54 protein-coding genes, 1 pseudogene and 1 riboswitch (1 of these 56 running past the window's edge) are annotated in these 57,671 nt (G+C 52.1%); of the genes and pseudogenes, 42 read left to right on the top strand and 13 right to left on the bottom strand.

The features are described 5' to 3' along the window. The 3 genes from DP091_RS24675 to DP091_RS24665 all read left to right on the top strand — a co-directional run. On the top strand, positions 1-803 hold the 3' portion of the coding sequence (locus tag DP091_RS24675) for an ABC transporter substrate-binding protein (protein ID WP_113060739.1). Its footprint begins 514 nt before the window's first position; 803 of the gene's 1,317 nt are visible here — the last part of the coding sequence; its start codon lies beyond the left edge, outside the window; the stop codon is at positions 801-803. Between the two features lie 114 nt (positions 804-917). Next, positions 918-1,466: an SGNH/GDSL hydrolase family protein gene (locus DP091_RS24670; RefSeq protein WP_113060738.1), complete on the top strand. Its 549-nt coding sequence runs from the start codon at positions 918-920 to the stop codon at positions 1,464-1,466. A 331-nt stretch (positions 1,467-1,797) separates the two neighbouring features. Further along, the gene (locus tag DP091_RS24665) at positions 1,798-2,376 is read left to right on the top strand and encodes a YecA family protein (RefSeq protein ID WP_071221327.1); all 579 of its coding nucleotides are present in this window, start codon (positions 1,798-1,800) and stop codon (positions 2,374-2,376) included. 135 nt (positions 2,377-2,511) lie between these two features. Here the strand turns inward: DP091_RS24665 and DP091_RS24660 are convergent, their stop codons facing one another. Further along, complete coding sequence (locus DP091_RS24660) at positions 2,512-2,958, bottom strand: hypothetical protein (protein WP_113060737.1); 447 nt, start codon at positions 2,956-2,958, stop codon at positions 2,512-2,514. 189 nt (positions 2,959-3,147) lie between these two features. Further along, the gene (locus DP091_RS24655) at positions 3,148-3,690 is read right to left on the bottom strand and encodes a GNAT family N-acetyltransferase (RefSeq protein WP_113060736.1); all 543 of its coding nucleotides are present in this window, start codon (positions 3,688-3,690) and stop codon (positions 3,148-3,150) included. A 271-nt stretch (positions 3,691-3,961) separates the two neighbouring features. On the opposite strand from DP091_RS24655, the gene DP091_RS24650 reads away from it, so the two are divergent. From DP091_RS24650 to DP091_RS24565, 18 genes are all read left to right on the top strand, one after another. Further along, on the top strand, positions 3,962-4,840 hold the full coding sequence (locus DP091_RS24650; protein WP_113060735.1) for a LysR family transcriptional regulator: 879 nt from the start codon (positions 3,962-3,964) through the stop codon (positions 4,838-4,840). Positions 4,841-4,979: 139 nt separating this feature from the next. Further along, positions 4,980-5,816 (top strand): transporter substrate-binding domain-containing protein, encoded by an 837-nt coding sequence (locus tag DP091_RS24645; protein WP_113060734.1) that lies wholly within the window; start codon positions 4,980-4,982, stop codon positions 5,814-5,816. 32 nt (positions 5,817-5,848) lie between these two features. Continuing rightward, positions 5,849-6,634 (top strand): amino acid ABC transporter permease, encoded by a 786-nt coding sequence (locus DP091_RS24640; RefSeq protein ID WP_113060733.1) that lies wholly within the window; start codon positions 5,849-5,851, stop codon positions 6,632-6,634. Then, complete coding sequence (locus DP091_RS24635; protein WP_113060732.1) at positions 6,631-7,341, top strand: amino acid ABC transporter permease; 711 nt, start codon at positions 6,631-6,633, stop codon at positions 7,339-7,341. Before DP091_RS24640 ends, DP091_RS24635 begins: the two co-directional genes overlap by 4 nt. Next, positions 7,338-8,090 (top strand): amino acid ABC transporter ATP-binding protein, encoded by a 753-nt coding sequence (locus DP091_RS24630; protein WP_113060731.1) that lies wholly within the window; start codon positions 7,338-7,340, stop codon positions 8,088-8,090. The genes DP091_RS24635 and DP091_RS24630 overlap by 4 nt, the downstream gene beginning before the upstream one ends. Before the next feature lie 15 nt (positions 8,091-8,105). Next, positions 8,106-9,122, top strand: a complete 1,017-nt coding sequence (locus DP091_RS24625; protein ID WP_113060730.1) for an LLM class flavin-dependent oxidoreductase — start codon at positions 8,106-8,108, stop codon at positions 9,120-9,122. Between the two features lie 43 nt (positions 9,123-9,165). After that, positions 9,166-10,383 carry a M20 peptidase aminoacylase family protein gene (locus DP091_RS24620; RefSeq protein ID WP_113060729.1) on the top strand — a complete coding sequence of 406 codons (1,218 nt, stop codon included), beginning with the start codon at positions 9,166-9,168 and terminating at the stop codon, positions 10,381-10,383. A gap of 163 nt (positions 10,384-10,546) precedes the next feature. After that, positions 10,547-11,014, top strand: a complete 468-nt coding sequence (locus DP091_RS24615) for a DinB family protein (protein ID WP_113060728.1) — start codon at positions 10,547-10,549, stop codon at positions 11,012-11,014. Positions 11,015-11,051: 37 nt separating this feature from the next. Beyond that, entirely contained in the window at positions 11,052-12,389 is a 1,338-nt protein-coding gene (locus tag DP091_RS24610) for an LLM class flavin-dependent oxidoreductase (RefSeq protein ID WP_113060727.1), read from the top strand. Continuing rightward, on the top strand, positions 12,390-13,088 hold the full coding sequence (locus tag DP091_RS32045) for a M20 metallopeptidase family protein (RefSeq protein ID WP_258394678.1): 699 nt from the start codon (positions 12,390-12,392) through the stop codon (positions 13,086-13,088). It begins immediately after the preceding gene. Then, complete coding sequence (locus DP091_RS32040) at positions 12,983-13,582, top strand: M20/M25/M40 family metallo-hydrolase (RefSeq protein ID WP_258394677.1); 600 nt, start codon at positions 12,983-12,985, stop codon at positions 13,580-13,582. Before DP091_RS32045 ends, DP091_RS32040 begins: the two co-directional genes overlap by 106 nt. Before the next feature lie 10 nt (positions 13,583-13,592). Then, a complete protein-coding gene (gene ssuE, locus DP091_RS24600; protein WP_113060726.1) occupies positions 13,593-14,162 on the top strand; it encodes an NADPH-dependent FMN reductase in 570 nt (189 codons plus the stop codon). A 316-nt stretch (positions 14,163-14,478) separates the two neighbouring features. Continuing rightward, positions 14,479-16,131: an ABC transporter substrate-binding protein gene (locus tag DP091_RS24595; RefSeq protein ID WP_113060725.1), complete on the top strand. Its 1,653-nt coding sequence runs from the start codon at positions 14,479-14,481 to the stop codon at positions 16,129-16,131. 22 nt (positions 16,132-16,153) lie between these two features. Continuing rightward, a complete protein-coding gene (locus tag DP091_RS24590) occupies positions 16,154-17,080 on the top strand; it encodes an ABC transporter permease (RefSeq protein WP_113060724.1) in 927 nt (308 codons plus the stop codon). A 19-nt stretch (positions 17,081-17,099) separates the two neighbouring features. After that, the gene (locus DP091_RS24585) at positions 17,100-17,996 is read left to right on the top strand and encodes an ABC transporter permease (RefSeq protein ID WP_113060723.1); all 897 of its coding nucleotides are present in this window, start codon (positions 17,100-17,102) and stop codon (positions 17,994-17,996) included. 10 nt (positions 17,997-18,006) lie between these two features. Further along, positions 18,007-20,247: an ABC transporter ATP-binding protein gene (locus DP091_RS32035; protein WP_258394676.1), complete on the top strand. Its 2,241-nt coding sequence runs from the start codon at positions 18,007-18,009 to the stop codon at positions 20,245-20,247. A gap of 40 nt (positions 20,248-20,287) precedes the next feature. After that, the gene (locus tag DP091_RS24570; protein WP_113060722.1) at positions 20,288-21,787 is read left to right on the top strand and encodes a DHA2 family efflux MFS transporter permease subunit; all 1,500 of its coding nucleotides are present in this window, start codon (positions 20,288-20,290) and stop codon (positions 21,785-21,787) included. Positions 21,788-21,870: 83 nt separating this feature from the next. Next, a complete protein-coding gene (locus DP091_RS24565; protein ID WP_113060721.1) occupies positions 21,871-22,053 on the top strand; it encodes a hypothetical protein in 183 nt (60 codons plus the stop codon). 335 nt (positions 22,054-22,388) lie between these two features. Here the strand turns inward: DP091_RS24565 and DP091_RS24560 are convergent, their stop codons facing one another. The 3 genes from DP091_RS24560 to DP091_RS24550 are packed head-to-tail and all read right to left on the bottom strand — an operon-like array spanning position 22,389 to position 25,299. Continuing rightward, on the bottom strand, positions 22,389-23,252 hold the full coding sequence (locus DP091_RS24560; protein ID WP_113060720.1) for an ABC transporter ATP-binding protein: 864 nt from the start codon (positions 23,250-23,252) through the stop codon (positions 22,389-22,391). 20 nt (positions 23,253-23,272) lie between these two features. Beyond that, positions 23,273-24,319, bottom strand: coding sequence for a FecCD family ABC transporter permease (locus DP091_RS24555; protein ID WP_113060719.1), 1,047 nt, complete (start codon positions 24,317-24,319; stop codon positions 23,273-23,275). After that, positions 24,316-25,299 carry a FecCD family ABC transporter permease gene (locus DP091_RS24550; RefSeq protein WP_113060718.1) on the bottom strand — a complete coding sequence of 328 codons (984 nt, stop codon included), beginning with the start codon at positions 25,297-25,299 and terminating at the stop codon, positions 24,316-24,318. Before DP091_RS24550 ends, DP091_RS24555 begins: the two co-directional genes overlap by 4 nt. Positions 25,300-25,496: 197 nt before the next feature. Between DP091_RS24550 and DP091_RS24545 the strand changes: the two genes are divergently transcribed. Continuing rightward, the gene (locus DP091_RS24545; protein ID WP_113060717.1) at positions 25,497-26,522 is read left to right on the top strand and encodes an ABC transporter substrate-binding protein; all 1,026 of its coding nucleotides are present in this window, start codon (positions 25,497-25,499) and stop codon (positions 26,520-26,522) included. An 838-nt stretch (positions 26,523-27,360) separates the two neighbouring features. Here the strand turns inward: DP091_RS24545 and DP091_RS24540 are convergent. Further along, entirely contained in the window at positions 27,361-27,861 is a 501-nt protein-coding gene (locus DP091_RS24540) for a VOC family protein (protein WP_113060716.1), read from the bottom strand. A 262-nt stretch (positions 27,862-28,123) separates the two neighbouring features. After that, positions 28,124-28,227: riboswitch (TPP riboswitch) on the top strand. A 140-nt stretch (positions 28,228-28,367) separates the two neighbouring features. Between DP091_RS24540 and tenA the strand changes: the two genes are divergently transcribed. The 10 genes from tenA to DP091_RS24490 all read left to right on the top strand — a co-directional run bounded on the left by tenA (position 28,368) and on the right by DP091_RS24490 (position 40,417). Continuing rightward, on the top strand, positions 28,368-29,054 hold the full coding sequence (tenA, locus tag DP091_RS24535) for a thiaminase II (protein ID WP_113060715.1): 687 nt from the start codon (positions 28,368-28,370) through the stop codon (positions 29,052-29,054). Positions 29,055-29,106: 52 nt separating this feature from the next. Next, positions 29,107-29,949: a hydroxyethylthiazole kinase gene (gene thiM, locus DP091_RS24530; protein ID WP_113060714.1), complete on the top strand. Its 843-nt coding sequence runs from the start codon at positions 29,107-29,109 to the stop codon at positions 29,947-29,949. Continuing rightward, positions 29,946-30,962 (top strand): bifunctional hydroxymethylpyrimidine kinase/phosphomethylpyrimidine kinase, encoded by a 1,017-nt coding sequence (gene thiD / locus DP091_RS24525; RefSeq protein WP_113060713.1) that lies wholly within the window; start codon positions 29,946-29,948, stop codon positions 30,960-30,962. The genes thiM and thiD overlap by 4 nt, the downstream gene beginning before the upstream one ends. Then, entirely contained in the window at positions 30,959-31,633 is a 675-nt protein-coding gene (gene thiE / locus DP091_RS24520; RefSeq protein ID WP_113060712.1) for a thiamine phosphate synthase, read from the top strand. Before thiD ends, thiE begins: the two co-directional genes overlap by 4 nt. Before the next feature lie 252 nt (positions 31,634-31,885). After that, positions 31,886-33,838 carry a BglG family transcription antiterminator gene (locus DP091_RS24515; RefSeq protein WP_113060711.1) on the top strand — a complete coding sequence of 651 codons (1,953 nt, stop codon included), beginning with the start codon at positions 31,886-31,888 and terminating at the stop codon, positions 33,836-33,838. A gap of 247 nt (positions 33,839-34,085) precedes the next feature. Then, positions 34,086-36,104, top strand: coding sequence for a fructose-specific PTS transporter subunit EIIC (locus DP091_RS24510; RefSeq protein ID WP_113060710.1), 2,019 nt, complete (start codon positions 34,086-34,088; stop codon positions 36,102-36,104). A gap of 424 nt (positions 36,105-36,528) precedes the next feature. Then, positions 36,529-37,695: a dicarboxylate/amino acid:cation symporter gene (locus DP091_RS24505; protein WP_113060796.1), complete on the top strand. Its 1,167-nt coding sequence runs from the start codon at positions 36,529-36,531 to the stop codon at positions 37,693-37,695. Positions 37,696-37,840: 145 nt separating this feature from the next. After that, a complete protein-coding gene (locus DP091_RS24500; protein WP_113060709.1) occupies positions 37,841-38,470 on the top strand; it encodes a TetR/AcrR family transcriptional regulator in 630 nt (209 codons plus the stop codon). A 233-nt stretch (positions 38,471-38,703) separates the two neighbouring features. After that, on the top strand, positions 38,704-38,898 hold the full coding sequence (locus DP091_RS24495; protein ID WP_258394675.1) for an immunity 7 family protein: 195 nt from the start codon (positions 38,704-38,706) through the stop codon (positions 38,896-38,898). A gap of 274 nt (positions 38,899-39,172) precedes the next feature. Continuing rightward, positions 39,173-40,417: a DUF4073 domain-containing protein gene (locus DP091_RS24490; RefSeq protein WP_113060707.1), complete on the top strand. Its 1,245-nt coding sequence runs from the start codon at positions 39,173-39,175 to the stop codon at positions 40,415-40,417. 157 nt (positions 40,418-40,574) lie between these two features. On the opposite strand, the gene DP091_RS24485 is transcribed toward DP091_RS24490, so the two are convergent. The 4 genes from DP091_RS24485 to pyk all read right to left on the bottom strand — a co-directional run bounded on the left by DP091_RS24485 (position 40,575) and on the right by pyk (position 46,830). Beyond that, on the bottom strand, positions 40,575-42,038 hold the full coding sequence (locus tag DP091_RS24485) for an Msr family ABC-F type ribosomal protection protein (RefSeq protein ID WP_113060706.1): 1,464 nt from the start codon (positions 42,036-42,038) through the stop codon (positions 40,575-40,577). A gap of 122 nt (positions 42,039-42,160) precedes the next feature. Further along, positions 42,161-43,372, bottom strand: a complete 1,212-nt coding sequence (locus DP091_RS24480; protein ID WP_373456949.1) for an MFS transporter — start codon at positions 43,370-43,372, stop codon at positions 42,161-42,163. A 697-nt stretch (positions 43,373-44,069) separates the two neighbouring features. Next, positions 44,070-45,290, bottom strand: a complete 1,221-nt coding sequence (locus DP091_RS24475) for an L-dopachrome tautomerase-related protein (protein ID WP_113060705.1) — start codon at positions 45,288-45,290, stop codon at positions 44,070-44,072. 124 nt (positions 45,291-45,414) lie between these two features. Next, positions 45,415-46,830, bottom strand: a complete 1,416-nt coding sequence (gene pyk / locus DP091_RS24470) for a pyruvate kinase (protein WP_113060704.1) — start codon at positions 46,828-46,830, stop codon at positions 45,415-45,417. 160 nt (positions 46,831-46,990) lie between these two features. On the opposite strand from pyk, the gene DP091_RS24465 reads away from it, so the two are divergent. Beyond that, positions 46,991-47,770, top strand: coding sequence for a helix-turn-helix transcriptional regulator (locus DP091_RS24465; RefSeq protein WP_113060703.1), 780 nt, complete (start codon positions 46,991-46,993; stop codon positions 47,768-47,770). A 56-nt stretch (positions 47,771-47,826) separates the two neighbouring features. Here DP091_RS24465 and DP091_RS24460 read toward each other — a convergent pair whose 3' ends face one another. Continuing rightward, a complete protein-coding gene (locus DP091_RS24460; protein WP_113060702.1) occupies positions 47,827-48,780 on the bottom strand; it encodes an LCP family protein in 954 nt (317 codons plus the stop codon). A 186-nt stretch (positions 48,781-48,966) separates the two neighbouring features. On the opposite strand from DP091_RS24460, the gene DP091_RS24455 reads away from it, so the two are divergent. From DP091_RS24455 to DP091_RS24435, 5 genes and pseudogenes are all read left to right on the top strand, one after another. Continuing rightward, positions 48,967-49,716 carry a MerR family transcriptional regulator gene (locus DP091_RS24455; RefSeq protein WP_113060794.1) on the top strand — a complete coding sequence of 250 codons (750 nt, stop codon included), beginning with the start codon at positions 48,967-48,969 and terminating at the stop codon, positions 49,714-49,716. 132 nt (positions 49,717-49,848) lie between these two features. After that, entirely contained in the window at positions 49,849-50,925 is a 1,077-nt protein-coding gene (locus tag DP091_RS24450) for a glycosyltransferase (protein ID WP_113060701.1), read from the top strand. A 167-nt stretch (positions 50,926-51,092) separates the two neighbouring features. Then, positions 51,093-51,593 carry an ABC transporter permease gene (locus tag DP091_RS24445; protein WP_113060700.1) on the top strand — a complete coding sequence of 167 codons (501 nt, stop codon included), beginning with the start codon at positions 51,093-51,095 and terminating at the stop codon, positions 51,591-51,593. 164 nt (positions 51,594-51,757) lie between these two features. After that, a complete protein-coding gene (locus DP091_RS24440) occupies positions 51,758-52,609 on the top strand; it encodes a manganese catalase (RefSeq protein ID WP_113060699.1) in 852 nt (283 codons plus the stop codon). Positions 52,610-52,681: 72 nt separating this feature from the next. Next, positions 52,682-52,888: pseudogene (locus tag DP091_RS24435) on the top strand (KGG domain-containing protein); the annotation flags it as partial. Between the two features lie 142 nt (positions 52,889-53,030). Here the strand turns inward: DP091_RS24435 and DP091_RS24430 are convergent. Beyond that, positions 53,031-53,369 carry a winged helix-turn-helix transcriptional regulator gene (locus DP091_RS24430; protein WP_113060698.1) on the bottom strand — a complete coding sequence of 113 codons (339 nt, stop codon included), beginning with the start codon at positions 53,367-53,369 and terminating at the stop codon, positions 53,031-53,033. A gap of 160 nt (positions 53,370-53,529) precedes the next feature. Here DP091_RS24430 and DP091_RS24425 point away from each other — a divergent pair, with 160 nt between their 5' ends. After that, a complete protein-coding gene (locus DP091_RS24425) occupies positions 53,530-54,468 on the top strand; it encodes an aldo/keto reductase family protein (RefSeq protein ID WP_113060697.1) in 939 nt (312 codons plus the stop codon). Between the two features lie 209 nt (positions 54,469-54,677). On the opposite strand, the gene DP091_RS24420 is transcribed toward DP091_RS24425, so the two are convergent. Next, a complete protein-coding gene (locus DP091_RS24420; RefSeq protein WP_113060696.1) occupies positions 54,678-55,652 on the bottom strand; it encodes an aldo/keto reductase in 975 nt (324 codons plus the stop codon). A gap of 272 nt (positions 55,653-55,924) precedes the next feature. Between DP091_RS24420 and DP091_RS24415 the strand changes: the two genes are divergently transcribed. The 3 genes from DP091_RS24415 to DP091_RS24405 all read left to right on the top strand — a co-directional run bounded on the left by DP091_RS24415 (position 55,925) and on the right by DP091_RS24405 (position 57,546). Continuing rightward, positions 55,925-56,239 carry a DUF2628 domain-containing protein gene (locus DP091_RS24415; RefSeq protein ID WP_113060695.1) on the top strand — a complete coding sequence of 105 codons (315 nt, stop codon included), beginning with the start codon at positions 55,925-55,927 and terminating at the stop codon, positions 56,237-56,239. 200 nt (positions 56,240-56,439) lie between these two features. After that, on the top strand, positions 56,440-56,904 hold the full coding sequence (locus DP091_RS24410; RefSeq protein WP_113060694.1) for a DinB family protein: 465 nt from the start codon (positions 56,440-56,442) through the stop codon (positions 56,902-56,904). Between the two features lie 132 nt (positions 56,905-57,036). Beyond that, a complete protein-coding gene (locus DP091_RS24405) occupies positions 57,037-57,546 on the top strand; it encodes a CYTH domain-containing protein (protein WP_113060693.1) in 510 nt (169 codons plus the stop codon). Positions 57,547-57,671 lie beyond the last annotated feature (125 nt).

Raw genomic sequence — 57,671 nt, 5'->3', positions numbered from 1 at the left:
CAGCAGGCGTCGACAAAGTGCCAACCACGCTGGATGAGCTCTACGGGGCTGCGGAGAAGCTGAAAGCGGCGGACATTATTCCGCTGTACATGAACTTCGGGGCTCAATGGACGATGGGCAACTGGGCGGATAACTCCGCATGGTACGTGAACGGGGATCCGCAGTTCGCCTCGAAGCAGGTAGCCGAGGAAGCGCCGTTCCAGGTGGATAATGCTTGGGGCATCCTTGCGAATATCGGACGCACCTTCGTGCAGAATGAATGGGTAGAGAAAGACCTGTACACGAACAACTGGGAGATTTCGAAGGGCGAAGTGGCTTCCGGCAAAGCGGCGATGTACTTCTTGGGCAACTGGGTAATCCCGCAGGTGATCGGCGCGGGAGCAGCTTCGGAGGACATCGGCTTCTTCCCGCTCCCGTATGATAATAGCGGCAAGTACAACGTACCGCTCGGTTCGGATTACTTCATTGCCGTCAGCAAAGACAGCAAGAACAAAGAGCTTGCCACGGCTTGGGTCGATTTCTTCGTGAAGGAATCCGGCTATGTGGAAGATTCCGGCTTCATGCCGATCATCAAGTCGGCAGAGTCCTCCATCTCGCAGCTCGCCGAATTCCAATCGTTCAATCCGACGTTGATCGAGAGTGAAGCAACCGATCCGAAGTTTAATGAAATCGCCAATAAAGCGCAAATCGGTATCGGTACTGGCGATTATGTTCAGGAATATATTGTGGCAGACGATCTGCAGGCTGCGTTCGACAAACTGAATGCGAAGTGGAAGGAAGCCAAAACCGCACTGGGCTATTAATCTGGAGGAACCAACAGGTTCAGCCGCAGTGCTGCTCGAGCGGCCTTATCCTGAGGTGATCAGGATAAGGCCGTTTCGTTACGAGTGTAGATGGATTGAAGAGGAGGCGGATATATGAAGAGGATATTGTTGCTGGGCGATTCCATCCGGGAGGGATATGAGCCTTACGTTAGAGAAAGGCTGGCAGGCCTTGCAGAAGTCGTGGCACCGGGGGAGAACGGGCGCTTCTCGTTTTATACGCTGTGGGGCGTCAATCTCTGGATGAAAGAGCTGGGGACGCCTGATATCGTCCACTGGAACAATGGGCTGTGGGATGTACATCGTGAGGCTCCGAGGAATGAATCACTGACGCCTATCATCGACTATGTAACCAATTTGAAGCGGATTGCCCACGAGCTGCAGCGGACAGATGCGCATATCGTGTTTGCCACGACGACGCCAGTGCATCCGAAATCCGAGGGCAGAAGCAATGAAGAGATTGACGCCTACAATCAGGCAGCGATGGAGGCGCTTGTGCCGATGGGCATTACCATTCATGATCTGAACGACAGGGTCAAAGAGGATCTGAACGGTTATCTGTCGGATGACCGCCTTCACTTGAATCAGGAAGGATACCGAATGTGCGCCGACTCGGTGGTGGAGATGCTCGGTCGCTATCTGTGACGTTTGGGCCAGGCAATGAGCCTTAAGGCGCGAATCTATGGAATCTTTACCAAAAATGGCATAAGTCTATTATAGGTTCTAACAAATTTGTTACATCCTACTTGCGTTATGACGATATTATAGAATAATATGAAGGGGCGCGGCTTTCATAGAGGGGACCCGCGCTTTTTTGCTATCTAACTTGCCTGGACACCTTCTTATCGGAAGCCCCCCTGTAAGAGAGTGTTATGACGCGGAAGGCCGGCATGCCTTAAGGGTCTACAGGCTTGGGATGCGCATTTTCATATTTTCCATGTATAATAGAAGAAATCATTCAAATAGGAGCTAGGAAATGAAAAAGCTAGGAAGAAACGATCTATGTCACTGCGGAAGCGGGAAAAAGTACAAAAGATGTTGTCTTGAAAGAGATGAACGCACGGTATACGGTAAGGTCATCCAGTTCCCTGGTGCGAGAGCAGCAGAGCCTAAGCTACAGGTCGATCAATTGCGGCAGATGATTAACGACAAGCTGGGATGGATGGACTGGAACGCTGATGAGCATCGTGAGCTTGCAGAGTCTGTGTTTCCTCAAATCTGCCGGGATTATGAATTGCAGGATGATCAGCAGCTGTTTCAAGTGTTCAGCCTTCTGATGGTCTGGAACAGCTTCTCCCGGGAAGCCAATCCGAAGTACCGCAAACAGGGCGGATATGCAAGTGCGTTAGAATATATAGTAACTTCATCGCTTAACATTTCAACAACGAAGTCTGATATCGCGAAGAAGCATGAGGTTTCCGTTGCTACATTGACCCGCAACAGCGGTCAGATTCAAGATTTCATGGATGGCGTAGCTGCATCCGGCGACGACGCGAACGTCGAGGACGAGGAATCCGATAGCGAAGTGGACAAGGACTTGTCCTTGGGACGCTAGCACTGTCAAAGTAACCTCCATAGTATGAGTGCGGCATTTACGCATTCGGTTTCATAGCTGTGACCGCTCCCATTCAAACGGAGCGGTCATTTTGCATTAATCCATAAACCGGCGTTTTCGTACAGCTATCCGGACCTAGGCTGAAGCTTCGCGTGAACCCGTCAGCAGCCAGCCCAATGCAATGCCGTATAACAGATGACCGGCCAGCCAGAATAGGAGGGCATTAAGGTCAGTTAACTCCGGCGTACGGTTCGACAAAACGGTAGTCGGATACAGGAGAAGTCCTACGGCCAGACAGACCAAGGAAACCCAAGACAAGCTTCTCCCCCTAGGCCAGTTCTTTGATTTCAGAAAGATGGCTAGAAGAATGCTCAGCAGGACGGAGATGACGAGGTGCAGCGCAAACTCGATCAGTTCAGGAAGCTTCAGCTCCTTCAGAACGGGCACGTAATCGACGTTCAGGAGCAGCGTATAGACCTTCAGCGTGGTGATATGCTCGATGACCCTGAGGAACAGCCCAAGAAGAATGCCCGCCGCGATGCCTGCCGAGACCGGCCCGTTCAACCTGAATATACTCCACATGAACGACGCCCCCTTTTTTTGTTCATTGTATAATACCTGTCGATCCGATGTGAAACGAATATTCGCAGTACAATATGGAACGAATCGAGCGAGTACGAGGGCAGGCGGATATATGTACATATAAAAAAACCGGATATCTCCTCCAACTACGGGAGAAGGTATCCGGTTATTCGCGTATGGTCTGTTATTTCATACGGCGCTTTGCAGCAGCAGGGAGCCGGGCAGTTCGATCCGGTATCCTTTGACATGATGTTCGCCGTTGAACGTATCCGTGTCGCATGCCCGCTCAAAGCCGAGCCGCTCGTAGAGCTTCACCGCAGATGCCATCATGTCGGAGGTATGAAGATTTAGTGTGGTTGCGCCGAGCTGGATCGATCTGCGGGCAGCTTCTTGAATCAGAAGTGTGGCAATGCCTCTTCCCCGGAAACCCGGAGATACGGCTAGAAGACGGATAATGGGCGAGTGAATCCCCATTTCCGGTTTTCCGTAAGCGTCCTCCGAGGAGAGGAAGAGCTGGACGCTGCCGACGATTTCCCCGTCAAGCTCGGCGACGATCCGGGCATGCGGGGCATGGCTGTACGCGGAATTCCTGATGGAATCCCGGTACTCCTCCCATCGTTCCGTTGACAGATCGAAGGCATACTGCTGATAAGATTCCAGCATCACAGCCGCAACAGCCTCGCATTCCCAATCATATGCATCCCGTACGATCACTTCTTGCATTGAATTCATCGCTACCACTCCTTTTACGGTGTTTATAACTTCAGAGGATACGGTCATATCCTGATAAGGTGAGATTAGTATAGCAGTTTATCTTATTAATCAAATCGGAATACAAAAATATTAATCCCGTCATTAAAAAAATCTATAAGTATATTTGGATTGACAATAATTTGCCAACTGCCTAAGATAAGGATAATTTATAAGGAAATTGTGGTTTTAAAACCATCTATATTCATTGGAATAGTAAGTATAATAAAATGATGTTTCCGGAGGTGTTAGCTTGAACATCGAAAATATCGAGGCTTTTGTCTATATTCATCACTACGGCAGCTTCAATAAGGCGGCAGACGTCCTGTTTCTGTCCCAGCCGACGGTGACCGCACGCATCCAGTCGCTGGAGAGAGAGCTTGACTGCAGGCTGTTCGACCGTTTAGGTAAACAGATTCATCTGACCGACAAAGGCAAACAATTTCTTCCCTATGCCCAGCAAATCCTCCAAACCTTCCAAAAAGGGAAACACCACCTTCAATCCAAGGCGTCCATGCCCAATGAGCTCAGAATCGGAAGCACGGTTTCGGTATCCAATTACTTAATGCCTCATCTGCTTATGGTGCTCAATCGCCGGTTTCCCGAGATGAACTTTAAGCTGACAACAGGCCCTACGGAAGAGTTGGCCGGCAAGCTCTCATCCAAGGACATCGATCTGGCTTTCGTTCGCAAGCTGATGAATCCGGCGTTTCAATCCTATCCGTTCTTCGAAGACCCCATCCGCCTGTATGTCTATAAGGATCATCCGCTCGCTGCGGCCGGGAGAGCCTCCATTCGGGATATTCGGCGCGAGACGCTTGTCTTCTTTGAGTGCGGTTCGCTGGATTGGCTGCGGATTCACCGGGTATTCGAAAGTCTGGAACAGCCGCCGAACATCGTGTTTCAGGTGGATAATTCCGAGACGGCGAAGAAGCTCGTTATGGGGCGGGCGGGGATCTGCTTTTTACCGGGGCTATGCGCCCAGCAGGAGACAGCCGAGGGAAGTTTGATTCCCGTGGATATTGCCGAAACGGCAGGCATTTCCCTGCAGACCCATCTCATCTCCTTGAACGGGCAGAATAATGAGTTTCTGGATTCCTTGCTGGAGCTCGGTCGGGAATTGTCCTATTGATGATTTGCATGGATGAATAGAAAAACTCTATTAGACGCGTTTTCCAAATCGCGGTAAAGTTAGTGACAACATAATTCTCACTAAATCTATAGGAATTATTAAATTAGGGATTGGGACAAGATCGAAAGGGGATGAGGTCGTGAAGAAATCAATCGTGGCAGTCGTTATCATCGCGTTGGCAGGGGTGATCGCCGGGTGCGGAGCAAACACGAAGAGCGGAGAGGCGCAAAAAGATAGCACGGTGAACGCGGCGGAAGGAAAAGGAACGAAGATTGTGGTTGGCACGGGCACGGCCTTTCCGAGGATTTGCTTTATTGACGAGAATGGAAAGCTGACCGGCTTTGACGTTGAGCTGGTGCGGGAGATCGACCAACGTTTGCCGGAGTATGAGTTCGAGCTGCAGACGCAGGAATTCTCCAATCTGCTGCTGAGCCTGGAAACGAAGAAGATCGATGTTGTGGCCCACCAGATGGAGAAGAATCCGGAGCGAACCGAAAAGTACCTGTTCAATAAAGAGCCTTACGCCTATTGGCGAAATAAAATCATTGTTGCCAAGGAGAACGACTCCATTCAATCGCTGGATGATTTGAAAGGGAAAAAGGTATTGACCGGTGCAACCAGTGCGGCAGCTCAGATTCTGGAAAACTACAACAAGGATCATAACGATGCGATCAATATTGTCTATCAGAACGGTGCGGCGAATGATACCGTAAGCCAGATTACGACGGGCCGGGTGGATGCAACCGTTGGGGCGGACTTTACGCTGCCGCTGATCGATCCGCAAGGAAAGCTGAAAACAACGGGTGATCACCTGTCGGAGGCCGACATCCTGTTCGTATTCCGTAAGGATGACCCGGACAGCCAGAAGCTGTCGGATGCGGTCGACGATGCGATCAGAGAGCTTAAATCGGATGGGACGCTGACCAAGCTGAGCAAGGAATGGCTGGGCGACGACTTCACGTCGTCGAATCCATGACGAGATAACCATGCAAGAAGGGAGAAGGATTCATGGGGGCACCGTTCGATTTCACGTATGTGCTTAGCTTTTTGCCTAAACTTTTGTCGACCTTAGGCGTCACGCTGCTGATCGTGGCAGGCTCTCTGCTGGTGGGGATTGTCGTCGGATTTCTGCTGGCCCTTCCCCGCCTATACCGAATCCCGGTGCTGAACGCGTTCTCCAAGGTATACCTATCGTTCTTCAGGGGAACGCCGATCTTGATTCAGCTCTTCTTGTTCTATTACGGTCTGCCGGAGATGCTGAAGCTGGTACATATCGACATGTCCCGGGCGCCCGTCATGGTATTCGTGATCCTGACTTACGGGCTTCATACCGGAGCCTTCATGTCGGAGATGATACGGGCATCGGTAACGGCGGTGGACAGAGGCCAGGTAGAGGCAGCATATGCCATGGGGATGAAAGGATATCAAGCCTTCCTTCGGATCGTTCTCCCGCAGGCGCTCGTGATCGCCGTTCCGGTATTTTCGAATATGGTGATTGCCCTGCTGAAGGATACTTCGCTGGCGTTCACCCTCGGGCTGATGGAGATGACAGGAAAAGCGCAAACCCTGGGCAATATCACCCAGCATTTTATCGAGGCCTATCTGGCGCTGGCTGCCATCTATCTTGTCATCAGCTTTACGCTGGAGAAACTGCTGCTGCGAGCGGAGCGGAGCCTGATGCGTCATGAGGTTCCGGAGTCGGCGGCCCGCAAAAGATTCCGTATGCAAAAGAAATGGTCCTACCGCAGCATCATTGCCGGAATGAAGGCCGAAAAAGGAGGTGCAAAGCTGTGAAAATCGATCCATCCTTCATATGGACGGCGTTCGTAAACCTGCTGTCCGCGATCCCGACAACGCTGTTGATCACCGCCGTATCGGTGTCGGTTGGACTCATGATCGGGTTAGTCGCGGCGTTGGCCCGGATCTATAAAGTGCCTGTGCTCAGCCAGATCGCCACTGCTTACGTGACCTTTATCCGGGGCACTCCCATGCTGACGCATCTGCTGCTGATCTATTTTGGCCTGCCGGTGCTGGTGGATGCGCTGTCCGCCCAGATGAGCTGGGACTTTAAGTCATCCTCCATCCCGATGATCTGGTTTGCGTTCATATCGTTCTCGATTACGGCAGGGGCCTATATGTCGGAAGTGATCCGCTCCGGCCTGCTCGCGGTAAACCGGGGACAGCTGGAGGCGGCCTACTCGATCGGCATGACAACATGGCAGGCGCTGCGCAGAATCGTATTCCCTCAAGCCTTGGCGGTCAGCCTGCCGAACCTGTCCAACTCGGTCATCGGCATGCTTCACGGTTCGACCTTGGCATTTACCGTGTCGGTTGTGGATATTAATGCGCAGGCGCAGATCGTGGCATCGACCAATTGGAAGTTCTTCGAATCGTATCTGGCGGCGGCAGCTATTTTCTGGGGCCTTACGCTCCTCATCGAGAGACTGACCGCAATCATCGAGAAACGAATCAATCTCTACAATCGGGGGGGCGTCGCATGATTCATCTGACCGGAATTTCAAAGTCATACGGCAAGAACGCGGTGCTGAAATCGATTGATCTGACGGTAAACAAAGGGGAAGTGGTGGTGATTCTGGGGCCGAGCGGATCCGGCAAAACCACGCTGCTGCGCTGCGTGAATTATCTCGAGAAGCCGAATGGCGGCGAGATAACCATCGGCGATTACCGGCTCGATTGCAAGCGGGCCACGAAGAAGGAGATACATGGACTCCGTCAGCGATCGGCGATGGTGTTTCAGCAGTACAATCTGTTCAAACATAAGACGGCGATCGAGAACGTGATGGAAGGCTTGGTCGTCGTTAAAAAAATGCCGAAGGCCAAGGCAAGGCAGAAGAGTATCGCCCTGCTCGAAAAAGTCGGTCTTGCCGATAAGCTGGATGCCTATCCGAGCCAGCTCTCGGGCGGACAGCAGCAGCGGGTGGGCATTGCCAGGGCACTGGCCTTGGAGCCGGAGGTGATCCTGTTCGATGAGCCGACGTCGGCGCTCGACCCAGAGCTTGTGGGCGAGGTGCTTGCGGTGATTCGCAAAATCGCGAAGGAAGGGGTCACCATGATCGTGGTGACCCATGAGATGGGCTTCGCGAGGGATGTGGCGAATCACGTCGTGTTCATGGACGAAGGCGTGATCGTGGAGCAGGGACCGCCGTCCGAGCTGTTCCATCATCCGCGGGAAGAACGAACCAAGCAGTTTCTGAAGCGGATCACGCCTGAGCTTAACTATAGCATTTAGGAGGCTGACAAAATTATGGGGCTTACGATAAGCGTGCTTGATCAAAGTCCGATGTATCCCGGGGAAACGGCAGCGGAGGCGTTCGCGCACACCGTGCTGCTTGCCCAAAAGTCGGAGGAGCTCGGCTTCCGGCGTTTCTGGGTTTCCGAGCATCACGATTCGGATCATGTGGCAGGGTCTTCGCCGGAGGTGCTCATCTCCTACCTGTTAGCCAAAACCCGAACCATTCGCGTGGGGTCCGGCGGCGTCATGCTTCAGCATTACAGTCCCTACAAGGTAGCGGAGAATTTCAACGTGCTGGCCGCGCTCGCGCCGGGACGCGTGGATCTGGGCATCGGACGCTCGCCTGGCGGGTTGCCGCGCAGCACGCAGGCGCTGCAGCGGGGCGTGCAGGAGGACGGGTCATTAACGGATAAGATCGTCGAGCTTCGAAAGTTTGTGCACAATACGCTGGAGGAAGACCATCCGCTAGCCGGGCTGCGCGCCGCTCCGCTGCCGGAGACCGCTCCCGAGCTGTACGTGCTGGGGGCAAGCGCGGGCAGCGCGGAAATAGCGGCCGGACTCGGCCTGCCCTATGTATTCTCCCTCTTCATCAACGGGGAGGAATCCGCGGCGTTGGAGGCCATTCGCGTTTACCGAAGCACATTTGACTACTCCCTTGGCAGGGAACCGGAAATTCTTGTAGCTCTATCTGTGATCGTGGCCGATACGGAGGCGGAAGCGGCGGAGCTGGCAGGTGCGCTGAAACTGGTGAAGATACATTTGGCCAGCGGCCTGACGCTGACGCTGGGGACAAGGGAACAGGCGGAAGAATTCGGACGCCAGGCAGGCGAACCGTATACGATCGAGGAGCAGGAACCGTTCATCACCAAAGGGACGAAGGAGACCGTGCGTGAACAGCTGCTCCGGCTTCAGCAGGCCTCAGGCGTTGACGAAATCATCGTCACCAGCAACATCCAGCCCTTTGCCAAGCGAATCCGCTCATTCGAGCTGCTCAGCGAGGCGTTGGCTGAGGTTCCTGCCGAAGCGTAAGGGAATCGATTATGGGTACGTGACTATTTAGGAGGTTTTACGCATGCCGAACCATGTTTTATCCACGGACATAGACATTCAGCGAATTATGGAGATCCGGCGTCATCTGCACCGATACCCGGAGCTGTCGAACGAGGAGTTCGAAACGACGCAGCTGATCAGGGGCTGGCTTGAGGAAGCCGGGATCAGGGTGGCCGAGTATCCGCTTGCCACAGGCATAATCGCCGAAGTCGGCGGACTTCAAGAGGGGCCGATCATTGCGCTGCGAGCGGATATCGATGCCCTGCCGGTCCAGGAAGAGACGGGTCTTCCGTACGCCTCGGCGATTCCCGGCAAAATGCATGCCTGCGGGCACGATTTTCACACGGCTGCCCTGATCGGGACGGCGTATGCGCTGAAGCAGCGGGAGCGGGAGCTGAGAGGAACCGTGCGGCTGATCTTCCAACCGGCCGAGGAGAAAGCCAAGGGCGCAAGGCAAGTTATCGACAGCGGGGCGCTCCAAGACGTACAGGCGATCTTCGGCATGCATAACAAGCCGGACCTGCCAGTCGGGACCATTGGCATTAAGGAAGGTCCACTGATGGCCGCCGCCGACGGCTTCGTGGTTGAAGTGGCAGGGAAGGGGTCCCATGCGGCCGTACCCGAATCGGGTCTTGACCCGATCGTGGCCGCGTCGAATATCATTACGGCCCTCCAGTCAATTGTAAGCCGGAATGTGAGCCCCTTGAAGAGCGCCGTCATCAGCGTTACGAAGCTGCATAGCGGAACCGCGTGGAACGTGATTCCGGATAAAGCGCTGCTGGAAGGAACCATCCGTACCTTCGATAACGACGTCAGGCAACAGGTGCTTGAACGATTCAACCAGGTGGTTGAAGGCGTGGCCGCCGCTTTCGGAACGACGGCTGCCGTGCGCTGGATCGAGGGACCGCCGCCGGTCCATAATGACCGCAGGCTGGCGGAGCTCGGTTATGTCGCCGCTGCCGAAGCGGGATATGAGGCGGTGATACCGGTTCCTTCGCCGGCCGGAGAGGATTTTGCAGTGTACCAGCGCGAGGTTCCCGGGTTGTTTGTTTTCATGGGGACGGCGGGCACGCAGGAGTGGCACCATCCGGCCTTTGATCTGGATGAGCGGGCGATTCCGGTCAGCATCGAATTCTTCACGAGGCTGGCGGAGCGGGCACTCGGGCATTACCGCTCCGGCGGGGAGACTTCGCTATCGCCATCGGTATCACCTTCGTCCTCGCCCTCCCCATCGCCATAAGGAATTCCTTCTGTTGCTGTCATTTGAAAGGAAGCACCGGTTTCTGTTTCAAGCTTTACCGTTATGAAGCCCGGAACATGAACCTTGCGCGGGATGTGAAGGAGCTTTTTGTTATTATTTCTGTCGGCAGGTCATAATCGAGTTTGTATTTGGAGGAGATCGAATGAGCGAATTCCCTATCGAAGCTTTTGTTAATACCCATGATCAGCTGTTGGCCGCCGTCGCCGGGCTTAGCGAGGACCAGCTCCAATGGAAGCAGGCCCCGCACATATGGAGCGTACAGGAGGTGCTCTCTCATCTGGTGGATCACAGCATCGTGATCTCGTTCCGGATTCGGGATATTCTGGCAGGGACGACGGCCCAACTGCCCGGGTTCAATCAGGATGCCTGGGTCAACGGCCAATATTCGAACGAAGGCAGAGCCGAGGATATGTTGGAAGCATTCCGGGCGCTGCTGCACTATAACAGCTTGCTGCTTCGCCGCTTGAGCGGGGCCGATACGGCCAAAACCGGCATCAATTTCAAAGGGGAGACCGTCAGCGTCTCAGATATCGTCAACGGTTTTACCCGCCACGTACAAAATCATCTCGGGCAGATCGAACGCATTAAACTGGCTGCCGCTCCGGTGTAAGGACGAGGGAGCTATTAACGATAAGGAGGACTGGAATATGGCAAAGCAAAGACAATTGAAATTGGGGGCGCTCCTGCACGGAGTAGGCGGAGGAACCTCCATGTGGCGGCATCCGGATGCGCAGCTTGACGCAAGCGTGAATTTTGAGTTGTATAAGCAGTGGGTTCGGAAAGCCGAAGGGGGCAAGTTCGATCTGATCTTCATTGCGGACGGACTGTATATCAACGAAAAATCAATCCCGCATTTTCTGAATCGCTTTGAGCCGATCACCATTCTGAGCGCACTGGCTGCCGTCAGCAAAAACATCGGTCTAGTCGGTACGTTATCCACCTCGTACAGCGAGCCGTTCACCGTTGCCCGTCAGTTCGCGTCGCTCGACAAGATCAGCGACGGACGGGCGGGCTGGAACATCGTCACCTCTCCGCTGGAGGGCTCGGCCCTGAATTACGGCAAGAAGGAGCATCCGGAGCACGATAAGCGATATCGGATCGCAACGGAGTATTTGGAGGTGGCCCGGGGCCTATGGGATTCCTGGGAGGACGATGCTTTTGTGCGGAATAAGGAGACGGGCGTCTTTTTCGATCCCGAGAAAATGCACACGCTAAATCATGAAGGCGAGTTCTTCTCCGTGAAGGGGCCGCTGAACATCGCCCGTTCCAAGCAGGGACAGCCGGTTATTTTTCAAGCGGGATCGTCCGAGGTCGGCAAGAACTACGCCTCCAAGGAAGCTGATGCCGTATTCACCGGTCATGAATCCGTGGAGGATGCGGCAGCCTTTTATCAGGACGTGAAGGCGCGGGCGGCGGGATTCGGCCGGAATCCGGACGAAGTGCTGATCTTTCCCGGCATCAGCCCGATTATCGGCAGTACGGCCGAAGAGGCGGAGCGCAAATATGAGCAGGTAGCCGGTCTGGTGACCATCGAGAATGCCCTGGATTATCTGGGCCGCTTCTTCGAGCATCACGATTTCTCCCAGTACCCGCTGGATGAACCGTTCCCTGAGCTGGGTGACCTGGGCAAGAACAGTTTCCGGAGCGGCACCGACAAAATCAAAAGGGATGCCAAGGAGAAGGGGCTCACGCTCCGGCAAGTGGCGCTGCAGTCGGCCACACCGCGCGGCGGGTTTATCGGCACGCCGGAGCAGGTGGCAGACAAGATCCAGGCTTGGTTCGAAGCAGGCGCGGCCGACGGCTTCATGATCACTGCGGCGGTACCGAACGGGCTGGAGGATTTTGTGGACCAAGTCGTGCCGATTCTGCAGGAGAGAGGCCTCTACAGAACCGAGTACGAGAGCGACACGCTGCGCGGCAATTTAGGATTGCCCGTGCCCGAGAACCGATACAGCAAAGGTAAGGCAGTTGCTGCACGTTCTTAAATGGGAGCAGGGCATGACGGCAAAATGATGGATTTTGCGGGGGAGCTTCATGAAGAGCTCTCCGGGATCCGGAGGGACCTTCATCAGCATCCCGAGCTCCTGTACGATGTCTTCCGCACTTCGAAGCTTGTGACTGATCTCCTGGAGTCGTGGGGGATTGAGGTCAGGCGGAATGTGGGCAGACATTTCGGGATGGGGGTCGTCGGCACGCTTCATGGAACGGCCGGCAGCGGTCCGACCCTTCTGCTGCGAGCCGACATGGATGCCCTGCCGATCCGGGAGGAGAACGACGTGTCTTACCGATCGAAACATGAAGGGGTAATGCATGCTTGCGGTCATGATGCCCATACCGCAATGCTTCTGGGCGCGGCGCGGACCTTGGCACATTATCGCCATCGCGTCCGCGGCACGATCCGCTTTGTCTTTCAGCCTGCCGAGGAAGGGGCTCTACCAAGCCCGCTGGACGGACGGCTGCTGTCGGGCGGGCGCGATATGATTGAAGACGGCGTGCTGGAGCATGCGGATCAATGTTATGCCCACCATGGATGCCGGAGCTGCCTGTCGGTTCGTTTGGCGTGCATACCCGTTATGCCATGGCGGCATCAAGCCATTTTAGAGTACATTTCCATGGAATCCCGGGGCATCACAGTTCCCCTCATCTGGCTACGGATGCCCTCCAAATGGCAGCCCGGTACGTAACGGAGGTCAATAGCTTGATGGCCAACCGGTTGGATCCCTCTGAACCAGCCGTGCTGGCATTCGGCACGCTTCAGGCAGGCACCGCCATCAATGTCATCGCTGCGCACAGCGAGCTTGCGGGAACCTTTCGGGCGTTTCGGAAGGACATCGTGGGGGCGATTACGGAGGGCTTAAGGCGCCTGGCCGCCTCCATTGCGGACCAAGCAGGCGGCAGCTATCAGCTGGAGCTTCGTGAAGGGATGGCCGTGGTCAACGACGGAGCCGCGCTGCGTCGTATGACGCAAGCTGCAGGGCAAGTGCTGGGCGAGGAGCAAGTACATGTGCTCCATCCACCCAGCCTGGCAGGCGAGGATTTTGGTTGGTACATGGATCAGGTCCCGGGCGCTTTGATCGTCCATGCGATTCACCAGCCCCGATTCGATGTGGATGAAGCTGTCCTGGTGCATGGGACGCGAATATGGGTGCGCCTAGCCCTACATGACGTTTACGAATAAGGAGGAAATCATGACGAAAATCGCCTTTATAGCAGGAAGCCCGACTCAAGGGTCGCGTTTGTTCGGATTGACGCAATATGTAGAGGATCGCCTGGTCATTGCCGGCTACGAGATCGAATTCATCTCGGCAGCGGATCTACCGGCTGAGGATTTGCTGCGGGCCGATTTCAACAGTCCGGCCATCAAGCAGGCCATAACGGTGGTTGAAGGAGCTGCTGCCGTTATCATGGCCAGCCCGGTGTATAAAGCTTCTTATTCAGGGGCGTTGAAAACGATTTTGGATATTCTTCCTCAAAAAGGTTTGCAAGGCAAAGTCGTGCTCCCGCTGTTCATCGGCGGCACCATCGCGCATTTGCTCGCGGTGGATTATGCGCTGAAGCCGGTAATATCCGCACTCGGGGGAACCCATATTCTCAACGGGGTGTTTGCCGTAGATCAGTGGATTACCCGCCTCGAACTCGGCGGTTACGATCTCACGGAGCAGCTGAGAGAACGCCTGGATGACGCGCTAAACGAGCTGCAATCAGAACTGGCCCGATATTCGGCTGTGCCGGCGGAGCGGCAGGGACAGGCGGTCTGACACCTAGGTTTCCAAGACAAACTGTGTTCGATGTTGAGAAGCAGCAGCCGCGATCCGGATCCGTGGATCGTGGTTTTGCGCTATCATAATTACCGGGGGTTAAGGGCTCAAATAGAGAATCAGGAAGTGAGGATAGAACTTCTCTATATGGTCTTGTAGAACAGAATGCTGGGTGATAGAGTAATCAACAACATAATTCCGACTATACACATTGGAAATATGTATGTAATGCCAGTGAAAGAGCGACCCAAAAGCATCCCAGCACCATAAATGGCGTTCCATTAATAAATCGGATTGGAAGGGAGTCAGTCTGGATATGAGAAACCATGCTCAAAAACGAGGGAAAGCGGTTGCCGCTGCTGCTTTGGTATTGATGCTGCTGCTGTCCGCATGCGGAGGGCAGCAGGCCTCTTCAGGGAGCACGACGGCAGCAGGAGCACTTGCCGCACAAGGCGTACCCCCACAGGGAGGAGAACTCAGCTTTGCCCTTGCGACATCGCCTGACACGCTGGATCCGCACCGCAGCGGGCTGGCGGTATCCGTTCGAGTCATCCGTACGATTCACGACAGTTTGGTGGTTCAGCTGCCTGATCATACGATCAAGCCATGGCTGGCGACGGAGTGGGAAGTCTCGGAGGATGGCCTCAGCTATACGTTCAAGCTTCGGGAGAACGTGAAGTTCCACGACGGTACCGCGTTTAATGCGGAAGCGGTGAAATATAATTTCGACCGGATCCTGGATCCGGCCACGAAAGCGTCCAATGCGGCAGCATTGCTGCAGCCGTACCAGTCTTCGGAAGTTCTGGACGAATATACGGTCAAGCTGAATCTGGCCACGCCATCCCGAGCTTTTCTCGGTAATTTGAGTCAAGCCTTACTGGGGCTTGTCTCTCCGGCCGCGGCGCAGAAATACGGCGATCAGCTCGGACAGCATCCGGTCGGCACCGGGCCGTTCAAGTTTGTGAAATGGGAGGAGAACGCAGGTATTCAGGTAGAACGCAATCCGGATTACAAGTGGGCGCCGGAGCTGGTGACCAATCAGGGAGCCCCTTATTTGGACGGCATCGATTTCCGAATCGTACCGGAGGAAGCCACGCGGATCGGAAGCGTTCAGAGCAAGCAGGTGCTTGCCGCCGAGACGGTGCCGCCCCAACATATTTTGACGCTGGAGAAGGACCCGAACTTCCAGCTGCTGCAGACGAACACCGTCGGGTTGCCCTACACGCTCTTTTTCAATAAAGACCGCGAACCATGGAATGAATTAAAAGCGCGGCAGGCCGTACAGCTTGCGGTGGATGTGGATACGATCGTCAAGACGCTGTATTTAGGCACCTATGAGCGTGCCTGGTCTCCGTTAACGCCGGGAACGTTCGGCTATGACGCATCACTCGAGCAGTCGATTAAGCCGGACATCCCAAAGGCTAATCGGCTGCTGGATGAGCTCGGATGGATGAGGGGCGAAGACGGAATCCGGGTTAAGGACGGCAAGAAGCTTACGCTTCGTTATGTGGACGGCACCCCGAACCGGGAGAAGCGCAACGATATTGCGGTGATGATTCAGCAGCAGCTGAAGCAGGTCGGCATCGCCGTCGAGGTCGAGATCACAAAGGATATCCGAACGGTGGTGTATACCAACGGCGATTATGATTTATACGGCAACAGCCAGGTGAACTCGGATCCGAACGCACTCTATTCGTTCTATCACTCCTATGATCCGAAAGGTCAGGCTAGCCTGTCCAGGCTGAACGATCCGGATGTGGATCAATGGCTTGAGCAAGGACGGGTGGAGAAGGACGACGCGAAACGTGCGGAGCTGTATCAGCAGGTCCAGCAATATATCATCGACCATGCGATCATCCTCCCGATTTATGTGTTTCCATACACGGTGGCAGCATCGAACTCGGTTCAAGGCGTGCTGTTCGATTCGCTGGGCTACCCGCTATTCAATGATGTGTCTCTGCAAAAATAGAAGAAAGGGGGCTTGAAGAAGTATGGCTAGAACGTTGACCTGGCGAGTGTTGAACTCTTTGCTTGTCATCGTTGGTTCGCTTGTCCTCGTATTCTCCATTCTTTATGTCCTTCCGGGGGACCCGACGGATAACATGGTGGATCCCTCCATGGCAACGCCGGAAGTGATCGCGAATCTGCGGCATGAGCTTGGGGTCGATCAACCCTTTCATATTCAGTTCCTTCGTTATTTCGGCGATATTCTTCAAGGCGATTTCGGCACGTCGCTCATCAATTCCGATCCGGTGCTGCCGAAGATCGTGGAGAGTTTCCCGGCAACGCTCGCGCTGACGGCGGCAAGCTCGCTGGTCTCGGTCATCGTCGGCATTCTGCTTGGGGTATTGTCGGCGATTCACCGGAACAAGGCGATTGACATCATCGCCCGAATCGTCGGTTTATTCGGCATATCGATGCCCACCTTCTGGTCGGGCATCCTGCTGCTCCTGATTTTCTCTATCACGCTGGGCTGGTTCCCGGCCATGGGCTCGGATGGCTGGATGACGCTGGTGCTGCCGGCACTGGCGCTGGGAACGGTGGGGGCAGGCTTCATCGTGCGCATGGTCCGTAACAGCATGCTCGATGTGATCAACGAGCAGTTCATCGTGACCTTGCGTTCCAAAGGCCTTGCGGAGCGGGCGGTGATGTACCGTCATGCACTGCGCAATGCGCTGATTCCAGCCGTGACCATGATCGGGATGCTTGTCGGGGAAATGCTGGCGGGCACGGTGGTCATCGAGACGGTTTTTTCCCGGCAGGGGATCGGCAGAATTATTGCCGATGCCATCATGGCCAAGGATCTGCCGGTCGTTCAAGGCGTGATTCTTTTTTCCGCCATCATCTACGTCATCGTGAACCTGATCGTGGATATTTCCTATACATGGATCGATCCCCGCGTCAGACGTTCGGCTTAAAGAAGAGGAGGGAGTTCATATGAGAGAGGCGGTCTCCGCCAAAACGGTTTGGCGTGAACGAAGGCTGACGTCTCCTTCTACGCGCCGGCTCGGCCGATTCTCGGCGAATGATGGGTTCTTGTACGCCGCAGGCTTGGTTGTGCTGTTTATCGCCGCATGCGCCATCGTGCCGCAGTGGATCGCGCCTTATGCCCCGACCGATATGCTAACGGATCGTATTATGCAGGCACCGAGCGCGGCCCATCTATTCGGCACCGACTATTTTGGCCGGGATATATTCAGCGTGGTCGTTCATGGCAGCCGGGATTCGCTCTTCATCGGTTTTGCCTCCGTCCTCGTAGGAGGGCTAATCGGCGGCACGATCGGAGCATTGTCCGGGTATGCAGGAGGCTGGGTGGATACCGTTCTAATGCGGTTGAACGACATTCTGATGACCATTCCGGGCATCCTGCTCGCATTGGCGATTGCCGGGGCTCTAGGACCGAGCCTGTTCAATGTCGTGCTGGCGGTGGCGGTCTCCGCCATACCCGGTTATGCACGGGTGATGAGGGCCCAGATTATGAGCATCAAGAACCGGACGTTCGTGAAGGCGGCCGGGTCCATCGGCGCTTCGCCGCTGCGTATTTTTTGGAACCATGTGCTGCCGAACAGCCTGTCCCCCCTGCTGGTTATGGCAACCATCGGCTTCGGAACCTCCATTCTGACAGGATCGGGGCTGAGCTTTCTTGGTCTTGGCGTGCTCCGCGAAGTACCGGATTGGGGGACGCTGCTCTCTCAGGGCAGAGGATACCTGACGGTTGCGTGGTGGATGTGCACCTTTCCCGGTCTTGCCATTACGGCATTCGTGCTGTCCGTCAATATCATCGGCGACCGGCTGAGGGATGATCTCGATCCAAAGAAAATCACGCAGCGATAGGAGGACGTGGATGAGTACTTTACTGGATATCCAACAGCTGTCGGTTGATTTTAGAACCCGTCGGGGAACGATTCATGCAATCCGCGACGTGACGCTTTCGATAGGGGCAGGGGAAACGGTATGTCTGGTGGGCGAATCCGGGAGCGGCAAGACGGTGACGTCCAAAGCCATCATGCGCCTGATCGATCATGAGCATGGCCGGATCACGGGCGGAAGCCTCAGGCTTGGCGGGACGGATCTTGCCAGTCTGACGGAGGCCGAGCTGAGGCGTTATCGCGGGAAAAAAATGGCGATGGTCTTTCAGGAGCCCATGGCTGCCTTCGATCCCGTCTTTACCATTGGGCAGCAGATTGAGGAAACCATTCTGCAGCATGAGCGGGTATCGAAGCGGGAGGCGAGGGATCGTGCCGCCAGGCTGCTTGGACGGGTAGGCATTCCCGAACCGGAGCTGCGGCTGAAGCAGTATCCGGGGGAACTGTCCGGCGGGATGCTGCAGCGGGCGATGATCGCCATGGCCTTGTCCTGCGGACCAGATCTTCTGATCGCGGACGAACCGACAACCGCACTGGATGTTACGATACAAGCGCAGATTCTGCGCCTGCTGAAGGATCTGCAGCAGGAATTCGGCATGTCCATCCTGTTGATTACGCATGATTTGGGCATCGCGGCCGATATGGCGGACCGGATCGTGGTGATGTATGCGGGGGAGATCGTCGAAGAGGCACCGGCGGCTGATCTGTTTGCCCTTCCCCGCCACCCCTATACTCGGGGGTTGCTTCGCTCCGTAGCCACGCTGGAGACGGTTCGGGGATCCAAGCTTCATGCGATTGAAGGGTCCATTCCGAATCTGGCTGCGCTGCCGGATGGCTGCCGCTTTCATCCGCGGTGCCCTTTCGCTAATGAGCGCTGCACGCAGGAGACGCCTTCCTTAGCGGGTGATGAGGGCTGGAAAACGGCCTGCTGGCGTTCGGAGGAGCTCGTACAGAGAAAGGACTGGCTGGGAGAAGCCGCCGAGGCGGCTTCTGGTGCAGTTTCTGAAGCGGTTTCTAGTAAAGTTTCTGGTGCAGATTCCGGTGCAGTTTCTGAAGCAGTTTCTGAGACTGTTTCTGAAGCGGTTTCTGGTACAGTTTCTAGTGCAGTTTCCGAGGCTGCTTTCAAAGCGTCCAAAGCTGTTCCAGGGGAAGCGTCGCAACCACGATGGGCTGATATAAGCTATGGCATCGATGAGATGACGATTAAGAATAGCATGGATAATCAGAATCCAAAGCATGATCCGTTCGTAGAATCCCCGGACGTGTTGTTTGCCGTCGAGAATCTTAGAAAGTATTATCCCGTGCAAGGGGAAAGCTTCGGCAGGAAGAAGTTGATCCGGGCCGTGGATGACGTAAGCTTCACGATTCGCAGAAGAGAAACCTTTGGGCTGGTTGGTGAATCCGGGAGCGGGAAATCCACGCTGGGCCGATTGCTGTTGCAGCTGGAGCGGGCAACGGAGGGCAAGGTCCTGTTCGAAGGAGAGGACCTGACGAAGCTGGGAGGCACCGCATTGCGCAGGGCACGGCGTCACATGCAAACAATCTTCCAGGATCCCTACGGGTCGCTTGATCCTCGCTGGAAGATCGGGGACAGTATTGCAGAACCGCTCTTGGTACAGCATCATCTGCCCGCAACGGCCGTGCAGAAGCGTGTCCACGAGCTGCTCGGTCTGGTCGGGCTTGACCCTTCATGGGCGGATCGGTATCCCCATGAATTCTCCGGAGGACAGCGGCAGCGCATCGGCATTGCCCGGGCCATCGCGCTGAACCCGCGGTTTATCCTGGCTGATGAAGCGGTGTCCGCTCTGGACGTGTCGGTTCAGGCGCAGATTATGAATTTGCTGCAGGACTTGCAGCAGAGGCTTGGGCTGACCTATCTGTTCATCGCCCACGGCCTGCAAGTCGTTCGCCATCTATCCGATAGGATCGGCGTGTTGTACCTTGGGAAGCTGGTTGAGATCGCCCCGAGCGAATCCCTGTTTCTCAGGCCGGCCCATCCGTATACGCGGGCACTGATCGACTCGATACCGCAGAGAACCTCGGGCGGGTTCCGGCAGACAGGAGGAATAGAGGGTGAGATCCCCTCTCCGGCAAACCCGCCTTCCGGCTGCCGCTTCCATACCCGCTGCCCGCTCGCAACCGCACGCTGCCGCGAAGAAGAGCCGCAGCTGCTGGTCCTGGAGAGCGGGCATTATGCAGCCTGTCATCATCCGCTGTGAGGATGATGGCGGCAGTCCACCCGTAGGGGGTTAATAAAACATGTCCATCAATAGGGGCCATTTCCGGGCGAGGACTGGGAGCGGGCAGGCCGAGCTTTCATTCTGGCCGCTTTTGATTACGTTGTTTCTCGGATCGTTTGCCGGCATGTACCACGTCGTATCACTCAATGTTTCTCTCCCGGGTTTCATCGGCATATTCGATGCCGAGCTGAGCACGGTACAGTGGATTATTACCGGGTTCTCGCTGGCTTGCGGGATGATCACGCCGGTGAGCGGATACCTCGTGGACCGTTTCGGGGGCAAATCCATGTTCTTGTTGTCCCTTGTGGGAATTACGGCAGGTTCCATTCTGTGCGCGTTGTCATGGAACATCTATGCGCTCATCGGTTTTCGCATGGTTCAAGGCTTGTTCTGCGGGCTGATTCAGCCTATCTCCCTTACGATGATTTACCAGACGCTGCCGCGGGAAAGACAACCGCTTGCGGTCAGCGTATGGTCGTTCTCGACGGTGCTCGGCACCGCCATCGGCCCTTCGCTCAGCGGCTGGTTTCAGCAGCATGATTGGCGTTGGATTTTTCTGGTCACGGTACCGATCGGAGCGGCTGCATGGTTTGCCGGCCTGCTGCTGCTTCCGGCCGGATTTACCGCTGTTCGGAAGAAGCTGGATGTGGCGGGACTCGCGCTGGCCACGGTGGGAAGCCTGGTCCTGCTGATGCTCTTTGGTAATATACATGCATGGGGGCTGCAATCCCCTCTGACATGGGGATGCTTGATCATAGGCTGTCTATGTCTGATTATGTTCGTCCAGGTTGAGCTTCGAACGCGAGAGCCGCTTCTGAATCTAAGATTGTTCCGCAATGCTGGCTTTACGATTAGCTTGGCGGTTTCGCTCATACTAACCTTCGCCCTCTATTCCGGTGTTTACTTCATCCCGCTGTTTCTGGAGGAAATCCAGGGCTTGTCTCCTTTCCAGGTCGGGTTGCTGTTCCTTCCGGCTGCGGCGTGCCTCACCATCGCTACCTTCCTGTCAGGGAGGTGGTATGCCTCTTGGGGACCAGCTCTCCTGATTACACTGGGCAGCCTGATCCTGTTCGTCACGACCTTCCGATTCAGCAGGCTTCATATGGAAACGACGCTGGTCTCCGTCATGATCTGGATGTGTATCCGCAACGTAGGCTCCGGCCTGGCTATTTCCCCGGCAACAAGCACAGCGATGGCAGCGGTCACGGAGCAGGAATCGGGCCATGCGTCGGCACTGCTGAACTGGTTGCGGCAGGTGTTCAGCTCGATGTCGCTTGGCATGTTTACGTCACTGTTCTATGCGCGATTGAACGTGCATGAGGGCCGATTGTCTAACGGTACTTTAGGCGAGACCAAGGAGTGGTTGCATCGGATCATTTACACGAGGAGCATTGATGATGTGTTCCTGGTGGCAAGCGGGCTGGTTGCACTGGCGATCCCCTTGGCTCTTCTCCCCCAGCGAAGAAAGCAAACCTTGAAGGCTGCCGGGAGCTCAGCTATGCAAGACTCATCGGCTTAGCATGTAACCCAGTCTTTGTTTAGAAATTGTATAGTTCGGTCCTATATTCTAGTTCTATAGACTTATACAGCTGGAGTGATAGGATGACAGACGAGTATTTTGACGAGATGCGCAAGTTCGGCCACGAGGATGAGATGAGGTACCGGATATTGATGCGAGGGGTAAAGAACCTGCTGGAACAGCGGAAACGTGAAAAGTCCAAGCTGTTCAAAGTACTCCCGCATCGCCAAAGGAAAAAAGATTTGCGTGTAGGTAAATGGTCATGATGTGCCGCTAGCGAAGAAGTCGTGAACCATGGCAGACAAATCCTATGGTTAAGACTAATTCCAAGTACAGAGACTGCCCTGATGGTATGGGTGGTCTTTCTTTTTTTTCGGTATGTTCCCAGAACGCACGTTGTCGGTTGTTGTTTCCAAAATAATGGACGGGTGGCTAGCCGGATTCGTTTAACAGATGATTTGCTGTCGTTCTAGCTGCCCGCAGGATCTTGATTGGCGAAGCCGGTTTAGAAGACAGTTCCATCGGCGAGAAAGCTCGGAAAATAAAAGGCCGACCCCTGGCGCTTGAATGCGAAAAGGAGTCGGCTTTATTGCAATTCGTACTATACCGGCGCCAGTTCCGGTGTGGGTGTCGGCGTTGTTGGTTGTTTGGGTTCCGCTAGCTCTTGCTTGAAAGGCCTGCGCATGCCCTTCCCGCGCGGGACGCACATCGGGGTTCCGTACAACGGGTCCGGAATAATCTCGCACGGCAGTTGGAACACGGTTTGCATCAGCTCGGAATTAATGATTTCTCCCGGTGCGCCCTTGGCCTTGATGCTTCCGTCGCGAATGGCGACGATATGATCGGCATAGCGGCAGGCCAGATTGATATCATGCAGGACCATGACAATGGTCCGTTGCTCTTGAACATTTAATTCATACAGCAGATCCAGCACCTCGATCTGGTGCGTTAGATCCAGATAGGTGGTCGGTTCATCAAGCAAAATGAGCGGCGTCTCTTGGGCCAGCGTCATCGCGATCCAAGCCCGCTGGCGTTGGCCGCCGGATAACGAGTCAACCGTACGGTCAGCCAGTTCAGTCAAACCTGTGGATGCCAGCGCCGCCGTGACGGCTTCCTCATCCTCGCGTGACCATTGACGAAGCCAGCTCTGGTACGGATAGCGTCCTTGCTTTACCAGTTGCATCACCGTCAACCCTTCCGGGGCGGTAGGTCCTTGAGGCAAAATAGCGAGCTTACGCGCCACGTCTTTCGTGGACAAACTTGCGATGTCGGCTCCATTCAATACAACCGAGCCGCGCTGCGGTTTCAGCAGCCTGGCCATGGAGCGCAGCAAAGTGGACTTGCCGCAGCCGTTGCTGCCGATAAACACGGTGATTTTACCTATAGGCACGGTTAAATCCAGATTTTCGAATATAAAGTCTCCCCCGTAGGACAGACCCAATCCCTTTGCTTCCAGCGTATTCATGACGCCAGCTCCTTTCGGTTCTAGAATCGATTGCGGTTACGGTACAGCAAGTAGAGGAAGAACGGCGCGCCGATCGCGGCGGTGAATACGCCTGCCGGCACGTCGCGCGGCAGAAATGCCGTCCGTGCTACCAGGTCGGCGACAAGCAGTAGAATCGCTCCAATCAGGGCGCTGACTGGCAGTACGCTTCCGAAGTTGGGGCCCACCAGCCTGCGAGCCATGTGCGGTGCCATCAGACCGATGAAGGCGATGGCGCCGCCGATCGAGATGGCTGCTCCGGCCAGGGCGACGCTGAGTCCGATTAGGATCAGCCGCTGCTTCTGAACCTGGGCGCCTGTGCTGCTGGCAACGTCGTCTCCTAAGGCTTGAATGTTCACATTGCGGGCTTGCAGCCACGTAAGCGGTAGAAGTACGGCTACCCAAGGCAGCAGGGTCATAACGTCCTTATCCCAGGACATGCCGTAAATGCTGCCTGCCATAAAGGTTAGGGAGCGGTCGGCCAGCTGCAGCGGCCCGGATATGATCAGCATATAGGAGATCGATTTGATGGCAGCCGATACTCCAATCCCGATTAGGACGAGCCGCAGCGGCGATACGCCATTTTTCCAGGCGAGCACGTACAATAGACCGGTAATGAAAAAGGCACCAAGGATGGCGAATAGCGGCATCCAGTGGATCGATACGGTGCCCGTAAATATGAAGATGAAGAGAACCGCCCCAAGCGATGCTCCCTCCGTTATGCCGATGACATCGGGAGAGGCCAGGGGATTGCGGATGACGCCCTGCAGAATAGCCCCTGCCACCGCGAGAGCGGCGCCGATCAGCACGGCGATAATAATTCGAGGCAGCCTCAGCTGCATGACGATGACCTGCTCCATAGGCGGAGCATCGCCGAACAATGCCTTTATGACATGAAGCGGCGAAACAAACTGGCTTCCCGTCCCTGTGCTAATAATCATGGTGGTGACGCAAAGCACGAATAGGATCAGGCATACCCATAGTGTTCTTCTCTCCAGCATAAACGATACTTTCGCGTTCCTGGAGCGGAATATGCGGTGTTTACTCATTGTGCTCGTCTTCCTTTCCTGGCTATGTACACGAAGAACGGCACGCCGATGATTGCGGTCATCACGCCAACCGGGACTTCCTTCGGCATGGCAATATATCGGGAACCGAGATCGGCCGTCACCAGCAGAAGTGCGCCCAGCACCGCGCTGTAAGGCAGAATCCAGCGATAATCATTTCCTATTAAATACCGAACGATATGCGGGATGATGATTCCGACGAATGCGATGGGTCCAGCAGCGGCAACGGAACCTCCAGCCAGCAATATAACGGCCGCTGCCGCTAACAGCTTAATGAGGGCTGTTTTTTGCCCAAGGCTCTGCGCGATATCGTCACCCATGGAGAGGGCGTTCAGATGACGGCCCAGCAGGAGTGCAGCCAGCATGCCAACGGTCATGTACGGCCACACGGCTGCGAGTTGGTTCAAATCGCGTCCGGCTACCGAACCGACAAGCCATACCAGCACCTGGTCGAACATTTTGCCGTCGGAGAGCATCAATCCCTGCGTCAGGGAGTGGAAGAAGGCGGCTATGGAGGCACCCGCGAGGGTGATTTTTACCGGCGTCATGCCGTCCCTCCCGATGCTGCCCAGGAAAAATACGATACCCCCGCTGACCGCGGCTCCGATCAGCGCAACCCAGGTAAGGGATTGGAGTCCGCTTACGCCCAGCCAGCCTGCGGACATTATAATGAAAAAGGCGGCACCGGAGTTGACGCCCAGCGTGCTGGGCGATGCAATCGGATTGCGCGTGATGACTTGCATAAGGGCACCCGCAACAGCCAGGGATGCTCCTACAGCAAGCGCAATGAGCGCGCGGGGCAGTCTTGCCATGAGAATGATCAGATGCTCATTGCTCCCGTTGAAGTGAGTGAACGATTCCCATACCTGATGAAGAGGTATGTTCGTTACTCCAAATGCGATGCTGCCCATGACGGCAGCAGCCAGCGCCAATAGCGATATGAATAGTCCGAATACGCGCATATATGCTCACTTTCTTAAGTCCATGAATAATTAAGTTCATATGAATTTTAGGTGAAGGGACCCCATCTGTCAATGAGCTTGATAATCATTCTCATAAATATCTTGATATTTTTCATGAAACCCTTTATAGTTTTGAATCAGTGATTGATAATGATTTTCAAGTAGAGGGATATGACATAAGGGGGATTTAGATAGGAATGGGAAAAAAAGTGAAACATAAACCAACGAGAGGCCTCAAGTTTAGCTTGCTGGCTCTGATCATGATCGTGATTCTTGCCGGGTGCGGAGCAAGCCCGGCAAAAGAAAATGCAAACAATGCGGGCGGCGAGACAACGAATACCGCAGAGGGCAACAGCGGCGCTGCAGCCGGCGGCGAATCGTATGAAGTTACGCATGCCATGGGGACGGAAACGATCAAGGGAACGCCTCAAAAGGTTGTCGTCCTTACGAACGAAGGAACCGAGGCGCTTCTCGCATTGGGCGTGAAGCCTGTAGGTGCCGTTAGATCCTGGACAGGCGACCCTTGGTATCCGCATATTAAAGACCAGATGGAAGGCGTTACCGTTGTCGGGGAAGAGAGCCAGCCGAACATCGAGCTGATCGCCGGCCTGCAGCCGGACCTGATTATCGGCAACAAGATGCGTCAGGAGAAAGTATACGAGCAATTGAAGGCGATCGCGCCGACCGTTTTTGCCGAGGATCTTCGCGGCGAGTGGCAGAACAATTTTGAGCTGTATGCCAAAGCGCTGAACAAGGTATCCGAAGGCGAAGAGCTATTGGCTGCATACGACAAGCGGATTCAGGATTTCAAAGAGAAGGCCGGAAGCAAGCTGGACGAGACCGTCTCCGTGGTCCGTTTCATGGCTGGCAAGACGCGTGTATACCACACCAATACGTTCTCGGGCGTTATTTTCGATAAAATCGGCATCGCCCGCAACGATATGACCAAGAACGCCAAGGACGATTTCGTTGACGAGATCACGAAGGAGCGTTTACCTGAGGTAGAAGCCGACAGACTGTTCTACTTCACTTATGAAACCGGGGATGGCGGCGCCAACCAAACCGAGCAGGAATGGATCAACGATCCACTGTGGAATAACCTGAATGTCGTCAAGAACGGCCAGGCCCACAAAGTGGACGATGCCATCTGGAATACAGCAGGCGGCATCCTGGCAGCGAATCTGATGATTGACCAGCTTCAAGAATTCTACGGCATTCAGTAATGAATGCAGACGAATGCAGACGAATGCAGACGAATGCAGCAGGCTAGTATTATCGTATAGCGGATGATGCTAGGAAAAAGCATAAAGGAGGCATTCCAAAAGATCTTAGATCTTAAGGGATGCCTCCTTTTTTGTATCGCAGCGTGTCCAGCATGGCGCATAAGCAGTATCGCTGCGTGTGCAGCACCACCGCCTCACCGCTTATGTAGCTGCGTGCACACCACTCACCGGCACAGCTATGCCAGCTCCGTATTTTATACCGCTCCCCTGATCCGTTAACGGACACTAGTTCCCTTATTTGCCTGATTTACCTTCGATTCTTAAAACTAACGGACACAGGATCGCTTATCACCGCAATAAACTGCCTTTTTACGCCCATATTCTATGAATAACGTATCTGGTGTCCGTTAACTCTCGAAAATTACGCCTTTTCAGCTAAATAACGTATCCTCAGTCCGCTATGCCCTCTGAGCAGTCGCACCAAGCCAGCAGTAGCTCCAAGATTCAGTAGCATCAATACCAGCAGTCGCACCAATACCAGCAGTAGCACCAATACCAGTAGCACCAATACCAGCAGTAGCATCAATACCAGCAGTCGCACCAAGCCAGCAGTAGCACGAGGACCAGTAGTAGCCCCAATCCCAGCAGTCGCACCAAGCCCAGCAGTAGCCTCAACTATATACTCTGTGCTCCCCGGTTTCTACCTCTAAACCATAGCTACTCTGGGTTCCCCCCGGCCCCTACACCGATTATAATCCCAGCCATTCATGCATACCCCTTGGAATCGAACCACCCATGATGTTCTCCCTGAAATGACGCTCGATCTCACTTCACCTTGTTACGAAATCTTCACCACGATTTCCGCACCGGCAACATAGGTCATTGCCTTCATGTAATCCGGGTCCTGGGCGCGTCGTTCCATCTCCTCGGGCGTTAGGTCCTCCAATCGCGTCTGAATCCACCATAAGTTGCCGAACGGGTCCCGTACCCGTCCCACCCGGTCGCCGAAGAACAAACTCGTTGGCTCCGTCACCGAGACGGCTCCTGCGGCAAGCGCTTGCTGGTGGACGGCGTCGCAATCCTCAACATATAGACGGAGGTACGCCGGGCTATCCGGCCATTCCGGTTTCGCGTCAAACATCATGACGACGGCATCCCCGATTCGCACCTCGGCATGGCCGATGACACCATTGCCAACATAGACGCGGGCTAACTCTTCGGCTTGAAAAGCCTTCTCCAGGAATTCGATTAGCGCCGCGGAGTTTCTTGAGATAATCCATGGTGTTACGGAGGTGTAGCCATCCGGAATGGGTTTAACCGCTTTTGATGGGTTCGTCATAAATACGCTCCTTTTTATGCTTCATTTTAGTTTGTTTGCTCTTATGTACTCATTATGTTGGGGAATACATGACAACCGAGCGTCAGTGTTTCTGAAACAAGTGCCGGGTAGCCGGCGTTTTTTATTCGCGAAAGACCTCTGCCACGGTACAACATCATGATCAACCGGTCTCGGGAAGATTTCCGAAGTGGAGTTCCGTCCACGAACCGTTAACGTTTGACAGTATCTGCAAACCTATGTACAGTATTAGACAAAAGAATAGGAAGTCCACTAGGGGAGCCGTTAGCGGCTGAGACAAGAGCGTATCTTGGACCCTTTGAACCTGATCTAGTTCGTACTAGCGTAGGAAAGTGGAGCCTTCGAATATGAGGTCTTGGTGCGTTTTTTGGCGCACTCGGACTTGTTGACGAAGCCGCTCCAGTTTTCGGGGCGGCTTTTTAGCGTTGCCTGGAAAGTCGTGTCTTATGGACTTCCTGCTCTTCAATATGTTGGAGGTGGGGACAAAAATGAGTTTTTCGCAAGAGCTCCGTCAGCAGGCGGGAGGCATTTTTCAAGCAATCTTCGATCATCCCTTTGTAAAAGGCATTGCCGAGGGGAAACTGGCGCGGGAACAGCTGATCCACTATGTGAAGCAGGATTTTGAGTATTTGAACGCTTACATGCGGATTTACGGAATTGCCATATCCAAATCGACCAGCCGAGAAGAAATCGCGGCTTTTAACGAACAGATTTCATTCATCCTGCATAGCGAGGTGCATCCGCACCAGAATTTTTGCGCAGCCGCCGGGGTGACCTACGATGAGCTTCAAGGCTATCCGCTGGCTCCGTCCGCGCATCATTATATCCGTCATATGCTGACGGTGGCGCATGAGGGCAGTCTGGGCGAGATTATGGCCGTACTGCTGCCTTGCCCGTGGACCTACCTGGAGATTGGCCGCAAGCTCCTGGATGAAGTGAAGCCGGATGAATCCCATCCGTTCTACGACTGGATTTATTTCTACGGCAACCGGGGCGAAGACGCGACAGCCAAGTTCTGCAGCCGTGTCGATGAATGGGCGGAGCGTGCGACGGCAGCCGAGCGGGAACGGATGAAGGAGTATTTCATGCTGAGCTGCCAGCTGGAGTATATGTTTTGGGATATGGCTTATAAGCAGGAGGAATGGCCGGTGCCCCTGCAGGCCGCTGTGCTGTAAAGAGACGTAACAAGCTCATAAATTCCAATATAGATAAGAGAGGCTGATTCATATGCATACATGGGAAAAAGAAGTTTCGGCGCTTTTAACACAGGTACGGCAGACGAGCCCCCTCGTTCACAACATGACGAACGTGGTGGTTACGAATTTTACGGCGAACGGCTTGTACGCGCTGGGCGCGTCGCCGGTCATGGCTTACGCGCCGGAGGAAGTGGCGGATATGGCCGCCATCGCGGGCGCGCTCGTATTAAACATCGGCACGCTGAACCGCGAGCTGGTGGATGCGATGATTATAGCCGGACAATCGGCGAACGCACACGGCGTGCCTGTGCTGCTGGACCCGGTCGGCGCGGGAGCAACCCGTTTTCGGACGGAGTCGGCGCTGCGGATCCTAGGTGAGGTGAAGGTATCGCTCGTGCGCGGGAATGCGGCTGAAGTCGCTCACCTTGTCGGGGAGGCCCGCGAGATCAAAGGTGTAGACGCTGGCAATAGCGCAGGTGGCGATCATGCCGGGCTGGCCGTGCGGGCTGCATGCGAATTAGGCACGATCGTGGCGATTACCGGTGAAGAGGACGTGATTACCGATGGAAACGAGGTACGCCTCATTACCGGCGGGGATGCTCTCCTCACGAAGGTAACCGGCGCAGGGTGCCTGCTGACCTCGGTGCTGGGTGCCTTTGCAGCGGTAGAAGCAAACCTGCTGCTTGCCGGAACGGCGGGTCTGGCCTTCTACGGGGCCGCGGCGGCGAGAGCTGCGGAGCGAACGGCGGACCAGGGACCGGGAAGCTTCCAGATCGCTTTCCTGAATGAACTGGCAGAACTTCATCCTGGCTCGCTGGAGGGCTATGCCGCTGTCCGGAAAGCAGAAGCATCCGCTGCAGGTGGCGCACGATGAGCAAGTCTCACGTTCCTCGGGCACTGACGATTGCGGGGTCTGACAGCGGCGGCGGTGCCGGCATTCAGGCCGATCTGAAAACCTTCCAGGAGCTCGGCGTATATGGCATGTCTGCGATTACGGCGATCACGGTGCAGAATACATTGGGGGTTCACGGCGTATATCCCCTGCCCCCCGAAGCAGTAGCGGAGCAGATGGAAGCGGTAGGCTCGGACCTCGGAGTCGATGCATTGAAGACGGGCATGCTGTTCAATGCCGAGATCATTCGCCTGGCTGCTGACCGGATTCGGGCATTCGGCTGGGAGAAGGTCGTTGTGGATCCCGTGATGATCGCCAAGGGCGGTGCGGAGCTGCTGCAAAGCGAAGCGGTGCAGGCTTTAAGAGAGGATTTGCTGCCGCTGGCGTTGATTGCCACCCCCAATATACCGGAGGCCGAAGTATTGGCGGGGATACGTATCCGCACGATCGAAGATCGGAAAGAAGCAGCGAGACGCATTCATGGTCTGGGTCCCAGGATTGTTGTGATCAAAGGCGGGCATGACGAGGGTTTGCTTGGCAGCGGTGAAGATGCGGATCACGAAAGAGACAGAGGACCTGCTATCGTGGCGGATACGCAGCAGGAAGAGTTGCATCCGTCAGAAAGGACGTACGGTCAAACGAGAACTGCCAGCCATAACGGGGAGTTTAGTGAGGAACGCTCCCCCCTGATCAAGAATGATGACAGATTCGGTAATCCCGGCAGTACTCCGGTCATGGACCTCATATACGATGGTATCTCCTTTACAGAATTATATGGCCAACGAATTCGTACCGTTCATACGCATGGTACCGGCTGTACTTACTCTGCCGCTATTACTGCAGGCCTGGCCAAAGGTTTGAGCGCATTCGATGCGATTCAGAGCGGGCGCTTATTCATCCAGGCGGCCATTGAGGACGGCTTAAACCTGGGGCAGGGACACGGCCCAACGAATCATTGGGCGTATCGTCGCCGCCGTCAGGAGGTGCTGCGATGACGGGCAGAGTGACACCCGAGATGATGAGGCAGCATCTGCGGATGTACCTCGTACTTGGCAGCGTGAATTGCATCCTCGAGCCAAGCCGGGTCGTGCAGGATGCATTGGCCGGCGGCACGACCATGGTCCAGTTCCGCGAGAAGGGACAGGGCGCACTTGTTGGCGAGCCGATGATCCGGCTGGCTCGCCGGATCCAGGATCAGTGTCGCCAAGCGGGCGTCCCCTTCATCGTCAATGATGATGTGGAGCTGGCACTGAAGCTGAACGCCGACGGCGTGCACATCGGCCAGGACGATGAATCTGCGATTTCGGTACGTGAGCGGATCGGCAATCGGATTCTGGGCGTCTCGGCCCATACTGTTGAGGAAGCCAGGCGCGCCATTCTCCACGGTGCCGATTATCTAGGCATCGGGCCGATCTATCCGACCCGCTCGAAGGAGGATGCCAAGGCAGTGCAAGGCCCATCGATTCTCCGCGAGCTGCGCGAAGCCGGCATCCATCTGCCGATCGTTGGGATTGGCGGGATTACCGTGGAGCGCGTGGAGGAAGTGATTGGAGCGGGCGCGGATGGCGTCGCGGTGATATCCGCTGTGACGGGAGCGGAGTCGGCGCGAGAGGCTGTGGAGGCTTGTATAGGAAAGATACGCTGTGCAACCGAACGAATTTTTTAAAAAATGTAAGAGGATCATGATAAGGATCATGAACAAGAGTGTCGAATTTCTTCGGCACTCTTGTTTTGTTTGCGTCGGATTTTTAAATTACTGTATATGTTCAGCTTTTCCGCTAACATGCCATTCTTTGGGTCCATTCTCGTGTAACATACCAGATCAGATTGCCATAGCGACCCGGATATGATATACGTAGGACAATGTACCTGCTCCACGATGAGTGAGCTCTCCAAATAAGTTGAATAGGAGATCGGAATGAATAATAGGCAAAAAGAGATTTTTCGTAATTTGTTAACGGAACCGAACCGGCTGTGGCTCGTTCAGGATCTGGCGGATCAGACCGAGTGCTCGGAGAAGACGATCCGAAACGATCTGAAGGTGATTGAAGAATATATAGTTCAGCACTCCAGTGGCCATCTGGTGAAAAGGCCGGGACTTGGCGTCTATCTGGAGATCGGAGAAGCGGATCAGGCTGATTTATTCCACCGCCTGTACTCCAACGAGCGTACCGCCGAGGATGAATCCGATGAGGAAAGAGTGCTGCACCTGGCCTATCGGCTCTTGATGAACGCGAAGCCCGTAACCTTGCAGAACCTGGCTTCGCCGTTTTACGTGAACAAGGCGATTATCCGTCGGGATATGGAAAAGATTGAGGGCTGGCTGCGCAGCTTTGATCTGACCTTAATGACGAAACAGCGTGTAGGTTTCATGATTGAGGGCACGGAGAAGAACAAACGGATGGCGCTGGCGCGGTTGAACCAACTGATCAACCGTCCGGAGTTGACCGGACAGATGATGCGTAATCAGTATGAACCGCATGAGATTGCAACCGTATACAATGAGTTGAAGGCGTTGCAAAAGCAGCATCAGCTCCGCTTCACCGACGAAACCTTTGAGAGCTTGATGCTGCATATTCTGCTCATGGTCAAACGGACCAAGCTGGGACAGCCGATTTCGCTCTCCGAGCAGGACATGGCCTTTTTGGAGAACAAAGCGGAATTTGCATGGGCGACAGACTTTTTGAGGCAGCTCCAAAAGCTGTTCGCTGTGCCTTTTTCCAAGGAAGAAACCGCTTATCTAACCCTGCACCTGCTTGGCGGGAAGTTCCGATACACGCAGGAGGACGGAGGCGCTGGGCGGAGCGATCTGGCAGACAGCCACCCCCTGCTGCCCCAATTGGTTGAACAACTGATTCGGCGGATGTCGGAGCTGAATATGATCCCTTTTTCCAAGGACCAGGTGTTATTGAACGGGTTGAAAGTGCATTTGTACACGACCATGAACCGTCTTCATTATGGGCTGGCCGTGTCCAATCCGATGCTGGCTGAGATCAAAAAGATGTATCCCTATATGTTCGATCGGGTCATCATGGCACTGGAAGAGGTAGGGGGAGCGCTCCATCTGCACTTTCCCGAAGAGGAAGCCGCCTATTTGACGCTGCACTTTCAGGCGTCTGTGGAACGGCTTCACCAGAATGAAAGCCACCCGCAGAAGGTCATTATTGTGTGTCATATGGGCGTTGGGATGTCCCAATTGCTTCTCGCGAAGGTGGAACGGAGATTCCCGTCCGTGCATGTGGAGGCAACGATGTCGAGAGCGGAAGTGCAGGATTATCTGGCTGCTCATGAGGTGGATCTTGTCATTACGACCGTTGATCTGCCCGAGCTAAAATCACCACATATCCTCGTTTCACCTTTGCTTGAGGCCAGTGACGAGCGGAAGCTGGAGCAAGCGATCCGGCGGCTCGATGAGCCGGACAGCAGGACGGCTGAGGAATCGGTCTTTTTGAAATATACAACTCCTTTTCTCGTTTTTCCTCAGCAGGAGGTAAAGCGTCCAGAACAGTTAATCGCCAAGTTTGCGCAAATGCTGGAGGACAAAGGGTATGTCGAGGCAGGGTATACGGAAAGTGTGCTGGATCGTGAGCATATGTCTGCTACGACGATTGGGGGTGGCATTGCCATCCCTCATGGCAGCTCGGAGCGGGTTAAACAGTCCTGCATCGTTGTTGTTACTTTGAAGCAGCCGATTCCCTGGGGAACCGAGAAGGTAGAGCTTGTGTTCTTGCTTGCGGTTAAGCATGATGAGCGGAAAGAGATGCGGCAGCTGTTCAGAGAATTGTCGCTGATCAGTGAGCAGCCGGCTTTGGTCAGTGCGTTGACCAAGGAGACGGACGTGATGCGATTGCTGAGTACGTTGAAAGGGTAATATTAGTATTAGAAACTGTGATGATGAAGCAGGACGGTATACGTCCTGCTTTTCACATTTTTTTGGGGTCCTTACAACGTATTTGGAATAAGCATCGTAGCATAGGCTCCGCTTTGCGGGGATATTTTATTGCGAAATAAACCTGTTTTTCCGGAAGTTCCGGTAAAAAGTTCATCCGATAACAGCGTTTTCAGCGTGTACACTATAAATGTAAGCGGGAACATGACAGCAAAGGAGAATGACGATCATGAAAATATTAGCGATTACTTCATGTCCTAACGGAATTGCACATACGTATATGGCCGCTGAGAATCTGCAGAAGGCAGGTGCGAAGCTGGGCGTTGAGTTGAAGGTTGAGACCCAAGGCTCGATTGGCGTGGAGAATCAATTCACGGAGCAGGATATCCGTGAAGCCGATGGTATTATTATCGCCGCGGATAAGACGGTGGTGAAGGACCGGTTTGTCGGTAAAAAACTGCTTGTCGTTGGCGTGCAGGATGGTATCCGTCGTCCAGAAGAGCTGATCCAACGGATGATGAAAGGGGATGTGCCTATCTATCAGGCACAGTCCAAGTCAGCTGAAGATATAACAGGAGAGAACAAACCTAAACAAAATCCGATCTACCGTCACTTGATGAACGGCGTATCCTACATGGTGCCGTTTATCGTGATCGGTGGTCTGCTCATCGCCATCGCACTTACGATGGGCGGCGTGAAAACGCCGGGTGGGCTGGTTATACCGGAAGGTTCGATCTGGAAAACGATTGAGAGTATCGGCGCGGCTGCGTTTACCTTCATGGTTCCGATCCTTGCCGGTTTTATCGCCATGAGTATTGCGGACAGGCCGGGTCTTGCACCAGGTATGGTCGGCGGGTTCATTGCTGCCAACGGCAGCTTTTATGGAAGTGAAGCGGGAGCTGGATTCATCGGGGGGATTATTGCCGGTTTCCTGGCGGGTTATGTTGCACTTGCTATTAAAAGGATCAAGGTTCCTCGGTCGTTGCAGCCGATTATGCCCATTATCGTTATCCCGGTACTGGCTTCACTAGTTGTAGGGTTAATCTTCGTCTTTGTGATTGGTGCTCCGGTTGCGGATCTGTTTGAAGCGTTAACCGTCTGGCTAGCAGGAATGCAGGGCACAAGTTCGATTCTGCTCGCGCTTATTCTGGGCGCGATGATTTCTTTTGACATGGGGGGTCCCGTGAATAAGGTAGCGTTCCTGTTCGGTTCGGCCATGATCGGTGAAGGAAATTATGAGATTATGGGCCAGATTGCCGTTGCCATCTGTGTTCCTCCGATTGCAATGGGACTGGCAGCAATGATAAACAAAAGAAAGTTTACACCTTCGGAACGTGAAGCCGGAAAGGCAACATTTACGATGGGACTGTTCGGTATTACCGAAGGAGCGATTCCATTCGCGGCGCAAGATCCTCTACGCGTCATTCCGAGTATCATGGTCGGTTCCATGACGGGTTCGGTGATTGCCATGTTTGGCAGTGTCGGTGACAGCGTAGCCCATGGCGGTCCGATTGTAGCCGTGCTCGGTGCCGTTGATCATGTGTTGATGTTCTTCCTCGCTGTTATTGTCGGCGCAGCCGTATCGGTTATCATGGTGAGCCTGCTCAAGAAAGACGTTTCGGCTGTGACTTCGGCAGTTGTAGGAGCAGAGGCGATAGAGGATCCTGCCGAAGCAGGTGAGGCGTCCGTAGTAAATGTGGATGCACCTGCACCCTTGGCTGCGGACTCAGCCGAAGCGACTCCAACCGTAATGAATAACGGCACAGCAACGGAAGTTTCTGCTATCCGCGTTGAGAAATTGACGGATATTGTTACACCGGATCTCATTAACCTGAATCTGGTCGGAACGACACAGGATGCGGTTATCGACGAAATGATCGGCACATTGGAGCGAAATGGGGCGGTAAGAGCTGACGGAGATTTTAAACAGGCCATATTAGCCCGGGAACAAGAAAGCTCCACAGGCATCGGCATGAATATTGCGATTCCTCACGGTAAATCGGATGCTGTCCTGAAACCAAGCGTGGTTTTTGGTATCCAGCAGGATGGTGTGGACTGGAAGAGTCTTGACGGCAGCGAAGCCAAACTGATCTTTATGATTGCGGTGCCGCGTAATAGCAAACAGAATGCGCATTTAAAAGTGCTGCAAATGTTGTCCCGCAAGCTGATGGACGATGATTTCAGAGAAGCGCTCTTGGCGGTTAAAACCAAGGAAGAGGCCTATCAATTGCTCAATCAGGTGCATTAATTCAAGACGCTAAAGTGACTTCACCTAGCCATTGGTTGGGTGGGCAAAAGTAGCCAAGGAGCTTGGCTTGTCGCAGAAGGATAGTGGCTGATCTATTGGAGATAATCCTGCCGTTATCTCATCATATTAGGGTTTTATGAAGCCATTCCAATGAAGCCAGCCCCGCACAGAAATGAGCGGGGCTGGCTTCAATTTTGCGCATGCTTGAACCGGAGTAGGCATTTCGCGTTTCCATGCATTTGGTACTCATATCTGTATATTTGTCATCTTTTCTATTATGGGCATGCTTTGCTGTCATATTTTGCATAATGACAATGATATCCAGAATATGATAAAGTTTGTTCATTCCGTGTCGAATGGATTTTTGTCCGTGTAGAGTGGACAATAAACGAAAATAACATCTGTGGGTGATAACAGCATGAACATGAAAAAACTTGGCTTACTTCCGAAAATTCTTATAGCCATTTTGCTCGGCATTGCGATCGGATCGTTCTCACCGGAATGGCTGGTTGCCGGATTAGCTACCTTTAGCGGGTTATTTGGAAACTTTCTTGGGTTTGCCATACCTTTAATTATCATCGGATTCATTGCTCCCGGGATCGGGGAGCTGGGAAGAGGAGCCGGTCGCCTGCTGGGCGTAACCACGGGCCTAGCTTATCTCTCCACCATAATCGCGGGACTGCTGGCGTTCTTGGCAGCGACGCTATTGTATCCGTATATATTGGAGATTGGCGGTCTGGTTAATTCCTACACCAATCCGGAAGAGGCGCTGCTGGAACCCTTTTTTAAAGTTGACATGCCGCCTGTATTCGGGGTGATGACTGCCCTGCTCCTTGCCTTTACGCTGGGGCTCGGAGCGGCTGTAATCAAGGGGCGAGCCTTGCAGAAGGTCATGGTTGATTTCCGCGAGATTGTTGAGAAGCTGATTGCCTCGATCATCATTCCGCTGCTGCCGTATCATATCCTCTGCGTGTTTGCTAACTTAACCTATGGCGGGCAAGTGACCATGATCCTGTCGGTATTCGCCAAAGTATTCATTATGATCATTGTCCTGCATGTGCTGTTCCTGATCATACAATACTTGGTTGCTGGTCAAGTCGCGCATAAGAATCCGTTTGCCATGCTGAAGAATATGCTGCCCGCTTATTTTACGGCGATAGGTACGCAGTCTTCTGCCGCTGCCATCCCGGTTACGCTGCGCCAAACCAAGCTGAACGGAGTCAGTGGGAAGGTCGCTGATTTTGTCATCCCTCTATGCGCAACTATACATCTATCCGGCAGCACGATTACGCTGGTAAGCTGCTCGATGGCCGTCATGCTGCTGACAGGGATGCCGACATCCCTTGGCATGATGTTCCCTTTCATTCTGATGCTGGGCATTACGATGGTTGCTGCTCCCGGAGTTCCCGGAGGCGCCGTCATGGCGGCACTCGGCTTGTTGGAGTCCATGCTGGGCTTCGATACGACGCTAACGTCGCTCATGATCGCCCTCTATATTGCGCAAGACAGCTTCGGAACGGCTTGTAATGTAACCGGAGATGGAGCTATCGCCGTGATTACGGACCGCGTGAGCAAATCTGAGCCTGCGTGAATAACGTGAGCACAGATTACTACTTTGCATCGCGAATGATCAGAATCCAGCACCCTATATGAGTTCAGGAGAAGCCAGCCCATTACCCAAGAGATGGGCTGGCTTCTTATTGATTATTTTTGTACGATCGTACTAAAATATAATCATGAATACTAAAAATAAAACGGATGACCAAAAGGAAATGTCGTTTATTGAGAAGGCTCGCCGTGCGCAGATCGTGGCATGCGCGATCGAAACCATTGCCGAGGTCGGTTATGCCCAAGCTTCGATAGGTCAAATCGCCAAGCGTGCCAACGTTAGCAAAGGGGTGATTTCCTATCATTTTGCGGGTAAAGAGGAGCTCCTGGAGCAGGTCGTGACGGAGTATTATATCGCCTATGAGTCCTTCATGCAGCCGATTCTGCGTAGCGAAGCTTCTCCGAGAAACAGGCTCAAGAAGTATATTGAAGCGAATTTGGAATTTATCGCGGAGCATCGGAAGATGGTTTTTGCCGTTGTGGAAATCGTGACGGGCATGAGGACGAAGGAGGGAAAACCTCGTTTTTCGGCGGATACGGATGAAGGTGTGTTTCAACCGATCGAGGCGATTCTGCATGCAGGGGCGAAAGAAGGAACCTTTCGAGAATTCACCCCGTTATCCTCCCGAGTCATGGCGCTCGCTATCCGGCACGCCATCGATGGATTCAGCCTGGAATTGATGAGAAACCCCGATCTTCACGTAAAGGCTTATGTGCAGGAGCTGATTACGATCTTTGATCACGCCACGCGCAAATAAGAACGCTCCCAAGGAGGTGAAAGCATATTGATTTATTATGAGGTGGAATGCTTTTGCTGCAAGAAGACATTTCGTCTGTACGAAGGAAGCGTAGGATATAAAAATTTCAAGGAAAACCAGAAAGGGAAATATTCCTGCGAGTCATGCAATCACAGCGTACGGCTGGAGGCGATTTTTAATCTCCTTAGGAAATAAGAAGGCATTTCGATGAGATAGAGTGGCCTTCCGGAGTATTGGACTTAAGAGCAGTAAATGGCGATTATCAAGTTTGGATAGCAGGTCTTAATAATCACAAACCTGTGACGAAGCATAATCCAATTGAGGTTTTAAGGAAGATTGGGGAGCTGGCTCCAGGATCTTATGGTGTTCTGTATATAAGAGATGATAAAGCAGCTAAGGTATTGGATATTATAAATCCAAATACGTGATTACCTGCACAAACGCCTCAGCAATTTACGGATATATTGCAGAAGCTGCAGCCATCGTTGTTTTTATAGGGTAGTACGATGCGCAAACACATTCACAATCGAATGTGTTTTTTATTTTTATAAATATGGTTGCAACTCTAGCTTATTTACATTTTTTGCGGAATATTTACTCTAGGAGAATATTACCCTAATATTTCCGGTTTACTATAAAATAGAAACTTATATCGTTTTGCGGACCATATTCTGAAAATGACGATAGCTAGGAGGAATCATAGTGAAGAAGCTACTACCAAGTATTATGGCAGCATCTATTGTATTCAATGCAGGTGCTTTTTCAGGATCAGCTCATGCAAAACTGGATGAACACCTATTCTCCAAAGATCCAGGTCTTACTTTTGATGTCATCAGTGACATTCAAGGGGATTACAATGACTTTAAGCATGTACTTAACGATATGAAACAGGTAAACCCTGCTTCAAAAGCATTAATCGTGAACGGTGATATTACGGACCGAGGTTGGGATTTTGAATATCAAGCCGTACAGCAGGTGTTAGATCATAATCCTCATCCAGAACATGTGTGGTACAGCATAGGAAATCATGAGTTTTATAAACCGAAATGGGCAACACCGAACAAATTAGCGCAAAACACGTGGCCGAATCATACGCCGGAATCCGAAATGCTCCAAAATTTTTACAACTTTACTGGCGAGGAGAAAGTCTACCATAAAAAAGAGCTAGACGGATATCCGTTCCTTTTCTTAGGAACCGAAAAATATATGCACTATCATGATGAGTCTTTGTGGGATGAGGTTTATCTTAGCGATGAGCAGCTTGATTGGTTAAAGCAGAATCTTGAGGAATATTCCAAGAACGATCCAAATAAACCGATCTTCCTCTTTAGTCATCATATCCTCAAGGACAGTATTTCAGGCTCTAATCAATCGCCGTATACAGGTGATTACTTAGACCAGGCTAAATTAGAAGCGATCTTAAAGGATTACCCGCAAGTTATTCTTTTTACAAGCCACAGTCACTGGGATCTGAATCTTCCGGATTGGGCAGGTAAAAAGGTAGTAGAAGGTGGAGATCAACGTGGTTTTACTGTTGTGAATACAGCTGGGATTCAAGCGGGCTGGGCATCGGCAGGGCCTAATGGTGGTGAAGTGTCGACGGGCAATGATTTTAAACAGGGACTTCAGGTTGAAGTGAACGGAAATGATGTAAAGATCAAAGCGTATGATTATAAAACAGATAAAGTCATTAAAGAGCTGGGTGTGCATCATGGTACGGTTGCTCAATTACCACCTCATGTTAAAGCCGATGATGAAAAAAATGAACTCATTGGTGCTACCCAATACATGGAATACTCTGTGAATGGGAATGGGAATGGTCGCTGGGTTGACTATGATCCTAAGAACCCTCCGAAATTTGAAGGAAACCAAAATGTATTCGTTCGCCATAAAGGTGAAATGAACCTGGAAGATGGTCTATCTAAAAAGGTGACTTTCAAAAAATAATGTTTGAATAGAACGATGTTTAATATTGGTGGCCTGTTAAACGCCAAAACTCAGGGCACCCATGTGGGTGCCCGAAGTGATCATATTACGAAAGTGCTGTCTTCAATTATTTTTTGTGTTTGAACCCCGCTTACCCACTCGAAGACCCAAACAGTCGCTAAGCCCTCTGAACGATTTTTTTGTCCTCGATTACATATACGGTATCGGCTACACTCTCTATCAAACGAACATCGTGCGAGATGAAAATGATCGTTCCAGCATAGCTCTTCATCAATTGTTCCAGCGCTTCCACTGCAGGGAGATCCAGAAAATTGCTGGGTTCATCCATCAGCAAGATGTTATATCTCCCTAACAACAGTTTGGCAAGCTGCAATTTCATGAGTTCTCCGCCGCTTAAAACGGATAAATCCTTGCGAACATCTTGCTGAGAAAATCCCATGGATGCCAAGACAGCGCGAATTTCCGATACCTCATAATCACAGTTTTCTAACATGAACTCCATAACACCCTGATCACGGTCCAACTTGTAACCCGTTTGCGCAAAATAGCCGATTTCCGCTTTAGGCGATACGGAAATGCCATTCTCACGGTGGAGTATCATCTTGAAGAGCGTCGTTTTACCTGATCCATTCGCGCCGGTGATCACGATCTTGGCACCTAATGGAAACTGGAAGGAGGCCTTCTCGAATATCTCCTTGCCTTCAAACTGTTTGCAAATGTCATTCCCGGTGATTGGAAACGGATGATGAAGCTCTAAAGCTTTGCTTTGCCGAAAACGGATGGATCGCATGGCTTCAGGAGGTTTCACATCACCTAGCGCTTCGATTCGGTGCTCCATATGTTTAGCGGCATTATGGAGCTTTTTTTGTTTGCTGCCCGTTGATTTTTGATGAGCCAGGCGGCCGCCGCTATCGGAGCTGTTTTTTCGCGATGCGCCCTTGGCCTTTTGATCCACCTTCCGAGCTTGATTGTGCTTTTCAGTAATGGCTTTCTCCAGCCGTTCCCGTTCAGCAGTAAACTGCTTATATTTTGCAGCCTGGCTATGCCGTTCCTCTTCTTTCTGGCGCAGGTAATCGGAATATCCGCCCCAGTACTCCGTGATTTTCCCCACATTCAACTCCCAGATCTTATCGACGACTTGGTCAAGGAAATAACGGTCGTGACTGATGATGAGTAATGCGCCCGAATAATATTTAAGCTGGTGGATCAAAAAGTCTATGCCATCCCGATCCAGGTGGCACGTCGGTTCATCGGCAAAGATTCCGTGCACCTTACCGGACAGGGCCTGTGCTATTTTGAGGCGTGTTTCTTCACCGCCGCTCATATTCTCCGCTTCGCAGCTTTCAATTCCCAGCTTGCCGATTAAGGCGTAGTCCTTGATCTCTTGGACCATGACATCATCCAATTGGGGAATGTAACTGAAGTTTCCCGCCCGCATCACTTTACCATGGAATAAAGGGATTGCTCCGAGCAGCACTTTTAATAAGGTGCTTTTTCCTGCTCCGTTCGCGCCAACCAGACCGATGCGGTCATAGTCGTAAAGCTCCAGTTCGTCAATGTCCAGAACATCGCGCCCCGAATACTCCACCAAAATATCTTTTGCTTTTATCAATAATTCCATCATTATTGCCTCCTTCTTAAATCGCAGTTTTCTGTTCGCAGGATCGCCTGCGATTGAAGAGGAGAGGTCTAAATAAAGAAGTACCAATGCATGGATCTCATAGACTTTGCTCCTTATATATTTTATTTGTCCAAATTTCGGATAGAGGGAAGCAGCACGCATAGAACTGCAATTCCTATGATGCATATCCCTGATAACATAAACCAGGTATGAATTCCAATTCGATCTGCCAATATACCCGACACGATTAATCCGATCGGCATGGCGAAGGACATCATGCTGCCCAATAAGCCGAATACACGCCCTAAATACTCAGGTTGAATTTTCTCTTGGATCAGAGCCATCTGTACACCATTGTAAAAAGGGCTTGAAAAGCCCATCAACGCACTGCACAGAACGAAGATCAGGAAGCCGTGGATCGGCAGCAGGCCGGATATGAACAAAGCAGTTCCCATCAACGATATGGAAAAAATGATGCTCATTGCTCGGTTCTTGAAGCCGCCCCACACACTAAGCAACAAGCTGCCAATCAACATTCCAGCGGCAAAGACGATTTCTACAATCGAAGCGTGGGTTGCCGTCCCGCCAAAATAACTCATGCTCATTAAGGGAAACAATGCGTTGATTGGCATGAAGACAAACATATATAGCGCGCCAATCCATAGCAATGAAAATAACCCCTTAGATTCCCGGAAAATACGAAATCCTTCTTTTGCTTCCTCGAAAAACTTCCCTTTCACATCTTCGACCAGCCTAACTTGCTTCGGAATAGCAATCATCGCCACAGTGGTGCTGGCAATCAATGCACCCAATACATCCATGGCAATAATGGCGTTTAATTCCCATGTTGCATATAGGAAAGCTCCAATAGCTGGGCTCAGAATATAACTTACAGATTGTACCGATTGGCTGTACCCAGCGCATTTCGTTAATTGATTTTCCGGTACCAGCAAAGGCGTTACGGCACTCAAAGCAGGCGTGTGAAAAGCCGTTCCGATACTGCGGACAAACAATACGATCATCACGACCCATACCGGCAGTTCGATGAAGAGTCCGACCATGGCCAAGGCAGCACCAGCGGCTGCAACCATAAGGTCTGCACCGATCATAACCATTTTTCGATTCCAACGGTCAACCAAAACACCGATCATGGTTCCCAAAACGGCCTGAGGTAAAAAACCAACCATGGTCGCCATGGAGAGCACCATAGCTGATCCTGTAGTCTCGGTTAGGTGCCAAATGATGGCCATTTGAAGGACGGCGCTCGTAATTAGTGAAACCGCCTGGCCTGCCCATATCGTAAAGAAATTTCGCTTCCAATTTTGCTGCATCATATCTATACTCCCCTGTATTTTTTATTGTCCGGCTGTTTTTTGGCAATAAAAAATACAGATCCGAGTCCACAACGGGGCTTAAATCTGCATGGATAATGAGAGAAGATGGCGATATAAAGGCATAGCAAAAAAACTATCCGGATCGCAATCTATGTCTACATACGCAGGAAATAAGCAGCACAAAAAAAGCCCACACTTGTGGTTGGAAAATCCGCTTTTTTATTGCCAGCTTATCGTATGCGCATGGAATGTAACATAGATAACGAGCCTCCTCATAAATGATACGTTGAATGATAACATTGGCTGCTATGCGTGTCAATAAATTAGAGTGCAGTCCACCCCAACTCAAAAAAACATACAGGTTTGCGTGTCCCTTTTACCCGCGGAAGATGTCCACCAGAATTACTATCTCTATGGCAGATTGTGTTGCGCTGCGCTTTGTGCCGGAGGGGGAGATGGTTCGGGAAGGGTACGGTGAATTCGCGCGTTGTTTGAGTAGAAACAGGGAAAGGGGTTAAACCAACGTAACGAATAATTTATCGGAGGATGCCAGAACATGAACAGCCTGAAAGAACAGGAATTATGATCTCAGGCTGGAGGCTGCCAGTCATTGAGGTCCAGTTGTTGCAGTTATATAACAAAAGGGTTAGGCAGAGGGCATGAGTGCCGATTTTGCCTAACCCTTTTTTCACAACCCTCAACCACCATATAAATACGACTTTACGTCCCGCCCGATGTAGGCCCTCCATATAATCAGATTGTAAGGATCGTCCCAGTCGATGTTCTGCGGCTCCTCGAACATGCGGTGCAGGCGGTTGTTGTTGAAGATGATCGAGCCGCGCTGATCAAAAGCCACCCCGTCTACCCACAGCATTCTGTCGTCGGACAGCAGCTTGTTGAATGTGCGTGTGTACGGTGAATAATAACCGATCCCCTTGCCTTCGAGCATGCTGTAGAATACATGGCCTTGATTGTCGGCATGCATGCCGTCGGTTGTCGTTCCTTTGCTGCCCAGGGTCTGAACGGAATCCCGGATGATCGAATCGGGAATATCGAAATTTCGCAGAAGCCGCGTATCGACAGCGTACAGATTGCGCCCCGTTACCTGGCAGTAGAATAAAGTTCCGCGATCCGCGGACAGAGCTATGCCATCGGCGCCGATCCGAATCGGCTTGTTGCGGTATACCGGCTCGGTATCGATCTCAAACCGGAAACGGGGGACGTCCTGCGTGCTGTAATGACTGTCGAGGACGCGCCGAAATTTCTTCGTTCTCATATTGTAGACGATGATTCCGCCATACAGCGGATGGTCCGGCCAGCCGGAGCCCGAATCGGTAATATAGGCATAACCGTTGCGGTTATCCACCACGATGTCGTTCAGGAACGATGTTCGGGGCGGGGCAATATCGTCCGGAATGACAATAGAGTCGAGCAGGCGGTTAGCGCTCAGATCCCAGACGAGCAGCTTTTGCGAGCCTACGGGCGAGGTATCGTATGCGATTTTTCCTTGATCCAGAATCCACATCCGATGATGTTCATCAATCTCGTAGCCAAGGACGGATTGCAGCACCCGAACATCCCCCGGCGTATTCCACTCCCAGCTTGGAAAAGCCTCCAGTACGGGCTTGCCGTCTACCATCACAATCGTATTCAGCGTAGCGGGAACCCCTTCAGCCCATCGCGGAACCGATACATAGAAGCGTCCCTGCCGGTCTACTTTGACGCCTGCGGGCATGCAGTGCTTCCAATCCTGACGCTCCTCGAATCGCTGCTTCATCGCAGGGTTCGGAAAGTTCCAGTCCAGGCGATTCCAGTGGAAGAGCATCTGGTACGGACTTGTAGAGCTATGGGTTTGTTTACAATAAGGGACAGCAGGCTGCTGCCACTGGCCCTCCATTGAATAATGCGGTACAACCATTTCAAGACCTCCCATAGGCAGTGCAGATAATCCTTAACGCTTATTCCTCTAAGTTAGTTATATGCCCAGAGGGATGGATTGGCGCAGATTAAATCGCCGGGAGGTCTTTTGGGAAGCTAAAAAGTTACACTTGCAGAATCTTAATCAGATTCGTGTTACCGGATTGACCGATCGGCACGCCGGCAGACAATACGATAATATCGCCTTTTTCGATGTAGCCTGTCTTGATGGCATTACGGGTCGCGGATTCGAACATTTCGTCCGTCGTTGTGACTTTGTCGCCTTTTACCGGAATGACGCCGGAGAGCAAGCAGATCTTGGCCAGCACTTCTTCATGCTGCGTGACCGCGATAATCGGTGCCTTCGGACGGTATTTCGAAATCATCCGCGCCGTAAATCCGCTCTCCGTTGCCGTAATGATCGCTTTGGCATTCAGCACGAGGGAGGAGCTAACCGCACCCTGGCTAATAACCTCGGTAATATCGGCTACCTGCTGTCTGGATTTGAAAGTGAATTGGTCTTTATAATCGATCATCGTCTCGGCGCGGCGGGCGACTGCCGCCATCGTGCGCACGGATTCTACCGGATATTTGCCGGCAGCGGATTCGCCCGAGAGCATGACCACGTCAGCGCCCTGGATCACCGCGTTAGCCACGTCGCTCACCTCGGAGCGGGTTGGACGGGGATTGACCTGCATCGATTCCAGCATGTGCGTTGCCACGATAACCGGTTTGCCTGCCAGGTTGCATTTATCGATCATTTCTTTTTGCATCATAGGCACTTCTTCGATTGGTACTTCGACGCCAAGGTCTCCGCGGGCAACCATGATTCCGTCGGATGCTTCAATGATGTCGTCCAGGTTCTCCATGCCCTCTCCGTTTTCAATCTTGGAGATGATCTGTACATGCTCCGCGCCGCGTTCTTTCAGGATGCTGCGGATTTCGCGGATGTTGTCGCCATGACGCACGAAAGAAGCGGCAATGATCTCAATGTCGTTCTCCAGGCCGAAGCCGATATGCATGACGTCACGCTCGGTAACGCCGGGAAGCGTCGTTTTGATCCCAGGGAGGTTGACGCCTTTACGTGGTTTGAGCACGCCGCCGCTGATGATTTTGCAAAGTATGTCCGGTCCGTCGACGCGGAGAACGTTCAGGTCCACGAGGCCGTCATCGATCAAGATGCGGTCTCCCGGTTTAACCACTAGATTCAGCTCGGCATAATTGACCGAGATGCGCTGGGCATCGCCAAGAATTTCTTCGGTAGTCAGGATCAGCTCCTCACCTGGTTTCAGAAGGCAGGAAGCCTCCTTCAGCTTGCCGATCCGTACTTCAGGTCCTTTAATGTCCATCATGATCGGGACATACGTGTTTAATTCGGCTGCGGCCCGGCGAACATTCCGGATCCGGGTGACGTGATCCTCCAGCTCACCATGTGCCATATTCAAACGGGCAACGGTCATTCCTTCCTGAATCATGTTCTTCAACAGCTCAATGGAATCGCACGCGGGTCCCATCGTACATATGATTTTAGTTTTTAGCATGGCTGTTTGTTCCTCCTTTGTATTTGTTCTCTTCAGCTTTTATACAGCATTTCGCCGTCATTCAAACTTCCCTATTGATCACATTGTAGCCTGTCTTGTCGAATCATGATATGAACTATAGTACAATGAATGGATTATAGTATTACAGTTGAGGTGAGTTATGATCACTCCTATAGATGTAAAACAAATTAACGGTGTCGATTGGTATGAAGAAGCTGATCATGAGCAAAGTGCATGGCGCTTAAGCCTTGTGACCTATGGAAAATGCGTATATTGGGTGAATGACGATAAGCAGATTATGGAGAAAGGCGAATTGCTGCTTATTCCAGCCGGCGTTTCGTATTATGGCAAAAGCATCCCTACCGTGACGCACACGCAAATGGTCGTTCTATGGACGGAAGGCGCCTCGGCAGACTTATCCGTGCTGGATCGGAAAGAAGCCTTGAAGTTTAAACCGGGTGTTTATGAGTTGATCCGCGAACGGTTGAAGGTGATTCATCAGCAATGGCAGGAACGCCCATCTTATTATGTCTTGATGATCGAAGCATTATTGACGGAAGTGTTGATTTATATCAGCCGTGAGCTGGACAAGGGCGTCATCACGCCGGAAAAGCACTTGTACGTGGACCGGATGAAGTCTTATATTGAGCGGCATTACCGTGAGAAAATAACGAAAGAGGAGCTGGGCGATGTCATCGGCAAAACCCCCAATTACGCAGCGGCACTCTTTAAAATCGTTACGGGGCAGACCATCAGCCAGTACGTGCACGCTCAGCGGATCAAACGGGCAGTGTATTTGTTAACGGAATCGCAGCTGACGGTACAGGAGATTGCCGTATTTCTCGGATATCAGGACCTCTCCTACTTCTATAGAATCTATAAACGAGTCACGGGCACCGCTCCATCGGATTTATTGCATGAGCGACCGCGAACGATATAGGAGATTTAACGCAAAAAAAGAGGGCTATCTATGCCCTCTTCCGATAAATCGCTATTTTATTGGGCGTCATTTTCAAATAACTGCTTCACATACTGCTGCAATTTATTTTTATCTACGCCGAGCACCTGTGCACGACCGACTTTCTCGTTGGTCAGCAGCGAGAATGGGGGGAGCTGCTGCTGGTCGATTTTATCCAGATTCACATCAAAGCCCAGAGCCATCAGCTTCAGCATTTCTTTAGGGCTTAGATCGGTTTCGATGTATGGCGCGATTGAATCCAGGATGCTGGGCAGCTTAATTAATGAATTTGTGGTCTGCATCTTCTTGGCGACTTCCGTCATGAGAATCCGCTGCCGTTCCGTACGAGCAAAATCGGACCTCGCATCGTGCCGAAACCGGACGTATTGCAGCGCCATTTTGCCGTCGAGATGCTGCAGTCCCTGTTTTAAATCGATGTCGTACATATGCTTGTCGGCTTTACTTGTGTAATACATGTCTTTCTCCACCTCGATGTCGACTCCGTCAATGGCGTCGACCAGGGCTATGAAGCCGACAAAATCGGTGTAAACATATTTATGTATGGGCAGGTCCAGCAGATCGCTGATGGTTTGTCTGGTCAGCTCGATTCCGCCGTAAGCAAATGCCGAATTCAGTCGTCCTTTGCCATGGCCGGGGATGTCCACATAGGTGTCTCGCAAAATCGAGAATAAATGGGCTCTTTTCGTGACAGGATCGATGGAGGCCACCAGCATGGTGTCGGATCTGCCGGCATCGTCTCCCCGGGAGTCTCCTCCAATCAGAAGAATATTAATGCGTTCTTTGCCCTCCCACTTGGGTATTTCGATGATTTCTTCCGCTACGGCACCCGAAGCTTCCATTGGCTTCGCCGGATTCGAAGCGGTCGAAATTTGGTTTGAGAACTGAATGATAGCGTAGGTATAGTACGAGATAATCCCCAAGATTCCAACGGATAATAAGAGCATGGTGTATTTTAACCATTTCCTTTTCATAGTTCCTATAACATCCTTTCTGTTTGACTGACTGCATAATGGACCATTCTAGCAAAATAATGAACAAAAATCATATTTTCCTGTAAGAAGCGATTCTCAAGAGGCAACAAACCTCAGCTAAATAATGAATTTGACTCTCCTCCAAGGGGAGGCCTTAGACTGGAAGTCGAAGGAGGGAACAGCATGATGCTATACACGGTTAAAGAGGTTTCGGAGCTGTCCGGGGTGACCATTAAAACGCTGCATCATTATCATAAAATCGGTTTGCTTCAGCCGGCCGAGATCAGCGAAGCGGGTTATCGCTTGTACGGTGCAGCCGAGCTGGAGCGATTGCAGCACATTCTGTTTTACAGGCAAATGGACTTTCCGCTGGAACAAATCAAGGTACTGATGGAGGAAGTTCCTGAACGGCGGCAGATGCTGTTACAACAGGAGAAGTTGCTGATGGACCGCGCGGATCGGTTGAATGCGATTCTGAAAACCTTAAGAATATCCATAACCAGTACGGAGGAGGGCAAGCGCATGGAGCCTCAGGAATTGTTCAAAGGTTTTGAGAGCGCAGAAGAATGGAGGGAAGCCTTAACGGAGCACAATGAGCACCTGAAAGAGCAGTATAATGTGGATTTGCTCGAGGGTGAACCCGTCGATGTTCCAAGCATGAACGAGCAGGCAAGGGAAGCGGATGCCTTTATGGCAGTCATGGCAAACGCGTTGAAAACGGGGATCAAGCACGATGATGCGCGAGTAAAAGATTCGATTCGCGATCATTTGCAGTTTATGCATGAGCAGGGCCACGCCTTTACGGCTGCGGATTTTGCGGGTCAAACGAAGTTTTTCCTGAGTGACGACTTTCATCTCTGGATGCTGGAGGAGCAGCAGACGGGGTTGGCCTATTATCTGCATGCGGCTGCGGAGGCGTACGCACAACAGACATAATACAAGCCGTTCTCCATCGATCAAGACCGCCTATATCGCGGTCTTTTTTGCTATGTCTATGATTTATTGTCCAAACCTCGCGAGATGGCATTCCATATGATGTCTGGGAGACAAGTTTATGGGGGGCTGGACATGATAACGATTAGTTTGTGCTTGATTGTAAAGAACGAGGAGCAAGTGTTGGATCGGTGCTTAAACTCTGTTAAGGATGTCGTTGACGAAATTGTCGTCGTAGATACGGGGTCATCGGATCATACGCTCGGAATTGCAGCCAAATATGAGGCTCGAATCTTTCATTTTGATTGGATCGACGATTTTTCCGCTGCAAGGAACTATTCGTTCTCTCATGCAACGATGGAGTATATCTTATGGCTGGATGCGGATGATTGGCTGCAGCCGGCCGATCTGGAAAGGTTCAAGGCACTTAAACAAAATTTGGACCCGGCGGTGGACTCCGTATGCATGGATTACTACCTTGCCTTCGATCCGTTGGGGAAGCCCACGGCAGTTGTTAAAAGAAACCGGCTGGTGAAGCGTTCAAGGCAGTTTCAATGGCGTGATCCGGTGCATGAGCATTTAGAGGTTGAGGGAAATATCATGTTATCCGACATTGCCGTTAGTCATGGACGAGTACACACGGACTCCGGACGAAATTTACGTATTTATGAGGCCCATCTTGCGAAGGGAGGCACCCTCTCCAAGCGTCAGTTGCTGCATTATGCAATGGAATTGTCTGCGAGCGCCTATTATGACAAGGCCATTGAAATATATGAAACGATTATTCATGATCCGGTCAGCTATTTTGAGGAAAAACTGGATGCGTGTGATCGCATGGCGCATTGTTACCACGAGCTGGGACAAAAAGAACAAGAACTGCAATCCCTGTTAAAGACGTTTAATTATGACGTGCCGCGGGCCGACTATGTATGCCGGATCGCGTACTATTTCCAAGAGCTCAACGATTATGAAAAAGCGGTTCACTGGTACGAATTGGCGCTCAAGCTGGAGATGCCAGGGGATCGATTATACGGCGTTAATCAAGCGGCCTGGACATGGTTTCCCCATTTGCAGCTCACGTATTGTTACGGAAAACTAGGGCAGCTGGAGCAGGCTTATGAACATAATGAGAGGGCTCTTTCTTACGCTCCGGATGATCCGGACATCTTATACAACAAGCAATTGCTGGAGGAGAAGCTCCGCTGCAAGTGATCGACGGCTCTATCCGCCGCCCTGTCGTTCTGTCGTGTTGGAGTACTGGATCGTGCCTTTTTTATGTCGTTTGGGCATATACCGTTTCTGCCAAATCTATGAATCGATATACTACTATGAAACTAGTTTCGTAGAGAATATGGATAGAACGACAGGAGGAGAGTGAAATGGCATTCAAACGATCAGGGTCCAGAAAGCTTGTCTACAAGAAAAAGCTCAGTAAGCTTACCGCATCCAAGAAGAAGCGTGTCGGCAAAATAAGAAAATCCGCGTTTAGGGCGGTATCCGGCATTGACCAAGAAATCAATGACGGCGTGTTCAGCAAAGTCCAATACCAAGTTGAAGAATTGGATCTCAACAATGAATACAATTCATCAACATCGACCTTCACTCCTAAGCAAAGAGGTATCTACTCCCTGTTGGCCAGCGTTTCTTTTACAACGATCACGCTTACGCCTGTTCGAATGGATTTGGAGATTCGGGTTAACGGCGTCCCGAGAATATCGGAGGAAGAAAACTTTGAGCCGAGAACAGGGAAAATTGATGCCTCCGGACTCATACAATTAATGGCTCGCGATCGAGTGGAGGTATTTGCAAGGGCAACCGGAGAAAACGGCACAATTCTTAGCGGATTCGCTACCCGGTTTGAAGGGGCCCGGATCAATTGATATAGCAATATAGATTGGTGATTCAGCCGCGCGGGTCGCGGCTGTTATCATTTTAAGAGTACATAGAAGCTGAGAACAGCATGAATTACTGCTGTTTAATATCGATCGGACAGGGTAAAAAATAATCGGACTTACCATCACGCATACGAGGGAGGACGATATGGATGTTTATTCACATGAAAGAACTTCAGTTCCGAGCCAAACCTGAGAAGCCGGACCCGGTATACGCGAGAAAGCTTCAAGAGGTGCTGGGCGGCCAATATGGTGAAATGTCCGTCATGATGCAGTATCTCTTCCAAGGATTTAATTGCCGGGCAGACCGGAAGTATCGGGATATGCTGCTGGATATCGGGACCGAGGAGATTGGCCATGTCGAGATGTTGAGCACGATGATAGCCCAGCTTCTTGACGGCGCTCCTGCGGATCAAGTTGATGAAGCGGCGAAGGACCCGATGATTGCCGCCGCACTCGGAGGCATGAATCCTCAGCATGCGATCGTATCGGGACTCGGGGCAACCCCGACGGACAGCAACGGATATCCATGGAACAGTAAGTACATCATAGCGAGCGGGAATCTGCTGGCTGACTTCCGTGCGAATCTGAATGCCGAATCCCAAGGTTTGCTTCAGGTCGTACGCTTGTATGAGCAGACGACGGATCCTGGCGTCCGGGACATGCTGTCCTTCATGATAGCCCGTGATATCATGCACCAGAATCAGTGGCTGGCCGCGATTGAAGAGATCGAGGCGATTGAAGGTCCGATTGCTCCTGCTTCGTTTCCGCGCGAACGCAGCGTAGAAGAAGTTACACGCCAATTCATGAATTTCTCGGTTGGTGAGGAGAGCAGTGCCGGACGCTGGGCGAACGGGACGCTGCCGGACGGTACCGGCGATTTCGAATATGTGGCTAATCCGACAGCCTACGGTGACGCACCCGTATTAAATCCTCCGGCCAAACACCAGCATTCTACGCTTGGCACAGGTCCATATGTGGTGAATGAAGGTTTCGAAAAGTAATGTTTAATTCTTTGCGGATGGGTTAAATACATGACATAGCACCAACAAAAAACAACTTAGGAGTGATGAACAATGGCTAACAACAACGGTAACAAAATGAGCAGAGAAGAAGCGGGACGCAAAGGCGGCGAAGCAACGGCCAAGAATCACGACAAGGAGTTTTATCAGGAGATTGGCCGTAAAGGCGGAGAAGCCACCTCAGAGTCCCATGATAAGGAATTCTATGAGGAAATCGGCCGCAAGGGCGGAGAATCCCGCGGCAATCAAAACAATAACGATTAAATGTAATCTACAATCAAAAAATAGCAAGCTTAAAAAAGCAGCGGCGGTTCCGGTTAAACGGAATCCGTCGCTGCTTTATTTTTGCGCTGACCGCTGGTTCCAAGCACGGTTGCAAAGATACTCTCAAGTCAACTTGAATTCAAGTCCACCGCGCCGCCCACAGCTTCATTTCCTTGCAGATGACATGCAGATCCATGCCTTTCGGCGTCAGCGTGTATTCCACCGTAACCGGAACGGTAGGGAATACTTCGCGTTCAAGAACGCCCTGTTCTTCCAGATGGCGGAGCGTCGTGGTCAGCGCCCGCGGGCTGACATTCGGGATTTGCCGCTGCAGCTCGCCAAAACGCTTCGTGCCGCCAAAGAGCTCGCGGATGACGAGAAATGCCCATTTTCCACCTAAGACGATCAGTGTTTTTTCGATATTACATTCGATGTGTTCGGGTGTTTTCGGTATGTAACTGCTCGATTTATTTCCCATATGGGTAGGCTCCTTCCGGTATTCTATTAACTATACTCAAGTATATCAACTATCCTCTCTATAATATAGTGAAGAACATTTCACTTCTTCCCTGGGAATAGGAACTACTTTAGAATAGAAAACGTAGTATCCAAGTTATTCGATTGAAGGAGGAATTGCCATGAAATACAGAAGATTAGGACGCACAGGTCTCAAGGTTAGTGAGATCAGCTTGGGAAGCTGGCTTACATACGGTGGTTATGTGGAACGCGAGAACGCAGTAAACGCGATTAAGACGGCTTATGATCTGGGCATTAACTTTTTTGATACGGCGAATGTATATGAAAAAGGTGCGGCTGAAGTGTTGGTTGGCGAAACCTTGAAAGCGTATCCGCGCGAGTCTTACGTGCTGGCGACAAAGGCTTTTTGGCCCATGGGCGATGGCCCGAACGATCGCGGCTTGTCCCGCAAGCATATTATGGAGCAGGCACATGCCAGCTTGAAGCGGCTTAACCATGATTACGTGGATATTTTCTACTGCCATCGTCATGACCCCGAAACGCCGCTTGACGAGACGCTTCGCGCGATCGACGACCTTGTTCGCCAGGGCAAGGTGCTTTATGTCGGCGTCAGCGAGTGGCAGGCATCCCAAATCGCGGAGGCATTGACGGTAGCGGATCGTTACCTGCTCGACCGCATCGTGGTCAATCAACCCATCTACAATATGTTTGAACGTTATATTGAAAAGGAAATCATTCCGCTCAGCGAACGTTCAGGTATTGGACAGGTCGTATTCTCCCCGCTTGCGCAAGGCTTGCTGACAGGTAAATATACTTCGGCTTCCGATATTCCAGAGGGCAGCCGCGCCGCGAAGCTGGAGTGGATGCGCAAAGGCATTACCGAGGAGAAAATCGCGAAGGTTCGCGAGCTGGAGAAAATTGCGGGTGAGCTTGAAGTGTCGGTGGGCAATCTGGCGCTTGCCTGGATTCTGCGCCAGCCGAACGTAGCCAGTGCGCTTGTCGGCGCAAGTCGTCCGGAGCAGGTAACCGAGAACGTGAAGGCATCCGGCATCGAGCTTAGCGAAGATGTTCAAACTCGTATTGAAGAGATTTTGAAATAGGGAAGTAAATCGACGAAGAATTAAGACGTTTATCGCATGGATTCTTGGAGCAAGAGAAGTCGAGCCTCCCTCTATCTACTGATGCTTTCAGCATCAGGGATGATTGATGATGTACCATCATAAAGGCTTCTACTATTGAAGAAAAAAAGAGCTGTGCGAGGAATCATGAATCCCTTGCGCAGCTCTTTACATTTAAATTAAACAATTGTTTACCCCAGCCGATAAGTCGCGAACGGTTTGGCATGAACAAAGCCGTCGCTGATTTCATCCAGGCCGGAACCTAGTGCCTCGTCGATCTCAATCTGAAGACTCTTCAAGTTATCGTCCAACTGCCCGGTTTTCGTGGCTCCGACAATGACAGTGGAGACAGCGGGACGATTCATCAGCCATGCCAGGGACAGGGCGCTTGGGGAATGACCATGCTCTGCAGCCAGCTGGCTGACCTGCTGCCCAAGCTTCAGATTGCGATCTTCCAGGAAGCGATTGAAGTTCGGGTCCGTTTCCGCACGGGAGCCGGAAGGCGTGCTTGCGCCCTGACCGTATTTACCGGTGAGAATGCCTCCGGCCAGCGGGAAATACGGGATGATGCCAACGCCCTGATCGAGGCAGAGGGGAACAAGCTCCAGTTCCGGCGTACGGTCGGCAAGGGAATAACTCGTTTGGGTGGATACATACCGGGCGTATCCGCGAAGCTCGCTGATCCCGAGCGCCTTCATAATTTCCCAGGCGGCATAGTTGGAAGCGCCGATATATCGGACCTTGCCCGACGATACCATGTCATCCAGCGTGCGTAAGGTTTCCTCAAGGGGAGTATTTGGATCAAACGTATGAATCTGATACAGGTCCACATAATCGGTTTTTAGCCGCTTTAAGCTGTCCTCCAGCTCTTGCTGCAGATGATAGCGGGAGGAACCGCGTTCGTTCGGCCCTTGGCCGTTTACGAGCCCGGCTTTCGTGGCTAATACAACGTTATGGCGTTTGCCGGCGAGAGCCTCTCCAATGATGCGCTCGGATTCCGAGCCTGCATAAATATTAGCGGTATCGATGAAATTGATGCCATGGTCCAGTGCATGGTCAATGATGCGGCTGGATGTCCCTTGATCAGCCCTTTTGCCAAAAGCATTCGTGCCCAGACCGAGCTGCGAAACCATTAGTCCGCTGTTGCCAAGACGGCGGTAGTTCATCTTGATCCACTCCTTTATGTATCGATTTCCTATAGTATAAACATGATTCCGGAACCGCTTCAAATGGATCGAACGCAACAGAATGATATAGATGTAAGATATTACATCTTTTTTCGACAATATCTAAAAAAAGTGATTAACTTCCATACCATCAAATGGTAATATAGTCTTAGGAGAAAAGATTCGGATTGGACAACGAGAGATACTACATAAGAACTACTTCGGATGTTGGAGTACGACTTCTTTTTTCACTAATCTTTGGAGTGTGAATCATGAAGATTTATCTGAAAAATGATGCTGGGGTAACTAAACAAGTAAAGGTAGGCTTTAGCTGGACGACACTATTCTTTGCCTTCTTCCCGGCCTTGTTTCGAGGCGATCTGAAGTGGGCAGTTATTATGTTTATTATTTCTGCCGTCGTCGGTCCATTTACGTTGGGAATCGGGGCTTGGATTAGCGGAATCATATTCTCATTCGTGTATAACAAGATTTATATTAAAGAACTGTTGGAAAAGGGCTATCGTCCTGCTACCGAAGAAGCGAGAGCAGTCCTTGAGAATAACCAAATTATTGCGAGAGTAGCATAGTTCGATTTCATGCGTAAAGCCTGGAACCTGAATGAATCATTCATTCAAGCTCCAGGCTTTACTATATTACATCTTTTAGCCTAATCGAGAAGCGGTTTGTGCGTAAATACTAAAGGCCGCGCGAATGCCCTAGGACTCCTTGCGATAGGCTGAATATTACGATAGGATAGTTACGAACCATTTGGAAGGGGGATTAACATATGAATGAAGCGATTTTTAACCAATTGGATTTTGCCAGAGGAGGGACCTTGAAGTCGGTAGAAAATGTAACGGAGCAAGAGGCTGATATTATCCCGGAAGGCTTTGCGAATAACATTCGCTGGAACCTGGGGCATATCTATACCGTGCATGAGCAGTTCGCTTTTGCAACGGCGGGCGAGCAGCCCCGTATTCCGGAAGGATTCGAGGCATGGTTTGCGACCGGAACCAAACCGTCCGATTGGACGTCGAAGCCGCCTGCGATTTCCGAGCTGGTAGAGCTTTTACAGGAGCAAACGACCCGAATTCGCGAAACCTTCTCGAATCGCCTCGACCAGGCTTCAGCTCATCCGCTGACCATTGGTCCCGTGACGTTCCAAACCGTAGGGGAGTTTCTTGTGTTCAGCTTGTATCATGAAGGAATGCACACGCAGACGATTAAAGCATACAGAAAATTGATAAAGTAATACGATGAACACGAAGCGATAGAAGAATGCCCTCGCGCATCCCTTCTATCGCTTTTGTTTGTCGCTGCGGTGATCGATCCTTATAATGGAATCAGGCACAGATGGGATCATCGATTGGAGGATGTGACAATTATGGCGATTGAAATCGAACGCAAATACCTTTTAGAGGCTTATCCGGAAGACTTGATCTCGGAAGGAAGCATCGTGGTCGAGAAGGAGCAGTTCATCGAGCAGACGTATTTGGCGCTGGATGGGGATCAGGAGCTTCGAGTCCGCAAAATAACGGATCTGACATCGGGTCAGGTTGAATTCACCCATACGTTCAAAAAGGGGTGGGGGATTGCCAGGGAGGAGGTAGAGTTCGCCATTTCCGAAGGACTCTATGACCAAGTGGTGAAGGCGCATGGCGCGATTCCGCTGACCAAGAGACGGGTGACCGCCCGCTTAGGGAACACGATCATCGAAATCGACGATTATGCGCAGATTCACTTGCTGGTGTTGGAGGTAGAGTTTCCTTCCATGGAAGCTGCAGACGGCTTTGTGCCCCCGGCGTGGTTTGGACAGGATATCAGCACGGAGAAACAATACAGCAACAAGAAGGTATGGCGGGAACTGCAGCAGCAAGCTGGCAGGAAATCGTAACGGAAACCAAGCCCCTGAAATCGGCCCCTGGTAAGGTTTCAATAAAACTGCCGGGCACTAAGCCCGGCAGTCAGATTGTCGAGAAACCCTGTACTTTGAAAAAAGTGCAGGGTTTCTCCCTTTTA

This window comes from Paenibacillus sp. MDMC362 (genome assembly GCF_003269305.1).
Lineage (GTDB): Bacteria > Bacillota > Bacilli > Paenibacillales > Paenibacillaceae > Paenibacillus_AQ.
Note: the sequence above shows the minus strand (reverse complement) of the source record. Positions and strands in the feature narration are given on the sequence as shown.

Coding starts and splice junctions, on each gene's coding strand:
- DP091_RS24670 (WP_113060738.1), top strand. CDS start 918: ATGAAGAGGATATTGTTGCTGGGCGATTCCATCCGGGAGGGATATGAG.
- DP091_RS24665 (WP_071221327.1), top strand. CDS start 1,798: ATGAAAAAGCTAGGAAGAAACGATCTATGTCACTGCGGAAGCGGGAAA.
- DP091_RS24660 (WP_113060737.1), bottom strand. CDS start 2,958: ATGTGGAGTATATTCAGGTTGAACGGGCCGGTCTCGGCAGGCATCGCG.
- DP091_RS24655 (WP_113060736.1), bottom strand. CDS start 3,690: ATGAATTCAATGCAAGAAGTGATCGTACGGGATGCATATGATTGGGAA.
- DP091_RS24640 (WP_113060733.1), top strand. CDS start 5,849: ATGGGGGCACCGTTCGATTTCACGTATGTGCTTAGCTTTTTGCCTAAA.
- DP091_RS24630 (WP_113060731.1), top strand. CDS start 7,338: ATGATTCATCTGACCGGAATTTCAAAGTCATACGGCAAGAACGCGGTG.
- DP091_RS24625 (WP_113060730.1), top strand. CDS start 8,106: ATGGGGCTTACGATAAGCGTGCTTGATCAAAGTCCGATGTATCCCGGG.
- DP091_RS24620 (WP_113060729.1), top strand. CDS start 9,166: ATGCCGAACCATGTTTTATCCACGGACATAGACATTCAGCGAATTATG.
- DP091_RS24615 (WP_113060728.1), top strand. CDS start 10,547: ATGAGCGAATTCCCTATCGAAGCTTTTGTTAATACCCATGATCAGCTG.
- DP091_RS24610 (WP_113060727.1), top strand. CDS start 11,052: ATGGCAAAGCAAAGACAATTGAAATTGGGGGCGCTCCTGCACGGAGTA.
- DP091_RS32045 (WP_258394678.1), top strand. CDS start 12,390: ATGGGAGCAGGGCATGACGGCAAAATGATGGATTTTGCGGGGGAGCTT.
- DP091_RS32040 (WP_258394677.1), top strand. CDS start 12,983: ATGGCGGCATCAAGCCATTTTAGAGTACATTTCCATGGAATCCCGGGG.
- ssuE (WP_113060726.1), top strand. CDS start 13,593: ATGACGAAAATCGCCTTTATAGCAGGAAGCCCGACTCAAGGGTCGCGT.
- DP091_RS24595 (WP_113060725.1), top strand. CDS start 14,479: ATGAGAAACCATGCTCAAAAACGAGGGAAAGCGGTTGCCGCTGCTGCT.
- DP091_RS24590 (WP_113060724.1), top strand. CDS start 16,154: ATGGCTAGAACGTTGACCTGGCGAGTGTTGAACTCTTTGCTTGTCATC.
- DP091_RS24585 (WP_113060723.1), top strand. CDS start 17,100: ATGAGAGAGGCGGTCTCCGCCAAAACGGTTTGGCGTGAACGAAGGCTG.
- DP091_RS32035 (WP_258394676.1), top strand. CDS start 18,007: ATGAGTACTTTACTGGATATCCAACAGCTGTCGGTTGATTTTAGAACC.
- DP091_RS24570 (WP_113060722.1), top strand. CDS start 20,288: ATGTCCATCAATAGGGGCCATTTCCGGGCGAGGACTGGGAGCGGGCAG.
- DP091_RS24565 (WP_113060721.1), top strand. CDS start 21,871: ATGACAGACGAGTATTTTGACGAGATGCGCAAGTTCGGCCACGAGGAT.
- DP091_RS24560 (WP_113060720.1), bottom strand. CDS start 23,252: ATGAATACGCTGGAAGCAAAGGGATTGGGTCTGTCCTACGGGGGAGAC.
- DP091_RS24555 (WP_113060719.1), bottom strand. CDS start 24,319: ATGAGTAAACACCGCATATTCCGCTCCAGGAACGCGAAAGTATCGTTT.
- DP091_RS24550 (WP_113060718.1), bottom strand. CDS start 25,299: ATGCGCGTATTCGGACTATTCATATCGCTATTGGCGCTGGCTGCTGCC.
- DP091_RS24545 (WP_113060717.1), top strand. CDS start 25,497: ATGGGAAAAAAAGTGAAACATAAACCAACGAGAGGCCTCAAGTTTAGC.
- DP091_RS24540 (WP_113060716.1), bottom strand. CDS start 27,861: ATGACGAACCCATCAAAAGCGGTTAAACCCATTCCGGATGGCTACACC.
- tenA (WP_113060715.1), top strand. CDS start 28,368: ATGAGTTTTTCGCAAGAGCTCCGTCAGCAGGCGGGAGGCATTTTTCAA.
- thiM (WP_113060714.1), top strand. CDS start 29,107: ATGCATACATGGGAAAAAGAAGTTTCGGCGCTTTTAACACAGGTACGG.
- thiD (WP_113060713.1), top strand. CDS start 29,946: ATGAGCAAGTCTCACGTTCCTCGGGCACTGACGATTGCGGGGTCTGAC.
- thiE (WP_113060712.1), top strand. CDS start 30,959: ATGACGGGCAGAGTGACACCCGAGATGATGAGGCAGCATCTGCGGATG.
- DP091_RS24515 (WP_113060711.1), top strand. CDS start 31,886: ATGAATAATAGGCAAAAAGAGATTTTTCGTAATTTGTTAACGGAACCG.
- DP091_RS24510 (WP_113060710.1), top strand. CDS start 34,086: ATGAAAATATTAGCGATTACTTCATGTCCTAACGGAATTGCACATACG.
- DP091_RS24505 (WP_113060796.1), top strand. CDS start 36,529: ATGAAAAAACTTGGCTTACTTCCGAAAATTCTTATAGCCATTTTGCTC.
- DP091_RS24500 (WP_113060709.1), top strand. CDS start 37,841: ATGAATACTAAAAATAAAACGGATGACCAAAAGGAAATGTCGTTTATT.
- DP091_RS24485 (WP_113060706.1), bottom strand. CDS start 42,038: ATGGAATTATTGATAAAAGCAAAAGATATTTTGGTGGAGTATTCGGGG.
- DP091_RS24480 (WP_373456949.1), bottom strand. CDS start 43,372: ATGATGCAGCAAAATTGGAAGCGAAATTTCTTTACGATATGGGCAGGC.
- DP091_RS24475 (WP_113060705.1), bottom strand. CDS start 45,290: ATGGTTGTACCGCATTATTCAATGGAGGGCCAGTGGCAGCAGCCTGCT.
- pyk (WP_113060704.1), bottom strand. CDS start 46,830: ATGCTAAAAACTAAAATCATATGTACGATGGGACCCGCGTGCGATTCC.
- DP091_RS24465 (WP_113060703.1), top strand. CDS start 46,991: ATGATCACTCCTATAGATGTAAAACAAATTAACGGTGTCGATTGGTAT.
- DP091_RS24460 (WP_113060702.1), bottom strand. CDS start 48,780: ATGAAAAGGAAATGGTTAAAATACACCATGCTCTTATTATCCGTTGGA.
- DP091_RS24455 (WP_113060794.1), top strand. CDS start 48,967: ATGCTATACACGGTTAAAGAGGTTTCGGAGCTGTCCGGGGTGACCATT.
- DP091_RS24450 (WP_113060701.1), top strand. CDS start 49,849: ATGATAACGATTAGTTTGTGCTTGATTGTAAAGAACGAGGAGCAAGTG.
- DP091_RS24445 (WP_113060700.1), top strand. CDS start 51,093: ATGGCATTCAAACGATCAGGGTCCAGAAAGCTTGTCTACAAGAAAAAG.
- DP091_RS24440 (WP_113060699.1), top strand. CDS start 51,758: ATGTTTATTCACATGAAAGAACTTCAGTTCCGAGCCAAACCTGAGAAG.
- DP091_RS24430 (WP_113060698.1), bottom strand. CDS start 53,369: ATGGGAAATAAATCGAGCAGTTACATACCGAAAACACCCGAACACATC.
- DP091_RS24425 (WP_113060697.1), top strand. CDS start 53,530: ATGAAATACAGAAGATTAGGACGCACAGGTCTCAAGGTTAGTGAGATC.
- DP091_RS24420 (WP_113060696.1), bottom strand. CDS start 55,652: ATGAACTACCGCCGTCTTGGCAACAGCGGACTAATGGTTTCGCAGCTC.
- DP091_RS24415 (WP_113060695.1), top strand. CDS start 55,925: ATGAAGATTTATCTGAAAAATGATGCTGGGGTAACTAAACAAGTAAAG.
- DP091_RS24410 (WP_113060694.1), top strand. CDS start 56,440: ATGAATGAAGCGATTTTTAACCAATTGGATTTTGCCAGAGGAGGGACC.
- DP091_RS24405 (WP_113060693.1), top strand. CDS start 57,037: ATGGCGATTGAAATCGAACGCAAATACCTTTTAGAGGCTTATCCGGAA.